The sequence below is a fragment of the Bacillus sp. L_1B0_5 genome (assembly GCF_000836715.1).
GTDB classification, from domain to species: Bacteria; Bacillota; Bacilli; order Bacillales; family Bacillaceae_G; genus Bacillus_A; species Bacillus_A thuringiensis_S.
Genome location: NZ_JXIS01000041.1, coordinates 114,663 through 159,140, shown reverse-complemented (window position 1 = coordinate 159,140; position 44,478 = coordinate 114,663). Strand labels below are relative to the sequence as shown.

Genomic DNA, 44,478 nt, shown 5'->3' with positions numbered 1-44,478 from the left:
GTAGCACCCGTGTTACCTTGAACGCCTTGAGGTCCAGTAGCACCCGTGTTACCTTGAGGTCCCTGAGATCCAGTAGCGCCGGTAGCACCAGTGCTACCTCGAGGACCAGTGGCACCAGTAGCGCCTGCTGGTCCAGTAGGTCCGGTAGGTCCTTGAATGAACGAAGCAGAATTAACTAGAGCAGTTTGTAATGCTGCTATTAATTTAAGAAGCTCTTGAAGTGTGCAAGGGTCAATTCGGAATAATTTTGTAATGTATAGTAAATAGTTAATGAGATTTTGAAGCTCAATAAATACAGCGCTTGCTACAAAGGTTGGATTTCTTAATATAGTTATTAAGTTTTTAATAATAGCTAACCCTTGTGCTTTCAGGGAGGAAGTCGCGTCTAGTGAACAAATAAATTTACTTAGTAGGTTCAATGTATCGATTAGATCTTCAATATTTTGGGGAGATGGATTTGCGAAAAGTTTTGGGATTATTTTTGTTAAATCAATAATAATCGCACGAAATGTTCTAAGTTGAGCTTTAGTAATTGGGATTGATGGAGTATTTGGGATTCGTCCGGCGCTACTTGGAAAGCATGGTTTGGAGAATTTGTTTTGACTGTCGTTATAACGAGACATTAAATCTCTCCTTTCTCATGAAAATGTGAACGAAACTCATCATAGTAGATGCAGAAATTGGTTAAATGGTCATAGTAAAATCGTTTGTTTAAAGAAAAAATAGAAAAAACGCCTTACAATAAGGCGTTTTTTCTATTTTCTGCGTATTGATAATATCGCTTTAATGAAATTTTTGATTTGAATCCAGCGAGTTTTATAATTTCTGATTCAGGAGTTTCTTTTTTTATTAAGTTTAAAATATAGGTGTTACGAAAATGTTGTCCTGAAATTCCTTTACGTAAATTGGCTCTAGCCACTTCGAGGCGAATCATTTTTTGTATAGCAATTTCCGTCAATGCCTTTGGTGCATCATTTTCATATACCCACCTGTATGTTCCGCGGTTAAAATCAAATGCGACAAACAATGAATCGTCACTATGATACTTAGGTCGAACTGGTTCTGGGATACTTTTGTAATAATTATATAGTTGTTTTTTGTCTTCTTTTGCTAATGTAATTGTTCTTTCTACACCTGCGGTTGCTGGGATTGACAATGTGTTAGTTTCAAAGTGAACGTGATGCATTGTTAATGCTGTAAGTTCCTGTAAGGATAAACCGTAGTCGATCAATAGATTTAAAATGGCGATATTGCGATCCATTAATAAAGGGCGCACAGGAAGTTGTTTTTCTGAAAGTCCTTCTAATGAAGTGACTATATACTTTAATCTTTTTTCTTCATCAGGTGAAATGAAATCTTCGTTACGAAGTGTACGGTCTGGTTGAATAGATATTTCCATATTCTTCAATGGATTGGGAATGTTTAGAAAATGATGCATTCTATTTAATACAGTAAATACACGATGCATCGTTTTTTCTGAGTAATGTCGATTCGTTTTCAAATCGGAAAAGTAATCTTCGTAGTCTTTTGTACAAAGTGTAGCCCATATATTACTGGAAGGGAGCTTTTTGTTTTTTTCTAACCAATGTCCGAAGTCTTCAACGTCATAAACATAACGTTTAATAGTTGAGGGTTTTCGGCCTTTATTCAATAAAAAAATAGAAAAGGCTTGTATTGTATCATGGAATTCCGTTGTCTCCATAGTCCCACCACCTTAATTATTTCTTATATTATAGCAAACTTTTCTGAAAATAGGCATTTACAAGGGGGACAGGAATAATAATATTTGGTGAGTGGATAAAGTGAAACTATAATCAGTGGGGATTTTGTTCATCCCCTGCTGATTATTAGTTAAACCAATCGGGCATTTACGGGTGGTTATCTCCCGCTTAAATACCGAGCGTTTGCTGAATGTCGAGGTGGGAGTCTTACTGCTCGCAAATAGCGGGATAAAATGAGGTGATTGTATGGAACAATCGATGCGAAAGAAAAACAACAATCAAATTAATATTGTGTTAAACCATCGAAAGAAAATTTCTTTGCCAGCCGCAGAAAATAAAACGGTAATTTCAAATGAAACTACAATTAAACATGAAATGCTGCAGAGAATTGAAGAAGAGATGGGGAAGCTTGTTGGGATGGATGATATAAAAAAGATAATAAAAGAAATATATGCTTGGATTTATGTGAATAAAAAAAGACAAGAGAAGGGATTGAAGTCTGAGAAGCAAGTACTTCATATGCTGTTTAAAGGGAATCCGGGTACAGGGAAGACAACTGTTGCTAGAATGATAGGGAAATTGCTGTTTGAGATGAATATTCTATCGAAAGGCCACTTGGTTGAAGCTGAACGTGCTGATCTTGTAGGAGAGTACATCGGCCATACAGCTCAAAAAACAAGAGATTTAATAAAAAAAGCAATGGGAGGTATTTTGTTTATTGATGAGGCGTATTCTTTAGCTCGAGGAGGAGAGAAGGACTTTGGGAAAGAAGCAATTGATACGCTTGTAAAACATATGGAAGATAAACAACATGGTTTTGTATTGATTTTAGCTGGATATTCAAGAGAGATGAATCACTTTCTTTCATTAAATCCAGGGCTGCAATCTCGTTTTCCATTTATTATTGAATTTGCGGATTACTCGGTAAATCAGCTATTGGAAATTGGGAAGAGAATGTATGAAGATCGTGAATATCAGTTATCAAAAGAAGCTGAATGGAAATTTAGGGATCATTTACATGCGGTGAAGTATTCGTCGCAAATTACATCGTTTAGTAATGGGCGGTATGTACGGAATATTGTTGAAAAATCAATTCGTACACAGGCGATGCGGTTGTTACAAGAAGATGCGTATGATAAAAATGATTTAATTGGAATATCGAGTATGGATTTAATGCTCGAAGAGGAGACGCACAGTACATAAACTGTGCGTCGATTTTTGTGTATAAGTTCGTTTACTCTTTTTTTGCTTTTTCTTGGCGTGCTTTATGGAAGCGTTCCATTTTAGCGCTCTTTTCGTGTGCTGAATTAGGATCGTGTCCAAATTGATTTACTGAGCTTTTTTGAGCTCCTTTATTAACGTGGTTTGTCATTTGTATTCACCTCACTTTAAAAATTAGTATAAACATTATATAAAGAAAAAATCGTTAGAAAAGAAAAACCTCTTTACGATATGTAAAGAGGTTAGATTGCTATTTATGCATTGAACGTTCTTTCGTTTCGATACGTCTGTGCGGTAAATGCCATTTGTAATGAATAGAAACCATGCGGAAGCAAACAATTAAAATGAATAAAATGTAAAGAGCCCAATCGCTAACAATAATTTGAGCGCCAATTAAGAAACCTGCTAAAATCGTCCAAAAGGCATATACTTCAGCTCGAAGAACGAGAGGTTTTCTGCGGGCTAAAAGGTCGCGAATGATACCACCGCCAATACCGGTTAAAACAGCTGCTACGATTGTGGCGCTAATTGGTAAATTTAATTTTTGAGCATATAATGCTCCTTGTACAGCAAATGCTGATAAGCCGATAGCGTCAGTGATATTTTCCCACTTTTTCCAATGTCTAATTAATTTATTTGGAAAAAGAAAAATAATAGTCATTGATAAAAGTGCGATTTGGAATAACATGTCTTGTTGCCAAAACGCGACAATCGGATAACCGATTAATAAATTACGAAGGGCACCTCCCCCAAATGCGGTTGCCATTCCTAAAATATACACCCCGAAAATATCATAATCCTCTTCCATTGCAACAATGGCTCCGCTTAGTGCGAAAGCGATTGTGCCTATGATGCTAAAAATCTCCCATGCCATGAATTTTCTCCCCCGCTAACTAGATGAAATGTGCTTCCTCTGCTATTATATTAGAAGGTTTAAATTTCGAAAAGGATGAGTGAACATATTTGATGGAAGAAAAAGAAAAAGTCATACTAGTAGGCTGTCAATTGCCACAAGATGATGATGAAAAATTTATGCATTCCATGAAAGAGCTTGCATCACTAGCGAAGACTGCACGAGCAGAATTGTTAGTTTCAACAACGCAAAAACGACCAAAGTTTCATCCGGCAACTTACATAGGTAAAGGGAAATTAGAAGAGCTTACAATGTTAACTGAAGAATTAGAGCCGGATGTTATTGTATTTAATAATGAATTAACGCCGAGTCAAATTCGGAATTTATCCTCAGTATTAGATGCGAGAGTAATTGATCGAACGCAACTAATACTAGATATTTTTGCGCAACGTGCGAAGTCGAGGGAAGGTAAGCTTCAAGTAGAATTAGCTCAGTTGCAATATACAATGCCACGTCTTATGGGGCAAGGGTTGTCCTTATCGCGTCTTGGTGGTGGTATTGGAACGAGAGGACCGGGTGAGACGAAACTTGAGACGGATCGTCGTCATATTCGATCGCGTATTGATGAAATAAAGAAACAACTTGCAGTTGTTGTGGAACATCGAAAAAGATATCGTGAGAGAAGAAAAGATAATAAAGTATTTCAAGTTTCATTAATAGGGTATACAAATGCAGGGAAATCGACACTGTTTAATAGATTAACGGAAGCTAATACGTTTGAAGAAAACCTTCTGTTTGCAACACTAGACCCAACGACGAGGAAGATGCCGTTACCTTCTGGTTATACAGTATTACTAACTGATACTGTTGGTTTTATACAAGATTTACCCACTTCATTAATCGCTGCTTTTCGTTCAACACTGGAAGAAGCGGGGGAAGCAGATGTTATTTTACATGTAGTTGATTCTGCGGATCCTAACTACATAGGGCATGAAAAAACAGTAAAACGATTATTATCAGAACTTGAAATTAATCATATTCCTATTATTACGTTATATAATAAAAAAGATGAATTACATCAAAACTTTATTCCGTTTCCGAAAAGTGATTTCTTAATGACTAGTGCTTTTGAAGAAAGTGATTTATTGCGTATAAAAGAAGCGATAGAAATGAAAATGAAGAAAGAAATGGATCGTTATCGAGTGGAAATCCCTCCGAGTGAAGGTAAGTTATTAACGCTTTTAAAGACGGAAACGCTATTAGCAAAGATGGAGTTTCTGGAAGATAAATTTGTATATGATTGTGCAGGGTATATTTTTACTCATTCATCGCTTAATGTGCAATTAAAGAGATTTTTAGTGGAAGAAGGAGAAAATAAAAATGTTTGATCGTTTGAAAAATGGAGAAAAAATTGCTCCAATCGTAAAAGAAGTAGAGAGTCAGATTACAGAAGTACATAAACGTGCGGATGAAGTAATTGAAAGTAATCAGTTTCGTGTATTAGAAAGTTTTCGTAAACATAAAATTAGTGACTCGCATTTTATCCCGACGACAGGTTATGGTTATGATGATATTGGCCGTGATACGTTAGAAAAAGTGTATGCTGATGTATTTGGGGCGGAAGCTGGACTTGTTCGTCCGCAAATTATTTCAGGTACTCACGCTATCTCTACAGCGTTATTTGGTATTTTACGCCCAGGAGATGAGTTATTGTATATCACTGGGAAACCGTATGATACGTTAGAGGAAATCGTTGGTGTGCGTGGGAAAGGTGTAGGTTCATTTAAAGAATATAATATTGGTTACAATGCAGTTCCACTAACTGAAGCTGGGCTTGTTGATTTTGAAGCTGTTGCAGCAGCGATTCATAGTAATACGAAAATGATCGGTATTCAGCGCTCGAAAGGTTATGCTACTCGTCCATCGTTTACTATTTCTCAAATTAAAGAGATGATCGCGTTTGTTAAAGAAATTAAACCTGATGTTGTTGTGTTTGTAGATAATTGTTATGGCGAGTTTATTGAAGAGCAAGAGCCGTGTCATGTTGGTGCGGATTTAATGGCAGGTTCGCTTATTAAAAACCCAGGCGGGGGAATTGTAAAAACTGGTGGCTATATTGTCGGCAAAGAACAGCATGTTGAAGCGTGTGCATATCGTTTAACATCTCCGGGAATTGGTGCCGAAGCTGGAGCGTCTTTATACAGTCTGCAAGAAATGTATCAAGGTTTCTTCTTAGCGCCACATGTTGCGGGGCAAGCGCTAAAAGGTGCGATTTTTACAGCAGCTTTTTTAGAAAAGTTAGGAATGAATACGTCACCAGCGTGGAATGCACCAAGAACAGACTTAATTCAATCTGTTCAATTTGATGATAAAGACCGTATGGTTGCCTTCTGTCAAGCAATTCAATATGCATCTCCAATTAATTCGCATTTTACTCCGTATGCAAACTATATGCCGGGTTATGAAGATGATGTGATTATGGCTGCGGGAACGTTTATTCAAGGTGCAAGTATTGAATTGTCTGCTGATGGTCCAATTAGACCGCCATATGTTGCGTATGTTCAAGGTGGCTTAACGTATTCGCATGTTAAAATTGCGATTTGTTCTGCGATTGATGAATTGATTGAAAAGAATTTATTAACAATTTCTTAAAGGAAAGCTGTCGATTTCGGCAGCTTTTTTCGTATAAAAGTAATGATTTGTGAGATTAGAAAAAAGAATGAAAAAATTTATAAAAAATCATGTAAGAAAAGCTAACATCTATTGACACTAAACATAACATGGTATAAAATGAGAAACAGTTAAGGCGAAGGAGGAACTGAAAAATGAAAGAAGATAGACGTTCTGCCCCGCTGTTTCCTATTGGTATTGTTATGGATTTAACACAATTGTCTGCACGTCAAATTCGCTACTATGAAGAGCATAATCTTGTTTCTCCAACCCGTACGAAGGGGAATCGTAGATTATTTTCATTTAACGATGTAGATAAGTTGTTAGAAATTAAAGATTTGTTAGATCAAGGCTTGAATATGGCTGGTATTAAACAAGTGTTACTAATGAAAGAAAATCAAACAGAAGCAGTGAAAGTAAAAGAAGAAACGAAAGAAATTTCAAAAACTGAGCTTCGCAAAATACTTCGAGATGAACTACAACATACAGGTAGATTCAATCGAACTTCATTGCGACAAGGTGACATTTCAAGATTTTTTCACTAAAGATAACTGATTCTGAAGGCGATTAGAGGGACTAAGGAGGAATTTATAATGTCTAGATACACAAAAGAAGATATTTTCCGTTTGGCGAAAGAAGAGAATGTAAAGTATATCCGTTTACAATTTACGGACCTTTTAGGGGTAATTAAAAACGTAGAGATTCCAGTGAGACAATTAACGAAAGCTCTTGATAACAAAATGATGTTTGATGGATCTTCGATTGAAGGTTTCGTACGTATTGAAGAATCTGATATGTATTTATATCCTGATTTAGACACTTGGGTAATTTTCCCTTGGACAGCTGAAAAAGGTAAAGTAGCTCGACTAATCTGTGATATTTACAATGCAGATGGCACTCCATTTGATGGAGACCCACGTAACAACTTAAAACGTGTGTTAAAAGAAATGGAAGATTTAGGATTTTCGGACTTCAATCTTGGACCAGAGCCAGAATTCTTCCTATTTAAGGTTGATGAAAAAGGAAATCCAACATTAGAATTAAACGATAACGGTGGATACTTCGACCTTGCGCCGATGGATCTAGGGGAAAACTGTCGTCGTGATATCGTTCTTGAACTTGAAGAAATGGGATTTGAAATTGAAGCATCTCACCATGAGGTTGCTCCAGGGCAGCACGAAATTGACTTTAAATATGCAAATGCAATTCGTTCATGTGATGACATTCAAACATTCAAACTTGTTGTAAAAACAATTGCTCGTAAACATGGTTTACACGCAACGTTTATGCCAAAACCACTATACGGTGTGAACGGTTCAGGTATGCACTGTAACTTATCATTATTTAAAAATGGTGAGAACGTATTCTTTGATGCAAACGGTGACTTACAACTAAGTGATGATGCTCGTCACTTCATCGCAGGTATTTTAAAACATGCACCAGCATTTACAGCGATAGCAAACCCAACTGTAAACTCATACAAACGTCTAGTACCTGGATATGAAGCACCTTGTTACGTAGCATGGTCTGCACAAAACCGTAGCCCGTTAGTACGTATCCCTGCATCTCGTGGTATTAGTACACGCGTAGAAGTACGTAGTGTTGACCCGGCTGCAAACCCATATTTAGTAATGGCTACATTATTAGCTGCAGGTCTTGATGGAATTAAAAACAAATTAACTCCACCAGCTGCAGTAGATCGTAACATCTATGTAATGACAAAAGAAGAGCGCGAAGAAGCAGGTATCGTTGACTTACCAGCAACATTAGCGCAAGCATTAGTTACATTACAGTCTAATGAAGTAGTATGTGGTGCACTAGGAGAACACTTACTTGAGCACTTCATCGAAGCGAAAGAGATTGAGTGGGATATCTTTAGAACACAAGTTCACCAATGGGAACGCGATCAATATATGTCTCTATACTAGGAGGCTTGAACCCTTGATACAACTCGTATCAAGGGTTTTTTAATTCCCTATTATTACACTTCAATGTGGCTGTAAAATGAAAAACAGCCACATAAAAGCCAATAATTAATAACAAGTAGTGATATCACAGAAGAACATTATCAGATAAACGTAAGTTTTATATAATTTGTGAAATGAAAAGCCTTGATACTACGGTATCAGGGCTTTTTTTAGTGAAGTTATTGGATAAATTAACTACTAGATAATGAATTGTTTTTGGTTTCTTAAATCATGTTACTAAGAAAATCTTTTCAAAAGAAGTGATTTTATCTTTTTTTAAAAATCACTTGTGCTATAACTTAATAATTCTTTACTGCCTGTACAACGCGACCAATGATTTTTACATCTTCAGCTGAAAGATCGTAAGTTTTTGGTTCGTGGATAGGATCATTACTCAATGGTATTAAAGTAATGATGCTTCCAGACTTTGAAATCTTTTTCACGGTAGCATCATAACCATTGACTTTTACAACAGCAATTTGTCCGTTTTCAACATAAGGAGTTTCCTCTACTAAAACATAAGAACCATCAGGAAATTCGAGATTCATGCTAGTGCCTTTTACAGTAAGATAAAAATACTTTTTACGCTTGTTTAAAAATGTACTCAGCATTGGTAAATAGCCTTCGATATTTTCTTCAGCGAATATAGGTGTACCAGCTGCTACAGAACCAATGATAGGAATATGAATAATATTTGATTGATCGTTTTGGATGGTTTCATAAATAGAAACTTCTTCTTTAACAGTATTGTCCTCTTGAGTTGCGAGTTTTTCTAAATCATCAGTAGTGATTCCTAATCCCTTACAAACTTTTATTACATTATCAACAGATGCTTTACCAATCCCTCTTGATAACATGGATTGCAGTGTTGTGGGGGGGAGACCTATTTTTTCGGCGAAGGCTCTTTTGCTATAGCCAGCTTCTTTTATTAAGCGTGTTACAACCTCTGCTTTTTTCATTACTTTCACCATCTTTCATATTAAAATGTATACGATATTGCGTATTTCTGTATATATCATAACCTAACTGAATTTGTTAGTAAATAGAAAAGTATACGAAATTGAGTATTTAAATACGTTTTTTTGTTGACTAAATACGAAATTGAGTTTATATTTAAATGAAAATGAACGCAATATCGTACAAAAAATAGGTGGTGAGTCGATGTATTCGAATTTGCGTGCAGAGATGGCGAGAAAAAGAATTATGATTACACAAATTTCTTCGCATCTGAAACTTCGCCACGCAACAGTGAGCGACAAAATAAATGGTAAATTTCGTTTTTATTATGATGAAGCTTTTGAAATTAAGAAAACTTTTTTTCCAGAACATAATTTGGAATATCTCTTTGAATTTGAAGAAAACGAAGCGAATTGAAATCGGAGGAGAATTGCTTAAAATGGATAACCGAATTATTGAATAATGACTTAATAAAAGGGTTCATATCATAGTATTTATTTTAAATTTCGATAATTAGTTAATCTGTAAAAAGAAAGCAACGAATTATGCGTAGTGCGAAATTATCTCAATACAATAAAGATAGTTCAAAATTAGTAGTGAGGAGGAGATGAGGATGGGGCAATTAACTAACTCATCAGTACATAGTTCATTAGTATTTGAAGTTAATGGCAAAGTAGTAACGGATAGTTTGGTAATTGCGAAGATATTCAAAAAAGATCACTTCGACGTTTTGAAGGAAGTTCGAAAACAAATTGTATATGTAGATGAAGAGTTTGGAGGAGAAAATTTTCACGAGTCCACTTATATGAATTCAAAGAACAGGCGAATCCCTAAATATGATTTAACAGAAGAAGCATTTACGTTACTTGTGATGGGATATACCAGTAGAGAAGCGGTTGGAATAAAAATTAAATTCATGAAAGAGTTCAAACGAATGAAGCAGTATATACAAAATCAACAAAATGTGCCAAAGGATCCAATGGGGGTTTTAAAGTTAACATTTGCTGCGTTAGAAGGGCATACCCAGGAGATACAAGAGATTAAGTCTGAGGTGAAGGGATTGCGAGAAAATACGCCGCTGTATGCTATCGAGTGTGAAGAAATAACAAGGGCTGTAAAAAGGTTAGGTGTTATGTTATTGGGAGGTAAAAATTCAAATTCTTATCAGGATATCGGCCTTAGAAGGAAGTTATATAGAGATATTTACAGTCAGTTACATCGGGAATTTGGTGTGAATAGTTATAAAGCTATTAAGCGTCATCATTTGGATAGAGCAATACAAATTATTAATGAAGAATATTCAATCCCAACTGTTTTAAATGAAGAAATTACAGTTAAAAACTCACAAATAAATATGGCAGACATTCAGTAGGAGGAAAGAACATGCAAAGAAAGATTTTAGTAATTACTAGCAGTTTAGCAGGATTACCAACTGTCAGTGAATTTAAAACAAAAGAAGATGCAAAAGAGCAGGTTAGAAAGCTTATTCAAAAAGGAATGAGTCAAAATGTGATTCGTATAACACAAGAAATTCCAATGAATATCGAAATTCAAGTGGATGTTGAATTTGAGGAATAAGAGAGGTTTAGAAGAAAATAGATATGGATAGCATGATTGTTTTGAATGAATAAGAAAAGAATCCGTTGCAGCGGATTCTATAAGAAAAAATATCTCTAGATAAGTATAACATTGAATACCGTTTTTGAGAATTTATGAGGTGGCTAGTATGGGGATTATTCGAGTGAAAAAAGATAGTAATTATTCCGTTATAAATAATACTGGTTTAAAAGATGAAAGGTTGTCATGGAAAGCGAAAGGAATCTTAGGCTATGCGCTTACATTACCAGACGATTGGACTTTTCATATTAGCGAATTAGCTCGACATGCTAAGGATGGAGAAGATTCGCTCCGTACAGGTTTTAAGGAATTAAAAGAATTAGGTTATGTAAAACGTTATCCTGTTCGTGATGGGAATACGAAAAAAATTACAAGGTGGGATACGGAAATTTACGAAACGCCACAAAGGAACATGCCACAAGTGGAAAACCAAGATGTGGTAAAGCCATATGTGGAAAATCAGACACTACTAAATACTAATAGACTAACTACTAATAAACGAAATACTAATATACAAAATACTAATATACAAAATACTAATATACAAAATACTAATCATTATGATGATATGGATAAATTAGACTCTCGTGTATTTATTAATGAGAGGGTTAAAGTAAGTTGTAACTTTATTAAGGGGATGGGCATTCCGTTAAGTGAAATTGCTATTGCAGAGTTGGGGGATTTTTGTAATTTGTTTAGTGATGAGTTAATTCAGCATGCAATTAATAAAGCCGTTGATGAGAATGCACCAAGATGGAACTACATTAAGGCTATATTGAGGAATTGGAAGGAGCAAGAAGTTAAAACATTAGTTGATGTGGCTATAATAGATAGACGTTTCGAAATGAGCAAGAAAAAGAAATATAACGGGACAGGTAGGAAGTATTCAAATAGAAAAGAGATTGTACCCGATTGGTTATATAAAGATGATGAATCAACAAATCTAGAAGAGGAAAGAAAAACTGTGCAGTCTATTGATGAAGAGCGTGAGAGATTACAAGAAGTGTTAAATAAATATAGGTCATAAGAAAAAATACTAGATGATTTACGAGTAATAAAGATTGAAAAGGCTAATAAGCATATTCATTCTATTAAATTAGTATTAAGAGACTTTTTAAAAAGAACGGAAGTGGGTGAATCAGTAAGTGTTCGAATGGCTCAAAGATTATAAGAAGTTAGAAGAAGAAATTGCTTATTTAGAATACAACTTAGATAAATCAAAAGCCGAATTGAAGCGTTGGATTAGCGGTGATTTGCAAAATGTAAGGTTAACCGCTGAATCGGAAGGGGCTAAGGTAGAAGGGCGGATTGAAGCAATTGAATATGAATTAGCTCATAAGATGAATGAAGAGTATAATTTAAAGCTTTTGATTAATAAGTTTACAGGACTGGATCATCAAATACTTAAAATGAAATATGTTGATGGAATGACTTTAGAACAAATTTCGTTTGAATTGCATTATAGTACAGGCTATATACGCCGGAAACACGCTGAAATAAGGAAGATTGTCAAGTTTTTAGATGGATTTTAATGTTACCTTTTTGTAGGATACATGCAGTGTACAGAAAGTATTGAAAAAGTGATTTATAGTAGTAATATAAGATTTCGACGAAAGGGCAACTATTTTTATGGTTGCTCTTTTTGTTGTGAAAGAAGGTGAGTAACATGAAGTGATTTGATGGATTAATGGGTCTTTAGCTTCTAGTTATATTTAGTAAAGTAGTAGTTTTGCAGGCGAAAATAATAGAAAAATAAGGAGATGTTTAATGATGAGTTTATTAGCTGCTTCAGTCAAAACAAAGAATTTGCCACAACAGGTGTTACGTTGGCAATCAATGGTAGAAAGTGAATGTGCTGCACAAGGTGTATCTGAGTTAGTTCCTTACGTGCTTGGAGTTATTATGGTAGAAAGTGGAGGGAATTCTGAAACGACACCTGATATTATGCAGTCCAGTGAATCACAAGGATGGGCAATGAATACGATTAAAAATCCGAAAGATTCAATTTATTACGGAGTGAAGCATTTAAAGGGTGCTTTTGATGATGCGAAGAAAAATGGCATTACAGATTTAAGTGCCATTGTTCAATCATATAATTTTGGACGAGCTTACCTTCGCTGGTTAGCATCTAATAATAAACAGCATTCATTACCGGTGGCAGATCTGTATTCTAAAACAGTTGTTGCGCCATCACTTGGAAATACGACTGGTGCTATGGTGAAATATAGTAACCCTATCGCTGTTGCTTACAATGGTGGTTATCGATATAAAAACGGAGGGAATTTCTTCTACTCTGAAATTGTTAAGCAATATGTTGATTTTAACGGAGGAACTGATGGTGGTGACAATAAGCCGTTACAACCAAAAGGACTGGGAATTGCAACGTCTAAATACCCAGAAGGATGGGGTATCAATTTATATAGTAGTGGTAATAAAGATGCTTGGTTCACTGGCGAAGTAATCAATACTAAAACTCCATATTTAATTTTAGATGGTGCTTGGTACGGTGGGAATGAAAATATGCTGTGCTTAGGATGGCAACAATGGGCAAAGCAGGAACACTTTGAAGTACAATGGTTCTATGCATATTCAAAATATCCACCAGGGTATGGCATTAATACATATAAAGGGCCGAATGGTGAATGGACTGGTAATGTAGATGGTTCTGTGCCCTATGGGATTTTTGCAAGAAAAGATGGTTATATGGACATTGGACAAAACACTTGGGTGAAAGAAGAACATTTTAATATAAGATAATGCCAAAGAGTCTCGTACTCTGTGAATGTAATTATGGAATGCGATGGTGTGAGAATTATAAATACTAGATTTATTATATATAGAAATAAAAAATTAAGAGAGGTGCTTTTATAAGCGCCTTTTTATATTGCTTATAAATAGAAAGGAAGATTAATATGGCAAAATTTATTTATCCAACAGATACAACGAGAGTAACAAGTGGCTTTCGGGGGAGCAGAGCAGATCATCATGGGATAGACCTTGCTGAATCGGGTTATCATCCAATTTATGCAGCAGCTAGCGGACGAGTTAGTCGTTCTTATGTTTCATCTAGTTATGGTGAGTGTATTATGATTGTGCACCCTATTGATGGAGTTACATGGGAAACTGTATATGCTCATATGCGTAGCGGTTCTCGAACGGTTAAAGAAGGTGATTATGTTACGCAAGGACAAACCATTGGAGTTATGGGTAGCACGGGACAAGTTACTGGTCAGCATCTACATTTTGAATTGCATAAAGGATCTTGGAACATTAATAAGAGCGATGCTGTGAATCCGTTAGACTACTTGGGAAAAGGTGATGGTGGTGGCACAACTGATCCTTCTAATAAACCGATACAACCAAAAGGCCTTGGAATTGCGACATCTAAATATCCAGAGGGTTGGGGTATTAATTTATATAGTAGTGGTAATAAAGATGCTTGGTTCACTGGTGAAGTAATTAATACTAAGACTCCATATTTAATTTTGGATGGTGCTTGGTATGGTGGTAATGAAAATATGCTGTGCCTAGGATGGCAGCAATGGGCGAAGCAAGAACATCTTGATGTACAGTGGTTCTATGCATATTCAAAATATCCAGCAGGTTATGGTATTAACACATATAAAGGGCCGAATGGTGAATGGACTGGTAATGTAGATGGGTCTGTGCCTTATGGGATTTTTGCAAGAAAAGATGGTTATATCGATATTGGGCAAAACACATGGGTAAAAGAAGAACATTTTAATGTGAGATAAGGATATGAGAGTAGGATCACTCGTGTGATTCTCTTTAATTTTTGAAAAGGAGATGAGAACGATGGAAGAACAAATCTTCAATTCAATGATTCAACAAGGGGCATTCGCAGCTTTATTTGTATGGATGCTGTTTACTACGCAAAAAAAGAATGAACAGCGCGAAGAACAATATCAAAAAGTTATTGAAAAAAATCAACAGGTCATTGAAGAACAAGCGAAAGCATTTAGTTCGTTGTCGAAGGATTTATCAGATGTTAAGCAAAAAATCTTGGGAAACGGGGATGAGAAATAAAATATGATATTAAAGTATTTGTCGCGTATGCAGGTTCTCAAATAGGAATGCGATTAATATATAATAATGAGAAAAAGCCCTAATACCGATAAGTATTGGGGCTTTTTCTCATTAGCTATAGTGAATAAGGTTGTGGTGGACTCTTCAAGAGGAAAGAGTGAATGAAGTCTAATGTAAATGAAATGAAACCTTGAATGATGCTTAGTTATAACGCAGTCTTATTCAGGGGTTCGTTAGTTCATTTTCTAAATTTAGGGAATAAATATAGCTTAGTACCTTGCAATAAACAATACCGAGTGGTATATTATGGATAAAACAGGTACCGTGTATTGAACAGTACTAAGATAGGAAAGGAGGATGGCACTTGAACGTTCAGTTTAAAAAAGGTGTGCTTGAACTTTGTGTATTAGCACTTGTAAAACGTAAAGATAGTTACGGTTATGAACTTGTTCAGCAAATTTCTAATAAATTTTTAATATCGGAAGGGTCAGTATACCCTTTATTACGCCGTTTGACGAAAGAAGGGTATTTTCAAACGTATTTAAAGGAATCTACGGAAGGGCCACCTCGTAAATATTATCAATTAACAGAGCAAGGGGAAACGCAATTTCATTTGTTAGTAACAGAATGGCGTGATTTTGCGAAAGGGGTACAAGAAATTATTGAAGGGGTGGAATGGGATGAGTAAAGAAGGGTTTCTTAAAGAATTATCAAGTTATCTTAGAAAGTTACCAGAGGAGGAGAGGCAAGATATTTTATCGGATTATGAAGAGCACTTTCAATTTGGGATAGAAGAGGGGAAAACTGAATCAGAAATAATACAGGGCCTTGGTTCTCCGAAAGTAATCGCAAAAGAATTACTTGCGATGTATCGCTTCGATGAAATGAAAAAAAATCCATCGACTTCAAATGTGACAAGAGCTGTTATGGCAGCGATTGGACTTAGTTTGTTTAATTTTATTATTGTGTTAGGCCCGTTAGTCGCAATTATTGCTTTTATATTTTCTTTTTGGATTGGTGGTATTGCTAGTGTAGTAACACCATTTTTCGTGATTGGAAAAGTATTTATGGGTACTTTTATATGGTTGGATCTTTTCGTTAGTATAACGTTTGTTGGAGTAGGTTTATTATTATGTATTATCGCTTTTTATAGTACAAAGTGGTTTAAGAGATTGTGTGTACGATATGTAATATGGAACTTCAAAATGATAAAAGGAGAGTAAATGATGAAAAAACTATTTTTAATCGCTATCGCTTGTATCATTATTGGAGTAATAGGAATTTCCCAAACATATGAAAAAGCAGTACAAACTGCTGAAAAAGGCGATAAAGAAAATATAATTAAAAACGAAACATTAAAAAATATAGAAGTTAAGTTAGATGCCGGGGATATTATTGTCCAAAAATCTCCTGACTCTTCTTTTTATATCAAGCAATCAGGAGATGTACGTAAACAAGAGATTCGTATCGCAGAAGATGGTGACACATTAAAAATTATTGGGGAAAGAGAAAAAGGTGCTTCATTTGATTTTTCTTTTTACGATTTTAGGTTTCAAACGTCTAAATTGACTCTCCTTGTGCCCGAACGCTCCTACCAAGATGTAAAAGTAAATTCATCTGCCGGACAAATCGAAATGAGTGATGTGAAAAGTGATAGCGTAAGTGTTAGAACACTTGCTGGAGAAGTAGAGTTGAAACAAGTAACGGCTAAGAATGTGGAGGGATCGACAAAAGCTGGTGAGGTGAACTTTGAGAAGGTATTAGGGAAAGTGACCGCAAAAACAACAAGTGGGGAAATAAATATTCAAGATCATGATTCTAAGTATAATCTAGAAGCAAGTTCAACTGCGGGAGATATAGATATTACTTTATCGGAAAAACCACAAGATGCGGTAATTACTGGGCAAAGTGCTGCCGGAGATGTAACAATTTTTAATGAAGAAAATAATAACGTAACAATTGGAAATGGTAGTAAAAAGATTAGCGGTAAAACGGCTGCTGGAGATGTGACGATTGAAACTCGCTAATAAGAAATAGAATGTATGGAAATCTATCAAAATACAAAAAAGAAGATAATTACCGTATATAAATAAGGTAATTATCTTCTTTTGTTATTTTTAATGTAAATCACGATATACGCCAATTACTTTCCCGATAACTGACACTTGTTTTAAAATGATAGGTTCTAATGAAGAGTTTTCTGGTTGTAGACGGAAATGGTCTTTTTCTTTATAGAAACGTTTAACAGTTGCTTCGTTATCTTCTGTTAAAGCGACTACAATTTCACCATTATATGCAGACTGTTGTTGGCGAACAACAACTAAATCTCCATCGAAAATACCAGCTTCAATCATACTATCTCCAGAAATACGTAACATGAACACTTGGTCTGCTCCAGCAACAATACTAGCTGGAAGTGGGAAATGTTCCTCTACGCTTTCGACAGCTGTAATTGGTAAACCAGCAGTAACTTTTCCGACAATTGGAACTTGAATAACAGATTGTGTTTCTGTATCGATTCGGTCTACGCCTAAAATTTCAATCGCTCGTGGTTTCGTTGGATCGCGTCGAATGTATCCTTTTTCTTCTAATCGTGATAAATGTCCGTGCACTGTAGAACTAGAAGCGAGGCCGACTGCTTGACCGATTTCACGTACGGAAGGTGGATATCCTTTTTCTTGTACTTTTAGCTTAATAAAGTCGAGAATGTCTTGCTGGCGTTTCGTTAACTTTTCCATGTTTTCTAACACCTCGTTTTCTTTCATTTTTCTTATTAATAAGTATAACATGTGAAAAAACATTCTACAAACATAAGTTCGAACAAATGGCTGATTTATGTTACACTATAGGGAAATAATAGGGAGAAAGAGGGGTTCAAAATGAATGCAATTATTTATGCACGTGTGAGTACAACGAAAGAAGCACAAGAAACATCATTATTACGTCAAAAAGATGAATTATTGCATTTAGCTGAGCGCTATCAAATGAATGTTTCTAAGGTGATTGAAGAGCAGGCTAGTGGATATACAATTGAGCGTGACGGTATATTAGAGGTGTTGGATACAATTCGAGACGAACAAATTGATGTGTTACTTATACAAGATGAAACGCGACTTGGTAGAGGAAATGCGAAAATCGCATTAATGCATTGTTTACATAAAGAAGGTATAAAAGTATATACGCATACACATAATGGTGAATTACAATTGTCGGATTCTGATTCGATGGTATTAGATATTATTGGTATTGTTGAAGAATATCAAAGAAAGATTCATAATTTGAAAATTAAACGAGGTATGCAACGTGCAGTAGAAAAAGGCTATCGTCCAGAAAAAAATTTAAAAAATCGGCATTTAAGTGTAGGAAGAGAGAAAAAAGAAGTGCCAATTGAGGAAATTGTACGTTTGCGAAAAAGTGAACTCACGTTTGAAGAAATTGCAGCAACACTACGTGGATTTGGTCATAATGTTTCAAAGGCGACTGTACATCGTAGATATGTAGAGTATACGAAGCAATTGCTTGATAAAGAAGAGTAACTATTGTATGATAATAATCAGTTTTGATTAGAAGGGGGATTCGAGATGATTAATCACGAACTCGTTGAACGCATTAACTTCTTAGCGAAAAAAGCAAAAGCTGAAGGTTTAACTGAAGAAGAGCAACGTGAGCGTCAATCGCTACGTGAACAATATTTAAAAGGATTTCGTCAAAATATGTTAAACGAACTTAAAGGAATTAAAGTTGTTAACGAAGAAGGTACAGATGTTACACCGACGAAATTAAAAGCTTTAAAAAAGCAAGATAATGCAAAATTAAATTAAAAGATGGGCGAAGCCCATCTTTTTTTATTTGTAAAAATCGTTATTTAATAACTTTCCAGTTGTTATTAACTGTTGCTTCTATCGTTTTATGTTCCAATATATAATTAGCGATAAGTTCAGACATATCTGTTGGTATATCTTTTACTACCGGTTTGTTTTGAAACATAAAGAAATTTCCACCGCCACTTGCACGATAATTATTCATTACAACGTCATATTCTTCATTCATATTAAGAGGAACACTGTTATGCTGTAAAGATTCTACTCTTTCACCAATTGGTTTTGAAATGTTTAATACGTATGAAATCCCTTCCCACATATCGTAATTATAATGTTGTGGCTTTGGTTCTATGTAGGTAGGACTTACGATGATGGACCCATCTGTTTTTAATGTGAAATAAGAAGCAGAGAGTTCAAGAGCATCTTTTATATCTGCTCCAGTTATTCTAATTACTTTTAATGTGTTTGGATAAATATAATTAGAAACGATGTCACGCATTGTTACATGTTCCGGAAAACCTGGAGATGTATTATGGAACAAACTTGTACAAGAAATTGATACATTAGCTATATCCATCTGTATTTTATTTATAAATTCGATAAAAGGATGATCATGCAAACGAGTTTGCATAGCATCTGAAATTTGCATGTCACCCTGAATGATTCCAATAGGTTGATCAAGCCACTTTTGTGTTTTCTCTTCGTAATCGGCTACCAATGAAATTACATTTTGGTCCGCTTCAACTCCTTGTACAGATAATAATTCAGAAGAGCTCTCTTTTTTCACCCATTTATGTTTTGTTTTTTCGAATGTTACTTTTACTTTTCCAACTGAGTGTCCATTGCATCCGGTCTGTAAAATTGTTATACCGTTAGCCATTGTGTGAGAAATTTCTCGGTGTTGATGACCTGTTAGTAAAAGGTCTATACCTTCAATTTCATGGCACATTGCATATCCTTGGTTTTCACCTGTTAACACTTCAGTCGGTTCCCCAGTTTGTAAATCTCTTTCGAATCCACCGTGATAGGCTACGACTAATAAATCTGGTTTCTCATGTTCGTGAATATAAGAAACCCATTTTTTTGTAGTCTTTAATGCATCTTCAAATAGTAAATCTTTAATGTGATGGGCCTGTTCCCAATTTGGGATGTAATGTGTTGTTACCCCTAAAATAGCAATTTTTATATTGGATTCAATCTGTTTGATTATATAAGGTTTTCCGAAATAGGGTTTTTTTATGTTTTTATCTAAAATATTTGCTGATAGGTACGGGAAGTTCGCAGTAGTCACAGCATTATTTAATATATCCATTCCGTAATTAAATTCATGATTGCCGATAATTGCAGCGTCATACTGTAAGTGATTCGCTAATAAGGACATTGGGTTTTTTTTGTTTTTTTCGTATGTAACATAATGATAAGTAAATGGTGTTCCTTGAATAAAGTCGCCATTATCAATTAAAAGAACGTTTATATTTTGGGAACGTTCTTTTTTTATAAGAGTAGAAATTTTAGCTAAACCAAGTTCTGCTGGGGAGTTATCTTGGTAGTGAATGGGATAAACAGTGCCATGTATATCGCTTGTTAATAAGATGTTTAAAGTTACAGTTTGATTATGTTCCAATATGACTCACCTTTTCTATTGTTATCTTCCAATTAATCATATCAAATATGTGAAGTGAAATTTGATGTGAATGTATAGAATGTGTAAAGATTCTGTAAATAACCAATTGTGTATCAAAATATGTGATATATTTCTTCATGTTTACGGAAGGTATTTATATAACAAGAAAAATGGAGGCATTAATATGTTGAAAAAAGTTTTTGCAATGAGTACAACAGTTGTACTAGCAGCGGGATTATTAAGTGGCTGCGGGACGAAAGAGTCAAGTGCAAGTAAAAATGAAGATACGAAAAAAGGTTATGTACCAAAGACCTTAAATGTTCAATTTGTTCCTTCTCAAAATGCGGATACGTTAGAGGCAAAGGCAAAACCATTGGAAAAGCTATTAAGCGATAAATTAAATATTCCGGTAAAAGTTAGTATTTCAACTAACTACAATACAATTGTAGAAGCGATGGCATCTAAACAAGTTGATGTAGGGTTTTTACCACCAACAGCGTACGTATTAGCACATGAAAAGAAGGCTGCAAATGTAATTTTACAAGCGCAACGTTTTGGAGTAGAGGATGAAACAGGGGCTCCTACAAAAGATTTAGTAGACTATTATAAATCTGAATTTGTTGTTAAAAAAGACTCTAATATAAATAGTGTAAAAGATTTAAAAGGTAAAAAAATTGGTTATCAAGATGTAACATCATCAGCAGGGTATGTATGGCCTGCAGCTGTTCTATTAAAAGAGGGAATTGATCCGCTAAAGGATGTGAAACCTGTTACATTAAAAGGTCATGATCAGTCACTTATTGCTCTTTTAAATGGTGATGTAGATGCAGCTGTTGTATTCCAAGATGCTCGTAATATTGTAAAAAAAGATTATCCAAATATATTTGATCAAACGAAAATAGTGAAATTTACTGAGAAAATTCCGAACGATACAATTTCTGTACGCTCTGATTTAGATGCAGAGTGGAGCAAGAAATTACAAGATGCTTTCATTGAAATTGGAAAAAATGAGGAAGGCCGTAAAATCATTAAAGAAGTATATTCCCATGAAGGATATATTAAATCTGATGATAGTAAATTTGATATTGTTCGTGAATATGGAAAGACAGTGAAGACGCAATAATACATAGTGAACTGGCGGCTAGCTGGAAGGTGTGAGATTTCAGTTAGTTTGCCGTTTTTTAGTTATTGATAATACATTGAAAGTAGGTAAGATGTGTGATAGAGTTTCGAAATGTTTCCAAAATGTATCCGAATGGCACAAAGGGATTGAATAATATAAATTTAAAGATTCAAAAAGGTGAGTTTATTGTAATGGTCGGGTTATCCGGAGCTGGAAAATCTACACTTCTCAGATCCGTAAATCGTCTTCATGAGATTACCGAAGGAGAAATCATTATTGAAGGTGAGTCTATTACTTCTGCGAAAGGAAAAGGATTAAGGCGTATGCGCCGGGATATCGGTATGATCTTCCAAAGTTTTAACCTTGTAAAGCGATCAACAGTATTAAAAAATGTATTAGCTGGTCGTGTTGGCTATCATTCCACATTACGTACAACGTTAGGTTTGTTTCCGAAAGAAGATGTGGAACTCGCATTTCAAGCATTAAAAAGAGTGAATATTTTAGAAAAAGCATATGCACGTGCTGATGAATTATCAGGAGGACAACAGCAACGTGTATCGATAGCTAGAGCATTGGCGCAAGAAGCAAAAATCATATTGGCAGATGAGCCTGTTGCATCGTTAGATCCACTTACGACAAAGCAAGTGCTAGATGATTTGAAAAAAATTAATGAAGATTTTGGAATCACGACAATTGTAAATTTACATTCTATTGATTTGGCTAGACAATATGCGACACGTATTATCGGATTACATGCAGGAGAAATTGTTTTTGACGGTTTAGTAGAAGAAGCAACGGATGAAAAATTTGCTGAAATTTATGGGGACGTTGCTCAGAAAAGCGAATTATTAGAGGTGGCAGTAAAATGAATGACGTGACGATATATTCAAATGAAATACCGAAGCCGCCGAGTAAATTGAAACATATATTAACGTTTATTTTAGTTATTTTAATGCTGTGGAGTAGTAGTGTACAAGTAGATGCATCATTTTCAAAACTGGTAGACGGTTTTCCAAATATGGTAGATCTATTGAAAGAAATGGTGCCACCTGATTGGAGTTATTTTCAAGTTATTACAACAGCGATGTTAGATACAATACGTATGGCGATTATTGGGACGACTTTAGGAGCGATTTTAGCCATTCCACTTGCATTGTTTGCAGCAAGTAATGTGTTTACTAACACATTTTTATACAGTCCAGCTCGAATGATTTTAAATTTTATACGAACGATACCAGATTTATTATTGGCGGCTATTTTCGTAGCAATTTTTGGAATTGGGCCACTTCCAGGTATTTTGGCTCTTACTTTTTTCTCAATTGGACTCGTAGCGAAATTGTTGTATGAATCAATTGAATCAATTGACCCTGGCCCACTAGAAGCGATGACAGCTGTAGGGGCTAATAAGGTGCAATGGATTGTTTATGGAGTCATTCCACAAGTAAAAGCGCACTTTGTTTCCTATGTACTATATACATTTGAGGTGAATGTACGTGCAGCGGCTGTCCTAGGTTTAGTAGGAGCAGGTGGTATTGGACTATATTATGATCGTACACTTGGATTTTTACAATATCAACAAACTGCTTCTATAATTATTTATACCCTTATTGTTGTTTTGTTAATTGACTACATTAGTACGTTGTTGCGGGAGAAACTATAATGAATAGAACGACGATGATTGTTCCAAAACCGAAGAAACCGAGTATATATCGCTGGATTATTTTAATAGCACTTACAGTTGTATATGTATGGGCCTTTTCAGGAGTGCCATTAGAAGGGATAAAGGACACAGCAGGTGAAATCACGAAAGCAATTATGACAGGGATATTGAATCCAGACTGGTCGTATGTATCTTTGCCAGATGGTGAAGATTTATTACATGGATTAATTGATACGTTGGCAATTGCGATATTAGGTACATTTATTTCTGCATTTTTATCTGTTCCGTTTGCCTTTTGGGCGGCAACGAATATGAGTAGTGGAAAATTAACTTCAGGATCTGGGAAATTTGTACTTAGTTTTGTTCGTACGTTTCCTGAATTAGTTATGGCTCTTTTATTTATAAAAGCTGTTGGCCCAGGCTCTTTTGCAGGAGTATTAGCCTTAGGATTACATTCTATTGGAATGTTAGGGAAACTATATTCAGAAGGAATTGAAAACATAGATAAAGGACCGACGGAAGCGTTACTAGCAACAGGAGCAAATCGTTTTCAAATACTTTGGTATGCAGTGTTACCACAAGTGTTACCGGATTTTCTATCGTATACGTTATACAGATTTGAAATTAATGTACGATCCGCTGCGATTTTAGGGGTTATTGGAGCAGGAGGGATTGGTACACCGTTAATTTTTGCGCTGAGTTCACGGAATTGGTCTCGTGTTGGGATTATTTTATTAGGTATCATTTTAATGGTAATTATAATTGATTTGATTTCAAGTTCGATTCGGAAACGGATTGTTTAACTTATTTGAAAAGCATCGAAGTTAGATGCTTTTTTGTGTTTTTAAAAACATATTGAAAAAAGTAAGTATAGAAAAGAAGTTTGTATAAATATACAGATAATTCTCTTTCTTTTTAAAATAAAAATAATTAAAAAGTATGTCATATTGAATGCCCATACATTCCCGGAAACATTGATTTTTTTATAAAAAACCAAAAAAATATCAACATATTTGTCGATACATGTTGTATAATCTTGCGTGGGAAGCTATCATATAAATGTATAAAACGTTTACTAATATAAGCGAAGGGAAGAATAGCATGTCACATTCAATCGAACAACTTTCTATCAACACGATTCGCACATTATCCATCGATGCGATTGAAAAAGCAAACTCTGGTCACCCAGGAATGCCAATGGGTGCAGCACCAATGGCTTATACATTATGGACTCAATTTATGAAACACAATCCAAATAACCCAACGTGGTTTAACCGTGATCGTTTCGTATTATCTGCAGGTCATGGTTCAATGTTATTATACAGCCTACTTCACCTATCTGGTTATGATGTAACAATGGATGACTTAAAGAACTTCCGTCAATGGGGAAGCAAAACTCCAGGACATCCTGAGTACGGTCATACAGCTGGTGTAGATGCAACGACTGGTCCACTTGGACAAGGTATTGCAACTGCTGTAGGTATGGCAATGGCTGAAAGACATTTAGCTGCTAAATATAACCGTGATGCGTATAATGTAGTAGATCATTATACATACGCTATTTGTGGTGATGGAGATTTAATGGAAGGCGTTTCTGCTGAAGCATCTTCATTAGCTGCTCATTTACAATTAGGTCGCCTTGTTGTGCTTTATGATTCAAACGATATTTCATTAGATGGCGATTTAAATCGTTCATTCTCTGAAAGTGTAGAAGATCGTTACAAAGCATACGGATGGCAAGTAATCCGTGTTGAGGATGGAAACGATATTGAAGCAATCGCGAAAGCAATTGAAGAAGCGAAAGCTGACGAAAAACGCCCAACGCTAATTGAAGTAAGAACGACAATTGGTTTCGGTTCTCCAAACAAATCAGGAAAATCAGCTTCACATGGTTCTCCACTTGGCGTAGAAGAAACAAAATTAACGAAAGAAGCATATGCTTGGACTGCTGAGCAAGACTTCCACGTAGCAGAAGAGGTATACGACAACTTCCGTAAAACAGTACAAGATGTTGGTGAAACTACGCAAGCAGAGTGGAACACTATGCTAGGTGAATATGCACAAGCATACCCAGAATTAGCAAACGAATTCCAAGCAGCAATGAACGGTCAACTTCCAGAAGGTTGGGAGCAAAACTTACCAACTTATGAATTAGGATCAAAAGCAGCAACTCGTAATTCTTCTGGTACTGTAATTAATGCAATTGCAGAGTCTGTACCATCATTCTTCGGTGGATCTGCTGACCTTGCTGGTTCTAACAAAACATACATGAATAACGAAAAAGACTTTACAAGAGACGATTACAGCGGTAAAAACATTTGGTACGGTGTACGTGAGTTCGCAATGGGTGCAGCAATGAACGGTATTGCACTACATGGCGGTTTAAAAACTTACGGTGGTACGTTCTTCGTATTCTCTGATTACTTACGTCCAGCAATTCGCCTTGCAGCATTAATGCAATTGCCAGTAACGTATGTATTCACACATGACAGTATCGCTGTTGGTGAAGATGGTCCAACACATGAACCAATCGAGCAATTAGCAGCGCTTCGTGCAATGCCAAACGTTTCTGTTATCCGTCCAGCTGATGGTAACGAATCTGTTGCAGCTTGGAGACTAGCTTTAGAATCTACAAACAAACCAACTGCTTTAGTATTAACTCGTCAAGACCTTCCAACATTAGAAGGTGCAAAAGATGATACGTATGAAAAAGTAGCAAAAGGTGCATATGTAGTTTCTGCAAGCAAGAAAGAAACGGCTGATGTAATCTTACTTGCAACTGGATCTGAAGTAAGCCTAGCTGTTGAAGCTCAAAAAGCATTAGCAGTAGACGGCGTTGACGCATCTGTTGTCAGCATGCCATCTATGGATCGCTTTGAAGCTCAAACTGCAGAGTACAAAGAATCTGTATTACCAAAAGCAGTAACAAAACGTTTCGCAATCGAAATGGGTGCTACATTCGGATGGCACCGTTACGTAGGTCTTGAAGGAGATGTGTTAGGTATCGATACATTCGGTGCTTCTGCTCCTGGTGAGAAGATTATGGAAGAGTATGGATTTACTGTAGAGAACGTTGTTCGTAAAGTAAAAGAAATGCTTTAATGATTTCAGAAAAATCTCTCCGGCATGGAGAGGTTTTTCTATGTAAATGAGTTTTTTCGACAGAAAAAGTTTTTTATCTCTCCGCAGTCAGACAATCATTGCAAATTTTCTTATATATAATGAAGAGAAAAGGTTGTCCAGATTGGGAGTGGAAAAATGAAAACGTATGAATTGTATTTAATTCAAGAGGATATTGCGAAAGCTTATTTTGGTCGTGAATATTTGTTTTTTGATTTATTTGCTCGATTTTCAGAATCTGGGTCCCTTTCGGAGAAAAAAGTGTTATATAAGCAAATGATGTATATAACGATGCCATTGCAAGTAATGAAAATTCATCATAAATTAGAACAAGCTTTGCGCGTTCTTGGTAAATATGATAGAACACATCATACACATACACTTTATACGGGAGCGGAGTACGGCGAAATAATGGTGAAACCGCACTATATTCGTATGAATACCTCTGGAAATGTCTCTATGGAAACGACTTTCTTTGAGGTGTTAAGAAAGTGTGAATTAACATTTTTAGCTATGGATTATGAAAATACAAAGTACGGATGGCTGAATCCTCTAAAACAAGTACGAACATATGTGTAAAAAATGTCGAATTGTATCTTGTCTTATTGAAAAGGTTTTAGTACACTGTAAGGTAGACAACATGAAGGAGGAAAATATATGCCAATTTGGTTAGGTATTCTAGTGGGCGTAGTAGCACTAGTAGCAGGCGTGGCGTTAGGATTTTTCATTGCCCGCAAATACATGATGAATTACTTACAAAAAAATCCACCAATTAACGAACAAATGTTAAAAATGATGATGATGCAAATGGGACAAAAACCTTCCCAAAAGAAAATCAATCAAATGATGAGCGCTATGAACAAGCAACAAATGAAATAAGCGCTAAAAGACACTCGCCAAGAGTGTCTTTCTTTTTGTTAGTTATAGTTTTTAAAACTTTTAAAAATTCTGTATTTTTGATAAACTGAAAACATCGCTCATTTTAAGGGAGGAGGAAAAAAATGAAAGTGTTTATGAATTTAGGGTGGTTTTTTAAACAAGAAAAACGAGCGTACATAACCGGAATTATTTTATTATTTGGCGTTGCACTTTTAGAACTTGTAGCACCAAAAGTAATTGGAATCGTTGTAGATGAAATTAATGATGGAACATTGACGACCGATAAGTTACTAAATTGGGTTGTACTATTAGTAATTGTAGGTATTACGATGTACATATTACGCTACATATGGCGTATTATGATTTTCGGGTCTTCGTTAAAATTAGCTCGCCAATTACGAAAAAATTTATATGAACATTTTACAAAGATGAGTCCATCTTTCTATCAGTCAAATCGAACAGGTGATTTAATGGCACATGCGACCAATGATATTCAAGCGATTCAGCAAACTGCTGGAGCGGGTGTTTTAACGCTTGTTGACTCATTAGCTGTTGGGGGATGTGTACTCGTAGCGATGGGTTTTACAATTAGTTGGAAGTTAACATTGTTAAGTTTAATTCCGATGCCGATTGTAGCCATTTCGACAAATTATTATGGAACGTTATTACATAAAAGGTTTCATAAAGCACAGCAATCGTTTTCGGAAATTAACGATAAAGTGCAAGAGAGTATGAGTGGAATGAAAGTGATTCGATCGCTTGGACAAGAGAAAGAAGATTTGCAGGCGTTTCGAAAAAAATCAGAAGATGTTGTGCATAAAAATGTGTTAGTTGCACGTATTGATTCGTTATTTGATCCGACAATCGCTCTTATCGTTGGATTTTCTTTTTTAATTGCAGTATGTTACGGATCGGTATTAGTTGTAAGAGGTGAACTAACAGTAGGTGATCTCGTTACATTTACGACATATTTAGGTACCCTCGTTTGGCCAATGTTAGCGTTTGGATGGTTGTTCAATATTATGGAGCGTGGGCGTGCTTCATATGACCGTGTAGACAAAATTCTTTCACAAAAATCAGATGTAGTAAATAGAGAAAATGCTGTACATACAATAGCGAGCGGTAATGTTTCGTTTGCCGTTGATTCATTTTCGTATAAGAAAAATGAATTGTTACATTTAACCGATATTCACTTTGATTTGAAGAAGGGCGAAACGCTAGGAGTTGTAGGACGTACAGGTGCAGGGAAAACGACTTTATTAAAATGTTTAATCCGTGAGTATGATCATTTTAATGGTGAATTAAAAGTTGGGGAGCGAGATATTCGAGATTTAACACTTCATGGTGTCCGTTCTGCTATTTCATACGTGCCGCAAGATCATTTTTTATTTTCAGCAAGTATTGGTGAGAATATTGCCTTTGGAAAGGCGGATGCTACATATAATGAAATTACCCAAGCTGCAGAAATTGCTTGTATTCATAATGACATCCTCCAATTTTCAGAAGGATATGAAACAGTAGTAGGGGAAAGAGGCGTTTCGTTATCTGGTGGTCAAAAACAGCGAATCTCTATTGCTCGTGCTTTATTAACAAATGCTGAAATTTTAATTTTGGATGATTGTTTATCGGCGGTAGATGCAAAAACAGAAGAGACGATTTTAAGTGCCTTAAAGAGGGAAAGAGCAGGGAAAACGACGATTATTACTGCACACCGATTAAGTGCAATTCAGCATGCCAATCTTATTCTTGTTGTTGATGAAGGTAGAATTGTACAAAGAGGTACACATGAGGAATTAATGAAGGAAAACGGCTGGTATAAGGAAATGTATGAAAGCCAGCAATTAGAAGCTTTAGTCGAGAAAGGAGGCGTATGATGGTAGAGAAGAAGCGAAGTGATTTAAGTAGATTGCTTTCTTATATGAAGCCATATAAAGGGTTGCTATCTTTAGCATTTATTTTTTTAGTTGGTGCGACAGTAACGGAAATGATGGGGCCTTTTTTAATTAAACAATTCCTCGATGAACACCTAGTACCGCGGGATTTTGAACGATCAGCACTCGTTACTTTATTTGTAATTTACATAGTTGCTCATTTATTAAAAGTATTATTTACGTATTTAAATCTATTGTACTTTCAGAACATTGCTTTTAAGATTGTTCAAGATATGCGAGTTGAAGTATATGAACATGTTCAAAAGCTGTCATTAAGTTTCTTTGATCGTACGCCAATTGGTACGCTCGTATCTCGTATAACGAATGATACGGAAGCGATTAAAGATTTTTATGTCAGTGTATTATCAACATTTGTGAAAAATGTAGTCTTTTTAGTAGGTATTTTAATAGCGATGTTTTTATTAGATGTAAAATTAGCGCTATTTTCTCTCGTATTAATTCCGATAATGTTCGCGATTATGGTATTATATCGCCGGAAAAGTGCAGCTTTTTATTTAGAAGTACGTAATCAACTAAGCGTGTTAAATGCAAAATTGAACGAGTCCATACAAGGAATGAATATTGTTCAAGTGTTCAGACAAGAAAAACGTATGAGAAAAGAGTTTGAAGAAGTGAATAATAAACATTATAGTGCAGGGCGACGTACTTTGAAGTTAGACGCATTACTTTTACGACCAGCTACGGATTTAGTACATATTGTAGCTATTGCGTTAGTACTAGGTTTATTTGGGATTGATGCTTTAAAGAGCCCTGTTGAAGTAGGAGTTTTATATGCTTTTGTTAACTATATACATCGTTTCTTCCAACCTGTAAATGAGATGATGATGAAATTGTCCTTTTTCCAACAGGCACTTGTTTCGTCATCACGTGTATTTCATTTAATGGACGAGAAAGATTTAGCACCGGTTCAAAAAGGCAATGAGAATCCTCAAGTTGTGGATGGAGATATTGAATTTAAAAATGTTACTTTTTCGTATGATGGAAAGCGTGACGTTTTAAAAAATGTATCATTTCACGTGAAACAAGGGCAAACGGTTGCTTTTGTTGGGCATACTGGTAGCGGAAAAAGTACGATTATGAATTTGTTAATGCGATTTTATAATATTAAGTCAGGAAATATTGTAATAGACGGTGTAGATTTAGAAAAATTTGAAGAACGAGAAATTAGAAAGAAAATAGGACTCGTATTGCAAGATGCATTTTTATTTGCTGGAAATGTAAAGCAAAATATTCGTATGTATAATGAAGAAATTACGGATGAAGAAGTAAAAGAAGCTGCTCGATTTGTGCAGGCGAATACGTTTATTGAAAAGTTACCAGAGCAGTATGAAACAGAAGTAGTAGAAAGAGGTGCAGCATTTTCAAGCGGTCAACGACAATTAATTGCTTTTGCTAGAACGATAGCAACGAATCCGAAAGTATTAGTATTAGATGAAGCAACAGCTAATATCGATACAGAAACAGAAGAGGCTATTCAAACAGCGTTGCAACAAATGCGAAAAGGTAGAACGACGATAGCCATTGCGCATAGGTTATCTACAATTCAAGATGCAGATCAAATTTTTGTGATGCATGATGGAGAGATAGTAGAAAGAGGAACACATCAAGAATTACTAAGTGAGCAAGGTTTGTATTATAATATGTACTTGTTACAAAATAAAGGGAGTTTGCAAAAGGCCTTGTAAATACAAGGTCTTTTTTATTTTGTATACAAAATATATTTACTCTTTGTTTCTATAGCATAAATGTCGTGTCCTCTTATGAAACTTGTACATATTGTATGTATACGAAGTAAAAAAATTGATAGGAGATTTTATATGCAAAACAGATCGAGTTCAAATGTTACGTTTATTGATGTGTCTCATTGGGAAGGGAATATTGATTGGAATGCAGTGAAGGCATCTGGAATTCCAGCAGCGTATGCAAAAGCGACAGAAGGTGTAAATTACATTGATCCTACTTTTACTAAAAATGTACAAGCAGCCCGAAGTGCGAATATATTAATTGGTGCATACCATTTTGCACGCCCAGAACAAAATGATGCAATTTCAGAGGCAAAATATTTTGTGAGTATATTACAAAGTAACCAGACAGACTTAATGCCAGTTCTGGATTTAGAATCACCAACAGATCCGAGTAATAGTAATTTAACTGGTAGCGCTATATCGAATTGGGCAAGAAGCTTCATAAATTATGTGAAACAGGCTACTGGAAAAGATGTAATGTTATATACAGGAGTTTGGTATATTAATGAGTTCGGAATCAGCGGATTAAGTGATATTCCACTTTGGATTGCTAAATACTCGAGTACACCGCCTGCTGATGCTGGTGGATGGACAGCGTGGACAGCATGGCAGTACACAGATTCTGGACAAATTTCAGGTGTAGGAAATTGTGATGTATCAGCTGCAGTTTCACTAGAAGCTTTACAAGGGAATGGAGCAAGTGGTGGAGGGAATGTTTCTCCGCCTAATAATGCAACTCCAGTGTATGGGGTTGCTATAATTAATGGAGATAATGTGAATTTGAGAAGTGGACCATCTTTGCAGTCTAGTGTAATTCGCCAATTGAATCGTGGCGAAACATATGAAGTTTGGGGAGAACAAGATGGATGGCTTTGTTTAGGGACAAATCAGTGGGTATATAATGATCCGAGTTATATTCAGTATAAACATTATGTGGCGACTATTACTGGTGATAATGTAAATTTGCGTGACGCTCCATCATTAAAAGGAAATGTTATAAGACAGTTACATCATGGTGAATCGTATCGAGTATGGAGTAAGCAAGATGGATGGCTTTGCTTAGGGACAAATCAATGGATATACTACGATCCAAGTTATATTCAGTATGGTGTACAATAGAGTAAAAATAAAAGGTGCCCTGTCAGAGGTGCCTTTTATCCCGCATTAACTGGCGGTAAGACCCCCACCTCAAAATTCAGCGGAAGCAAAGAAGTTAGGTGGGGGATCAATTGCCAGTAAACGCCCGATTGGTTCAACTAATAATCAGTGGGGAATGAACAAAACCCCCACTGATTAAAGTTTCACTTTATTAAAAATGTACAACTTTTACAAAGTCTATATCGAAACCATAGTATACTATAGTAGATATATTTATAAAAAATAATAGAAAATGAAATAAAGGGGTAAAAATATGAATTATGTGCTAATAGGTGCGGTTTTAATATTATTAGCTGTAGTATTTGTGCTGTTTTATAAAAATAAACAGTTAGAATCAGAGAGTCAGCAAGTAGAATTTGAAAAGAAACAAGCAATTGAAACGTATGAAAATGAAATTGCAGCTACGGTGATAGAGCATAAAGAACAACAAAATAATTTAAAAAATATGGAACAGAAAAAATACAATGATTTACAAGTAAGTGCAAATAGAGAAATTGAAAATATGCGTATGATGAAAAATCAATTAGCTATACAACATAGTAAAGAACGTAGTGAAATACAAAATAAACATAATAACGAAATACATATGTTTCAAAAATTAATTGCAAATTTACGAGAATATACTAAAAACGGCGCTGAAATGAATACGTACGAAACATTACATTATATGAAGCGAGGATTCATAGAGCAAGGCATCATATTAGATGCTGAAATTGAAATCATGCCGAATGTTTTTATTAAAAATAATAGTGAAATAAACGATAATCGAATCCATCATCTCATCTTGTGCAAAACTGGTATTTATCTACTTGAGACGAAAGAATGGGAAGAGAAATTAATTCATGGTTTAACGAAAGAAAATGCTGGTATATATTCATTTATGATTGATGAAATGGGTAAGTATCAACAAGAAGTTGAAAAAGAAGAGATATTTGAATATATAGTAGGTAAAGACTCGTCAACTATACAAGTGAAAAATGAAGGGAACCCAGTATATAAGGCGAAGAAACTATCTCAAATTTTATACAATTGTTTGAAAGAAATGCAGGCTAATAGTATAAAAGAAAAGGTAAAACCAGTTGTATATTTTTATAATGAAAATGGAAAAGAAATAATAGATCTTTCAAGTGAGGAAACACCTAGATTAAAAGATCGGGAGCAAATTGTAACGTTCTTCAGAAATGAAATCTTAGCAGGGAAAATAGTATATACAGTGCAAGAATTAGAACAGATTCGAGAAATGATTAGCAGGATGAATTATATAGTGAGTTAAAAGGGGAGATCTTTCTGAGCGCTATGTTACGTGGCATTTTGTATGTCTATTTTTGTTTGTATATAGTAATGTACATTCTATTTATATTCGTCATCGATATGATCCATATGCCCTTAAGTGTAAGGAGCATTTTTGTAGTATTCATACCATTTGTTTTATTAGTCATGGTTCAAAGGGCTATTTTATATGTTTCGAAAAATCGTAATGAAGAAAAGAAGCAAATGTCTGGGGTTTTAATAGTAGCACTCATACCATTAATAGTATGCACTGTACAACTAAGTGTAAATGAATATACGTCAAAGTTTAATCAAAATAGATGGTTAAATCATGCAGAGAAACGGGTACATATGGTAGATGATCTATTACAAAAATATAAATTAATAGGGAAATCAAATGAAGAAATTACACAATTGTTAGGAGCTCCAACGGACACGAGAAGTGGGGAAGAAGGAGGTATCACTTTGTATTATCTTGGGACTGAACGTGGCTTTATTCCAATAGATAGCGAACAGCTTGTTTTACAATTTGATAGAGATGGTAAAGTCATGGAATATACGGTGCATAAAGATTAAAGAAACGTAGAGGGAAGCTATATGTTATAGCTTCTTTTTTATTTTTCAATATGTCACGGAAGGGAGAGAAGGTTTTTGAGTGGAATAAGGAATGAAAGCGGAGGTGATGCATATATATAGATGCATTGGGTGATTATTAACCCGATTGATGAGGGTTAATAATCAATAAGGGTGGGCAAAAACCCCACTGATTAAAATTTCACTTTATCATATTGTATAAATGAAAAGGAGGTAAGACGGTGAAAGCAATCCCGACTGATGTCCTGAGTAAAGAATTGATGGAAAGAGAAGGAGTTATATCTATTACAGTAAAGGAATTTGAAAAGATAGAAGTAGCTGGAGTAGTGGTCGCTGGTCCAGCGGTTATTTTGATTAATCAAGATTAAGTACATATCATTGAAATAAAAAGCATCCGTCTAGGATGCTTTTTATTTGTATGTAAGGATAAATATGATGGATAATTGTGTTACTGGAGGGAAAGTCTGTGGCAATTATTATAACAATGTTAGTAATGGGTATTTTATTAGGATTTGTTGGAGCTGGAGGAGCTGGGTTTATTATCGCGATACTCACTTTAGTATTCCAAATTCCTATTCATGTTGCTCTTGCAACATCTTTAACTGCAATGGCATTTACGACATTATCAGGTGTTGTAAGTCATTACCGTGAAGGCAATGTTGCACTTATTATAGGCGGGATTGTTGGGGGATTTGGCGCAATTGGCTCTTATATTGGTTCTAAATTTGGTTCACTTATACCAGCACATCTTCTTCATTGGTTTACAGCTGGGATGTTATTTTTATCGGCAATTTTTATGTTTATTAAATTAATTATGTTCAAAAACAAAGAACAGTCGTCTTTATATAAACATAAAGAGTTTTCCGCGAACTACTTGTTGAAATGTGTATGCCTTGGATTAGTTACTGGAATGATGGCTGGTTCATTTGGGATTGGTTCTGCACCGTTTATTCAACTTGGATTAATGGTTCTATTGGGACTTACGATTCAGCAATCTGTAGGGACAACAATGCTTGTTATATTACCGATTGCAATTGGAGGCGGGCTAGGATATAGTTCGGAAGGATATTTAGATTATATATTGTTATTGCAAGTATTGATTGGGACCATGTTAGGGGCATACATTGGCGCGAAGTTTACAAATTATGCACCGCGAACGCTTTTGAGGTTTTCGATGATTATGACACCGGTTTTAGCTGGATGTATGCTATTGATGGAATAAAGTGAAATTATAATCAGTAGGGGGTTACTGCCTACAAATAGCGGGATAAAATTAATATAGCAAACTATTAATATATTTTACGAATGAATTATATAGGTAATTCATATTTCCCATATAAAAGGATTTGTTTTAATATTATGAGTGTAAAGTTCGAGTATTCGAAGTACTACTTGAATTATATCCCTATCCCTTTTCTAAAAATGCGAACAAGTTTTGCCCTATTCTATTCAATAGTTAATTGCATAGAAATATATTGTTCGATGACCATTATGGAACGTACATAATGGGAAAATCCCGATCCTTAAAGAGGATGCCCCTAATCTTCATGTGAAAATATGATCGGATATGAAAGCTGACCAATTTATGGTCAGCTTTCTTTTTGTTCGAAAATTATTTCTTCTTTAATTTCTGTTTGCAATAATACAGTTTTTCCGAAGCGACGTTTGCATTCCGCGCGCACTTTTTCAAGGGCTAGTAGCTGAGTAGTGGCGGGAACTGTGACAATAGCTTGGCGAGGTTTTCGATTTTCTTCACAAAAGACACATTCCACAACATAATTAGAAATCATATTTTCATCCTTCCAGTTTTAATTTCTAAGAAGGGATTGTCTATGAAGTTGATGTAACTTTTCGTCATTGTTTTATTATTTTCCTCTTTTTTTCAAGGGGAAAATAATAAAGAAGGCGAATTTTAGTAGGGGAGGGATGTTTATGGAGAGATGGATAGGTAGTGCAGCGGTATGTGTAAATGAAAAAAATGAAGTTTTAATGGTATTGCAGGGCAAAGAGGGAGAAGAAAAAAGGTGGTCTGTCCCAAGTGGAGGACTTGAAAAGGGAGAGACACTAGAAGAATGTTGTATCAGGGAAGTTTGGGAAGAAACAGGTTACAATGTGGAAGTTGTAAATAAAATATATGAAAAAGAGGGTATTACATACGGAATTCCAGTGTATGTCCATTATTATTTTGTTAAACAAATAGGCGGTAATATGAAAATCCAAGATCCTGATGAGTTAATACATGAAATTGCTTGGAAAGGGATATATGAAGTTGAACAATTGTGTTTAGCTTTTCCAGAGGATTATGAATTGCTGTGCCAATATATAAATAAAGAAGCAAGTATGTAAATACTTGCTTCTTTAATGTATCCAAGACAAGAAAAGCGGAACGATAACTAAACTAGCGCCTGCTGTTAAAAGCATGGATAAACTTGCAATTGTTCCTTCCACAGGACCGATTTCGAATGCTTTTGATGTACCGGTTCCGTTTGCGCTCGTTCCTAACATAATACCTTTTGCAATTGCTGTTTTAATACGGCAAATACGTATGAGAGAAGGACCGAGCAATGCTCCTGTTAAGGCAGTTAAAACGACAAAGACAGCAGTTAATTGTGACATACCACCAATCATTTCTGAAATAGCCATTGCGATTGGTGTTGTTACGATATGTGGCGCTAAACTATGTTCTAGTGATGAATCAATTTGAAAATAATTTGCTAGTAGTGCTGAAGTAATGACTGATAAAAACGAACCGACAATGACATTAAGTAAGATAGCCATTCCATGTTTCTTTAATAAATCAAAGTATTTATAGATTGGCCATGCAAAAGCAACTGTTGCGGGTTTTAATAATTCAGTTAACCAGTGACCACCAGTTTCGTATGTTTCATAAGGTGTATCTAATCCGAGCAATAAAGCAATTAAAATAATGGGACAGACGAGAAGAGGAGAAAGTAGACTCCAATTCCAGCGTTGATACATTTTTTTTGATAGCCAATATGTGAATAGTGTTAATAGTAAACAAAGAAATCCGATCATTGCGTTGATCCTTTCCGCTTTAGTAGCAATTCTGTTAAAAGTCCTGTAACTAAGGTAACGCAAAGAGTGCTAATCATAATAATTAAAATGAGATCGATTCCATATTGTGTTAGTGTATCTCTGTAACGTATGACAGCGACTGCAGAAGGGATGAAAAATAAAATAAGTTCTTTTAATAAAAAATCTGCTCCGTCCTGTATCCATTCTTTTTTAACTAGGTTAAATTTTAATGAAATTAATAATAAAAAAATACCGATTATACTTCCTGGAACTGGGAGGTGTGCCTGTTTTGCAATCCATTCACCTGTCCAAGCGAAACAAAATAGTAATAAAATTTGTCCGCTTAACTTCCACCATTTCATACAGTAACCCCTCTTTCTTTTTTTACATAAAAATTGTAAAAAAGAATTAACAATTTCTACTATACGTTCATTCAAAATATTTGTCTAATATATAAATTATATGTTATTAATATATTAGACATATTAATTGAAAGTGAAAAGGGTGTCCAAAAATGGAATTACGGCATTTGCAATATTTTGTTGTTGTGGCAGAAGAGTTACACTTTGGACGGGCGGCTGCTCGTTTACAAATGACACAACCACCACTTAGTCAACAAATACAGCAATTAGAAAAAGAAATGGGAGTTACATTATTTTCAAGAACGAAAAGAAAGGTTGAACTAACAGAAGCAGGAGAAATGTTTTTGAAAGAAGTAAAAAAAGCGTTTGAACAAATTGAAAAAGCAGTAGAAGTTGCACAAAGTGCGCAAAGGGGAGAAGTAGGATCACTTTCAATTGGTTTTGTAGGTGCGGCGATATATGATATTTTACCATCAATTGTTAGGGAATATAGAAAGAAATTTCCGAGAGTGTCTGTTGCATTACATGAATTGTCAACACCAGATCAAGTTCATGCACTTCATGATAACCGTATTGATATTGGCTTTTTACGTCCACCAATTCCAACGCAATTATTAGAATTAGAGCCAATTCAAAGGTTATCTTGCACCTTATGTTTACCAAAGGCACATCCGCTTGCAGAGAAAAGTGAAATACATATAGAAGATTTACGAGATGAGCCGTTTGTATTTATTACGAGACCAGTATGGCCAGCTTTGTATGATACAATTTTATCTCTTTGCAGAGAAGTTGGATTTAGTCCGCGTATTGTACAAGAAGCAACAGAGTATCAAACAGTTATGGGGCTTGTAGCAGCAGGGATTGGAATTACAGTAATACCCGTGTCGGCAAATAAGTTATATAAAACAGAAGTTGTATATAAAGAGTTATATGATTCTAATTTTGTTGCAGAAATGTCAGTGGCTTACAAAAAAATGAATAGTAATCCAGAGCTGCTAGAGTTTTTAAAAATTGCAAGAGAGAAGAAAAGAATAGAAGTAGAAGACGAGTAATAGTAGTAACAGAAAATGGATTTAATTCAAATCCATAAAAGTACACCTTATTAAACAATAAAGCGGAAATGCAACTTAAGTTGCATTTCCGCTTTATTGTTCTTTTTTTAGCTCGATACTAAATAGATAAACGTGTTCATTTTCTTTTAAGAGTAGATCAATACCTGTTTCTTCATCAATGATAGGAACGCTTACAGTTTCTTTACTGGTTTGGATTACAGCAGCTAAAGTTGTTTTTTGATTGTATTTTAAATTTTTTATAGATTGGATTGTAGTAGTTGCAGAGCTATTTACGCTTGGTGGCGCTTCTTCAGGAACAAGTGTTGAACCACCTTCAATATTCAGATACCACTGCCTTTTTTCTTGTATATCTTTATCGAATTGGAAATGTGGTGGTAAAAAAGAAAGCTTTACTTTCTTTTTTGAAAAATGTGAGGTAGCTATATTAGCAATTTCTTTTGTTTTTTTACCATTGTTATAATAATCAATTGTAGCATTTATTTCATCTTTATCATTTTTAAGAGTAACGTTATAAAACATGCTATTTCCTTCTGGAAAAGGAGTCATTTGTAAAATAGAAGCTTGCTCTTTTGTTAATTTGTATGGCTCAACAATGGCAACTTCATTGTTTTTTATTTGGCTACAACTTGTGAGTAATAATAAACACAAGATTGATAGTAATTTTATACGCATGCAATCTCCTCCTTTTTACAATTATATTCTAAATATGCTTTTTTTATCATTTCGTTTTCTAGGACTAAAGACTTAGAAGAAATTCCGATTGTAGTGCGATGTTTAAAATGTCATATTTTTATACACTAGTAGTATAGAATGCGTATGTAATAAGGTAGGGGAAGAATTTTATGTCTTTATGTCGGTTAGCGAGAAAAAATATTAGAACATTTGCTACCAAAAGGATGAAGCAATTTATTTGGATTGCTATGAGTACTATGATTTTGTTTTTTATGATATCGTTACAATTTAATGAAGGAGCTATTTTGAAAGTAGGGGATACATTTGTATTTCAAATGTATTTTTACACACTGTTTATTGTACTAATTTTCATATGTATTTTTACTACATATAAAATGATGTACTCCCTTTTGCTAGTGAGGAGAGAGGAGTTTACATCTTATGTAGCAGAAAATATGAAAAGAAAAGAAGTACTATGTTTATTATGTCAGGAGCAATTATTCATTTATGGAGCAGCATTTGTTTTCGGATTAATTAATGGGATGCTATTTTTGAAATTATTCACGGTTATCTTTATGAAAATCGCAGGGATACAAGGAGTAAATAGTGCGCCAATTACAATATATGCAGTTGTAATTATTAGTGTAATTATGATGACTGTCGTTTTAATATCGATGATGCAATGTTATCGATTTGTTCGAAGTTTAAAAGATGAAAATTCGTTGCGGTTTAAAGAAAGGGCATGAGAAATCATGCTTTTTTCTATTTTACACATAAAAATAATCATGTTACAGTGAAAAGACCTGACAAAGAATGGGAAGGAAAGGTTGTATAGAATGACAAATGAACAATCAATTGTAAAAGTCGATCGGTTAACGAAGCGAATCGGCTCAAAGACACTTGTACAAAATATTAGTTTTGAAGTGAAAAAAGGCGAGGTTGTCGGTTTACTCGGACCAAACGGTGCTGGAAAAACGACTTTAATGAGAATGATGGTTGGTATGATCCGTATGACAGAAGGTGAAGTATGGATTGATGGTCAATCTGTGAAACAGCAATTTGAAAAAACCGCTGCGAAAATTGGGGCGGTAATTGAGACACCCGAATTTTATCCTTTTTTGAGCGGGTATGAAAATTTAACATATTTCGGACGAATGAATGGTAATGTGACCGAAGAACGTATCGATGAAGTAGTGAAATTGTTAGGAATGGGACAAGTAATTAATCGTAAAGTAAAAGCATATTCACTTGGCATGAGACAACGTTTAGGAATCGCTCAGGCGCTTATTCACGATCCGGATGTGTTGGTACTAGATGAACCGACGAATGGATTAGACCCTAGTGGAATACATGAAATGAGAATGTACATAAAAAAAATTGCACATGAACAAGGAAAAGCTGTACTTGTATCGAGTCACTTACTTTCAGAAGTTGAATTAATGTGTGACAGAGTTATCATTATTCAGCACGGGGAATATGTGGCTACGCAAAACATTCAGCATAGTCAAAGTGAAGAGATGGAGACGATCCGTATACGTGTAGATGATGCGAATAAAGCAGCGGAAATGTTAGGGCATGATGTTTTAGTAAAAGATAATGAATTAATTATTAACGTAAAAGATGAAGAAATCCCAAATGTTATTCGTACATTGCTTGAGAAAAACATTCAAGTGTATCGTGTATATGAAGAAAGAAAAACGTTAGAAGAGCAATTTTTAGAATTAACAGGGGGAAAAGATATTGTTTAATTTAGTATATAACGAACTGTATAAAATATTTAAGCGGAAGCGAACGATTATTCCATTTGCGGTTATTGCAGTATTAATAATCGGATTAGGGTGGGTTACGGTAAAGTATTTTGAACCGGAAACAAAAGGATGGAAAGTAGATTATACAGAACGTACTGTAGAAATTGAGAAAAAGCTTGGCATGAAAAAAGAAGCTATTTTAGCAGAAAAATCAGGGGATGAGCTTGTAAAAGAATACCAGCTTAAGATGAAGCATTTAGATACGGATACAGCACCGGCAAGCAGTTCTCCACTTTCTTTCATGAGAGATACAGGTTTTATCGTATTTCCAATTTTGCTCCCATTTATCCTCGTGTATGCAAGTACAATTTTTGCAAATGAATATAGCTGGGGAACATATAAATTTTTAACAATCCGTCCGGCGAGTCGATTTAAAATTTTAACAGCAAAGTTTTTAGCAATCGTTATATTTGCAGCTTTATTGTTTATATTTAATATGATTTTCTCCGTTTTATGTGGACTTGTTATTTATAAATTCCAACAGCCTGCATGGAGTGAGTTTATTTTCCAAGATGGAAATATAATAAAACAAAATATTTTTGTGGAAGCAAGTAAATATTATGTTTTATCGTGGTTACCAACGGTTGTGTATGCATCGTTTGCATTTATGATTTCTGTGTTAACGAGATCTAGTGGAGGTGCAATTGGTATTTCACTATTCCTTGCTTTATCAGGCAATATTGCGTTATTAGCAGCCACTAGATATAACTGGGCGAAATATTTATTGCCAGCAAACACAGATTTATATAGTATTTCAAAGAATGGAAGTTTTATTGATGGAGTAACATTCCCGTTTGCATCATGTATGTTACTACTTTATTTGTTCGTATTTTTATGTATTTCATATACTGTGTTTTTAAAACGTGATTTAACTTAATAAGAAAAGCCGTTCAGGGTGCTGAGATGCACTTTGAACGGCTTTTTTTATGAGAATTGTTTAAGTGCTCTTTCGGCTAGTAAAGCAAAGTATTCGGCACTTATAGGCAGTGCCTCTTCATTAATTGTAAAAGCAGGATGATGCCATTCATGTGTACCGCTCGTTCCCATAAAGACGAATGAACCTGGTATTTCCTGTTGGTAAAATGAAAAATCTTCTCCAGCCATTGACGGACTAGGCGAGATGATATTAAGATTCATCTTTGTGGCAACGTGAGTAGATAAGTCTGTAAGAGCTTTATCGTTGTGAACAGCAGGAGGACCTGAAAAAAAACGGAATTCCGTTTTTACACCTAATGCATCAGATACACCTTTAATAATACGCTCCATGAGTGCTGGGATCTTTTCACGTGTTTCAGCTTGGAACGTGCGAATAGTTCCTTCTAACGTAGCTTTTTCAGGAATCACGTTCCACGTATTTCCTGCATGAATATTTGTAACACTAACAACCGCATTATGAGATGAACTTATATTTCGGCTTACAATTGTTTGCAGTGCCATCACAAGTTGAGAGGATGCGACAATAGGATCTACGCCAGCATCTGGTACAGCCGCGTGTGTACCAACTCCGTGAATTTCAATTTCAAATCGATCAACTCCGGCCATCAGTGGACCATCTTTAATGCCAATTGTACCTACTGGTAAATCAGGTTTATTATGCATGCCGAAAATCGCTTGCACATTACGTAAATGTCCAGCATCAATAACTTTGCAAGCGCCATTACTACTTTCTTCAGCTGGTTGGAATATGAAGCGAATCGTTCCATTTAGGGAAGATTCTCTTTCTTTTAATAAGAAAGCAGTACCTAAAATAGCAGCTGTATGAAAATCATGTCCACAAGCATGCATTTTCCCTGGCACTTTAGATGCATAGGACACATGTGTTTCTTCTTGAATAGGAAGGGCATCAATATCAGCACGAACTGCTACAATTGGCCCGTTTTTATTACCAGATACTTCAGCGATAATTCCTGTTTCTAAATTGGAATCAATGATAGTAATGTTTTTTTCTTCTAACCAATTTTTTATTGCTTTTGTTGTTTCGAACTCTTCATATGATAGTTCTGGATACTCATGTAAATGTCGGCGGATGGAAATAAGTTTTTCTTTTAGGTGATTTGAAATAGATACCATGTAGTATGCCTTCTTTCTTAAGCAAAATATTTACCATAAGTATACAACAATAAAAGAGAGGATTCTCAAATGGAAATCCTCTCTCGTTTATCTCATAAAAGCCCGATTGGTTCAACTAATTAAAGTTTCACTTTATGCTGCGACTTTTTTATGCGTATGATGTTTACGATAACGTCCACGCATTGCGTATGCAATTTGCGGGATTGCAATCCCAATTAATATAAGTGATACACCGAACCATTGTGAAGATAGTACAGCCTCTTTTAAAACGAATACTGACATAATTGTTGTAACTGGTAGTTCCGCTGCACCAAGAATAGTCGCTAAGCCAGAACCGATTTTTGGAATCCCGATTGTAAAGGCAATAGATGGAATGACGATACTAAATGTTCCTAATCCTAAACCGTATTTCCAAAGACCTTGAGAAATGGCACCATTAAAAATAAATGTTGGTGGGAATACAATCATGACTAAAGTTAAAGCACCAGTCATTAAGAGAACACCGCGCGGTAATGAAGGTACTTCAACAGCAACTTTTCCGCTCACGAAAATGTATGTTGCGAATGTAACAGCAGATAATAAACCTAAAATGATTCCAGTCGTATCGAAAGCACCTGCTGATTGTTCTAGTAAACCACTTGATAAAAATGTCCCTACAAGTAAGAAAATAACAGAAATAACTTTTTCTCTTGAAGGTAATGTTTTTGTTACGACTGCTTCAATGATAATTCCGACCCAAACGAATTGGAATAAAAGAATAATTGCAATAGAAGCTGGTACAGTTTTTAATGAGGCATAATAAAAAATTCCGGTAAAACTTGCAGATGTTCCTGCAACGAATAAAAGTAATGCTTGCTTTAAAGGAACGCGATGTCTAGAAAATAGAAGTGTAATAGCAAGCAAAATAATCCAACCAAACAAATATTGGCTGCCAATTACCTCTCCAAGTGAAAATCCTTCTGCATATGCAAGCTTAACAAAAATAGCTAAAATTCCATAACTACACGCTCCTAATAAAACTAAAAGAGAATAACGAAGCATGAAAAATTCCTCCCATCTATATGAAGTTGTTCCGTATCGAAAATATATAACTAGAGGGAAGTATACAAAATTAGAAATAAAGGGTCAAATGAAAGAAAAGTATGACATTTTATAGAATAATAATAAAAGTATGATATTTATGCATAATCTTGAAATTATTAATAGTAGAAGTATTATAAAATCAACTTTGCATTGTATAGAGACAGCATTTGAAAAAAATATTTTTTAAACCAATATGTATATAGACGTACTAGTAGCGTGCTAATTATTTGAGAAACTATGTTACCTTTGTTATGTTAATAACAATTAAAGGAGTTTCATAATGCATTTGAGTTTTTTCTATATAATAGAAGGAAATGAAAACGTTTTATTAGAAACTGTGAGGAAATATGTTTTTTCTTATTGCCACGTTGTAAAA

General features: G+C 35.1%; 51 protein-coding genes (1 of these 51 cut by a window edge). 38 read left to right on the top strand and 13 right to left on the bottom strand.

Annotated elements, in window-relative coordinates; translation table 11 throughout:
• On the bottom strand, positions 1-623 hold a 623-nt coding region (locus RT27_RS14070), incomplete at its 3' end, for a collagen-like protein (protein ID WP_043936460.1).
• A 113-nt stretch (positions 624-736) separates the two neighbouring features.
• Complete coding sequence (locus tag RT27_RS14065; protein ID WP_000450330.1) at positions 737-1,702, bottom strand: site-specific integrase; 966 nt, start codon at positions 1,700-1,702, stop codon at positions 737-739.
• Positions 1,703-1,967: 265 nt separating this feature from the next.
• Here RT27_RS14065 and spoVK point away from each other — a divergent pair, with 265 nt between their 5' ends.
• Positions 1,968-2,924: a stage V sporulation protein K gene (spoVK, locus tag RT27_RS14060; protein WP_016080607.1), complete on the top strand. Its 957-nt coding sequence runs from the start codon at positions 1,968-1,970 to the stop codon at positions 2,922-2,924.
• Positions 2,925-2,955: 31 nt separating this feature from the next.
• On the opposite strand, the gene RT27_RS35230 is transcribed toward spoVK, so the two are convergent.
• Both RT27_RS35230 and RT27_RS14055 read right to left on the bottom strand, forming a co-directional pair.
• Positions 2,956-3,093, bottom strand: coding sequence for a hypothetical protein (locus tag RT27_RS35230; protein WP_016080608.1), 138 nt, complete (start codon positions 3,091-3,093; stop codon positions 2,956-2,958).
• Between the two features lie 99 nt (positions 3,094-3,192).
• Positions 3,193-3,816, bottom strand: a complete 624-nt coding sequence (locus RT27_RS14055; RefSeq protein WP_000312267.1) for a trimeric intracellular cation channel family protein — start codon at positions 3,814-3,816, stop codon at positions 3,193-3,195.
• A gap of 92 nt (positions 3,817-3,908) precedes the next feature.
• On the opposite strand from RT27_RS14055, the gene hflX reads away from it, so the two are divergent.
• The 4 genes from hflX (at position 3,909) to glnA (ending at position 8,393) form a co-directional block, all read left to right on the top strand.
• On the top strand, positions 3,909-5,183 hold the full coding sequence (gene hflX / locus RT27_RS14050; protein WP_016080609.1) for a GTPase HflX: 1,275 nt from the start codon (positions 3,909-3,911) through the stop codon (positions 5,181-5,183).
• Positions 5,176-6,447, top strand: coding sequence for a methionine gamma-lyase family protein (locus tag RT27_RS14045; RefSeq protein ID WP_029443075.1), 1,272 nt, complete (start codon positions 5,176-5,178; stop codon positions 6,445-6,447). The genes hflX and RT27_RS14045 overlap by 8 nt, the downstream gene beginning before the upstream one ends.
• Before the next feature lie 173 nt (positions 6,448-6,620).
• Positions 6,621-7,010, top strand: a complete 390-nt coding sequence (glnR, locus tag RT27_RS14040; RefSeq protein ID WP_000656783.1) for a transcriptional repressor GlnR — start codon at positions 6,621-6,623, stop codon at positions 7,008-7,010.
• 48 nt (positions 7,011-7,058) lie between these two features.
• Positions 7,059-8,393, top strand: coding sequence for a type I glutamate--ammonia ligase (gene glnA, locus RT27_RS14035; protein ID WP_043936459.1), 1,335 nt, complete (start codon positions 7,059-7,061; stop codon positions 8,391-8,393).
• A 338-nt stretch (positions 8,394-8,731) separates the two neighbouring features.
• On the opposite strand, the gene RT27_RS14030 is transcribed toward glnA, so the two are convergent.
• On the bottom strand, positions 8,732-9,391 hold the full coding sequence (locus tag RT27_RS14030; RefSeq protein WP_000708856.1) for an XRE family transcriptional regulator: 660 nt from the start codon (positions 9,389-9,391) through the stop codon (positions 8,732-8,734).
• Positions 9,392-9,593: 202 nt separating this feature from the next.
• Between RT27_RS14030 and RT27_RS14025 the strand changes: the two genes are divergently transcribed.
• From RT27_RS14025 to RT27_RS13975, 11 genes are all read left to right on the top strand, one after another.
• A complete protein-coding gene (locus tag RT27_RS14025; protein ID WP_029443074.1) occupies positions 9,594-9,806 on the top strand; it encodes a hypothetical protein in 213 nt (70 codons plus the stop codon).
• A 196-nt stretch (positions 9,807-10,002) separates the two neighbouring features.
• The gene (locus RT27_RS14020) at positions 10,003-10,761 is read left to right on the top strand and encodes an ORF6C domain-containing protein (RefSeq protein ID WP_029443073.1); all 759 of its coding nucleotides are present in this window, start codon (positions 10,003-10,005) and stop codon (positions 10,759-10,761) included.
• 11 nt (positions 10,762-10,772) lie between these two features.
• Positions 10,773-10,967: a hypothetical protein gene (locus RT27_RS14015; protein ID WP_001189064.1), complete on the top strand. Its 195-nt coding sequence runs from the start codon at positions 10,773-10,775 to the stop codon at positions 10,965-10,967.
• A 148-nt stretch (positions 10,968-11,115) separates the two neighbouring features.
• Positions 11,116-12,033 carry a DnaD domain protein gene (locus RT27_RS14010; RefSeq protein WP_043936458.1) on the top strand — a complete coding sequence of 306 codons (918 nt, stop codon included), beginning with the start codon at positions 11,116-11,118 and terminating at the stop codon, positions 12,031-12,033.
• 118 nt (positions 12,034-12,151) lie between these two features.
• Positions 12,152-12,538, top strand: a complete 387-nt coding sequence (locus RT27_RS14005) for a DUF1492 domain-containing protein (protein WP_043936457.1) — start codon at positions 12,152-12,154, stop codon at positions 12,536-12,538.
• Positions 12,539-12,776: 238 nt separating this feature from the next.
• Positions 12,777-13,763 (top strand): lysozyme family protein, encoded by a 987-nt coding sequence (locus RT27_RS14000; RefSeq protein ID WP_029443070.1) that lies wholly within the window; start codon positions 12,777-12,779, stop codon positions 13,761-13,763.
• A 155-nt stretch (positions 13,764-13,918) separates the two neighbouring features.
• Positions 13,919-14,761 carry a M23 family metallopeptidase gene (locus RT27_RS13995; protein ID WP_043936456.1) on the top strand — a complete coding sequence of 281 codons (843 nt, stop codon included), beginning with the start codon at positions 13,919-13,921 and terminating at the stop codon, positions 14,759-14,761.
• A gap of 61 nt (positions 14,762-14,822) precedes the next feature.
• A complete protein-coding gene (locus tag RT27_RS13990; protein ID WP_000392443.1) occupies positions 14,823-15,053 on the top strand; it encodes a BhlA/UviB family holin-like peptide in 231 nt (76 codons plus the stop codon).
• A gap of 364 nt (positions 15,054-15,417) precedes the next feature.
• Positions 15,418-15,741 carry a PadR family transcriptional regulator gene (locus tag RT27_RS13985; protein ID WP_001102628.1) on the top strand — a complete coding sequence of 108 codons (324 nt, stop codon included), beginning with the start codon at positions 15,418-15,420 and terminating at the stop codon, positions 15,739-15,741.
• Entirely contained in the window at positions 15,734-16,276 is a 543-nt protein-coding gene (locus RT27_RS13980; RefSeq protein ID WP_016080612.1) for a DUF1700 domain-containing protein, read from the top strand. The genes RT27_RS13985 and RT27_RS13980 overlap by 8 nt, the downstream gene beginning before the upstream one ends.
• Positions 16,277-17,080: a DUF4097 family beta strand repeat-containing protein gene (locus RT27_RS13975; RefSeq protein WP_043936455.1), complete on the top strand. Its 804-nt coding sequence runs from the start codon at positions 16,277-16,279 to the stop codon at positions 17,078-17,080.
• Positions 17,081-17,170: 90 nt separating this feature from the next.
• Here the strand turns inward: RT27_RS13975 and lexA are convergent, their stop codons facing one another.
• Entirely contained in the window at positions 17,171-17,791 is a 621-nt protein-coding gene (lexA, locus tag RT27_RS13970) for a transcriptional repressor LexA (RefSeq protein WP_016080614.1), read from the bottom strand.
• A 141-nt stretch (positions 17,792-17,932) separates the two neighbouring features.
• On the opposite strand from lexA, the gene RT27_RS13965 reads away from it, so the two are divergent.
• Together RT27_RS13965 and RT27_RS13960 are read left to right on the top strand one after the other, a co-directional pair.
• A complete protein-coding gene (locus tag RT27_RS13965) occupies positions 17,933-18,589 on the top strand; it encodes a recombinase family protein (RefSeq protein WP_016080615.1) in 657 nt (218 codons plus the stop codon).
• A gap of 45 nt (positions 18,590-18,634) precedes the next feature.
• On the top strand, positions 18,635-18,874 hold the full coding sequence (locus RT27_RS13960; protein WP_000607015.1) for a DUF896 domain-containing protein: 240 nt from the start codon (positions 18,635-18,637) through the stop codon (positions 18,872-18,874).
• 40 nt (positions 18,875-18,914) lie between these two features.
• Here the strand turns inward: RT27_RS13960 and RT27_RS13955 are convergent, their stop codons facing one another.
• Positions 18,915-20,498: a bifunctional metallophosphatase/5'-nucleotidase gene (locus RT27_RS13955; protein ID WP_043936454.1), complete on the bottom strand. Its 1,584-nt coding sequence runs from the start codon at positions 20,496-20,498 to the stop codon at positions 18,915-18,917.
• A gap of 184 nt (positions 20,499-20,682) precedes the next feature.
• On the opposite strand from RT27_RS13955, the gene RT27_RS13950 reads away from it, so the two are divergent.
• The 14 genes from RT27_RS13950 (at position 20,683) to RT27_RS13885 (ending at position 35,220) form a co-directional block, all read left to right on the top strand.
• The gene (locus RT27_RS13950; protein WP_000915063.1) at positions 20,683-21,621 is read left to right on the top strand and encodes a phosphate/phosphite/phosphonate ABC transporter substrate-binding protein; all 939 of its coding nucleotides are present in this window, start codon (positions 20,683-20,685) and stop codon (positions 21,619-21,621) included.
• A 95-nt stretch (positions 21,622-21,716) separates the two neighbouring features.
• A complete protein-coding gene (phnC, locus tag RT27_RS13945; protein ID WP_000569232.1) occupies positions 21,717-22,490 on the top strand; it encodes a phosphonate ABC transporter ATP-binding protein in 774 nt (257 codons plus the stop codon).
• Positions 22,487-23,281, top strand: coding sequence for a phosphonate ABC transporter, permease protein PhnE (gene phnE / locus RT27_RS13940; protein WP_016080618.1), 795 nt, complete (start codon positions 22,487-22,489; stop codon positions 23,279-23,281). Before phnC ends, phnE (RT27_RS13940) begins: the two co-directional genes overlap by 4 nt.
• Positions 23,281-24,084 (top strand): phosphonate ABC transporter, permease protein PhnE, encoded by an 804-nt coding sequence (gene phnE, locus RT27_RS13935; RefSeq protein WP_001082388.1) that lies wholly within the window; start codon positions 23,281-23,283, stop codon positions 24,082-24,084. Before phnE (RT27_RS13940) ends, phnE (RT27_RS13935) begins: the two co-directional genes overlap by 1 nt.
• A gap of 298 nt (positions 24,085-24,382) precedes the next feature.
• Complete coding sequence (tkt, locus tag RT27_RS13930) at positions 24,383-26,383, top strand: transketolase (RefSeq protein ID WP_016080620.1); 2,001 nt, start codon at positions 24,383-24,385, stop codon at positions 26,381-26,383.
• Positions 26,384-26,539: 156 nt separating this feature from the next.
• Positions 26,540-26,980, top strand: a complete 441-nt coding sequence (sirA, locus tag RT27_RS13925) for a sporulation inhibitor of replication protein SirA (protein WP_000860645.1) — start codon at positions 26,540-26,542, stop codon at positions 26,978-26,980.
• A 78-nt stretch (positions 26,981-27,058) separates the two neighbouring features.
• On the top strand, positions 27,059-27,280 hold the full coding sequence (locus RT27_RS13920) for a YneF family protein (protein WP_001123317.1): 222 nt from the start codon (positions 27,059-27,061) through the stop codon (positions 27,278-27,280).
• Between the two features lie 122 nt (positions 27,281-27,402).
• A complete protein-coding gene (locus RT27_RS13915; RefSeq protein ID WP_043936453.1) occupies positions 27,403-29,154 on the top strand; it encodes an ABC transporter transmembrane domain-containing protein in 1,752 nt (583 codons plus the stop codon).
• Complete coding sequence (locus RT27_RS13910; protein ID WP_043936452.1) at positions 29,154-30,917, top strand: ABC transporter ATP-binding protein; 1,764 nt, start codon at positions 29,154-29,156, stop codon at positions 30,915-30,917. Before RT27_RS13915 ends, RT27_RS13910 begins: the two co-directional genes overlap by 1 nt.
• 132 nt (positions 30,918-31,049) lie before the next feature.
• Positions 31,050-32,096, top strand: a complete 1,047-nt coding sequence (locus tag RT27_RS13905) for a GH25 family lysozyme (RefSeq protein ID WP_029443064.1) — start codon at positions 31,050-31,052, stop codon at positions 32,094-32,096.
• Between the two features lie 292 nt (positions 32,097-32,388).
• A complete protein-coding gene (locus tag RT27_RS13900; protein ID WP_043936451.1) occupies positions 32,389-33,408 on the top strand; it encodes an NERD domain-containing protein in 1,020 nt (339 codons plus the stop codon).
• A 23-nt stretch (positions 33,409-33,431) separates the two neighbouring features.
• Complete coding sequence (locus tag RT27_RS13895; protein ID WP_043936450.1) at positions 33,432-33,980, top strand: hypothetical protein; 549 nt, start codon at positions 33,432-33,434, stop codon at positions 33,978-33,980.
• Between the two features lie 239 nt (positions 33,981-34,219).
• Positions 34,220-34,366, top strand: coding sequence for a BC1881 family protein (locus RT27_RS13890; protein ID WP_000644411.1), 147 nt, complete (start codon positions 34,220-34,222; stop codon positions 34,364-34,366).
• Positions 34,367-34,464: 98 nt separating this feature from the next.
• The gene (locus tag RT27_RS13885) at positions 34,465-35,220 is read left to right on the top strand and encodes a sulfite exporter TauE/SafE family protein (RefSeq protein ID WP_016080626.1); all 756 of its coding nucleotides are present in this window, start codon (positions 34,465-34,467) and stop codon (positions 35,218-35,220) included.
• Positions 35,221-35,587: 367 nt separating this feature from the next.
• Here the strand turns inward: RT27_RS13885 and RT27_RS13880 are convergent, their stop codons facing one another.
• Positions 35,588-35,788, bottom strand: coding sequence for a DUF3903 domain-containing protein (locus RT27_RS13880; RefSeq protein ID WP_000625226.1), 201 nt, complete (start codon positions 35,786-35,788; stop codon positions 35,588-35,590).
• A 142-nt stretch (positions 35,789-35,930) separates the two neighbouring features.
• Between RT27_RS13880 and RT27_RS13875 the strand changes: the two genes are divergently transcribed.
• Complete coding sequence (locus RT27_RS13875) at positions 35,931-36,344, top strand: NUDIX hydrolase (RefSeq protein WP_000442974.1); 414 nt, start codon at positions 35,931-35,933, stop codon at positions 36,342-36,344.
• Between the two features lie 12 nt (positions 36,345-36,356).
• On the opposite strand, the gene RT27_RS13870 is transcribed toward RT27_RS13875, so the two are convergent.
• Together RT27_RS13870 and RT27_RS13865 are read right to left on the bottom strand one after the other, a co-directional pair.
• The gene (locus tag RT27_RS13870; protein ID WP_016080627.1) at positions 36,357-37,034 is read right to left on the bottom strand and encodes an LrgB family protein; all 678 of its coding nucleotides are present in this window, start codon (positions 37,032-37,034) and stop codon (positions 36,357-36,359) included.
• Positions 37,031-37,396 carry a CidA/LrgA family holin-like protein gene (locus RT27_RS13865; protein ID WP_000872365.1) on the bottom strand — a complete coding sequence of 122 codons (366 nt, stop codon included), beginning with the start codon at positions 37,394-37,396 and terminating at the stop codon, positions 37,031-37,033. Before RT27_RS13865 ends, RT27_RS13870 begins: the two co-directional genes overlap by 4 nt.
• A gap of 152 nt (positions 37,397-37,548) precedes the next feature.
• Here RT27_RS13865 and alsR point away from each other — a divergent pair, with 152 nt between their 5' ends.
• Positions 37,549-38,448: an acetoin biosynthesis transcriptional regulator AlsR gene (gene alsR, locus RT27_RS13860; protein ID WP_029443059.1), complete on the top strand. Its 900-nt coding sequence runs from the start codon at positions 37,549-37,551 to the stop codon at positions 38,446-38,448.
• A gap of 93 nt (positions 38,449-38,541) precedes the next feature.
• Here alsR and RT27_RS13855 read toward each other — a convergent pair whose 3' ends face one another.
• Complete coding sequence (locus RT27_RS13855; protein ID WP_043936449.1) at positions 38,542-39,141, bottom strand: hypothetical protein; 600 nt, start codon at positions 39,139-39,141, stop codon at positions 38,542-38,544.
• A gap of 170 nt (positions 39,142-39,311) precedes the next feature.
• Between RT27_RS13855 and RT27_RS13850 the strand changes: the two genes are divergently transcribed.
• The 3 genes from RT27_RS13850 to RT27_RS13840 all read left to right on the top strand — a co-directional run bounded on the left by RT27_RS13850 (position 39,312) and on the right by RT27_RS13840 (position 41,826).
• On the top strand, positions 39,312-39,887 hold the full coding sequence (locus RT27_RS13850) for an FtsX-like permease family protein (RefSeq protein WP_043936448.1): 576 nt from the start codon (positions 39,312-39,314) through the stop codon (positions 39,885-39,887).
• Between the two features lie 90 nt (positions 39,888-39,977).
• Entirely contained in the window at positions 39,978-40,889 is a 912-nt protein-coding gene (locus tag RT27_RS13845) for an ABC transporter ATP-binding protein (RefSeq protein WP_000180626.1), read from the top strand.
• Complete coding sequence (locus RT27_RS13840) at positions 40,882-41,826, top strand: ABC transporter permease subunit (protein ID WP_000482760.1); 945 nt, start codon at positions 40,882-40,884, stop codon at positions 41,824-41,826. The genes RT27_RS13845 and RT27_RS13840 overlap by 8 nt, the downstream gene beginning before the upstream one ends.
• A gap of 47 nt (positions 41,827-41,873) precedes the next feature.
• Here the strand turns inward: RT27_RS13840 and RT27_RS13835 are convergent, their stop codons facing one another.
• Both RT27_RS13835 and RT27_RS13830 read right to left on the bottom strand, forming a co-directional pair.
• Positions 41,874-43,019, bottom strand: a complete 1,146-nt coding sequence (locus tag RT27_RS13835) for a M20 peptidase aminoacylase family protein (RefSeq protein WP_043936447.1) — start codon at positions 43,017-43,019, stop codon at positions 41,874-41,876.
• 132 nt (positions 43,020-43,151) lie between these two features.
• Positions 43,152-44,060, bottom strand: coding sequence for a DMT family transporter (locus tag RT27_RS13830; RefSeq protein WP_043936446.1), 909 nt, complete (start codon positions 44,058-44,060; stop codon positions 43,152-43,154).
• A gap of 322 nt (positions 44,061-44,382) precedes the next feature.
• On the opposite strand from RT27_RS13830, the gene RT27_RS36220 reads away from it, so the two are divergent.
• Positions 44,383-44,478, top strand: the 5' portion of a protein-coding gene (locus tag RT27_RS36220; RefSeq protein ID WP_002152557.1) for a hypothetical protein. It continues 54 nt past the right edge of the window; the window shows 96 of its 150 coding nt (coding positions 1-96); its start codon is at positions 44,383-44,385; its stop codon lies off the right edge, out of view.

Coding starts and splice junctions, on each gene's coding strand:
- RT27_RS13905 (WP_029443064.1), top strand. CDS start 31,050: ATGCAAAACAGATCGAGTTCAAATGTTACGTTTATTGATGTGTCTCAT.
- RT27_RS14000 (WP_029443070.1), top strand. CDS start 12,777: ATGAGTTTATTAGCTGCTTCAGTCAAAACAAAGAATTTGCCACAACAG.
- RT27_RS14030 (WP_000708856.1), bottom strand. CDS start 9,391: ATGAAAAAAGCAGAGGTTGTAACACGCTTAATAAAAGAAGCTGGCTAT.
- hflX (WP_016080609.1), top strand. CDS start 3,909: ATGGAAGAAAAAGAAAAAGTCATACTAGTAGGCTGTCAATTGCCACAA.
- RT27_RS14010 (WP_043936458.1), top strand. CDS start 11,116: ATGGGGATTATTCGAGTGAAAAAAGATAGTAATTATTCCGTTATAAAT.
- RT27_RS14015 (WP_001189064.1), top strand. CDS start 10,773: ATGCAAAGAAAGATTTTAGTAATTACTAGCAGTTTAGCAGGATTACCA.
- RT27_RS13915 (WP_043936453.1), top strand. CDS start 27,403: ATGAAAGTGTTTATGAATTTAGGGTGGTTTTTTAAACAAGAAAAACGA.
- RT27_RS13900 (WP_043936451.1), top strand. CDS start 32,389: ATGAATTATGTGCTAATAGGTGCGGTTTTAATATTATTAGCTGTAGTA.
- RT27_RS13920 (WP_001123317.1), top strand. CDS start 27,059: ATGCCAATTTGGTTAGGTATTCTAGTGGGCGTAGTAGCACTAGTAGCA.
- sirA (WP_000860645.1), top strand. CDS start 26,540: ATGAAAACGTATGAATTGTATTTAATTCAAGAGGATATTGCGAAAGCT.
- RT27_RS13910 (WP_043936452.1), top strand. CDS start 29,154: ATGGTAGAGAAGAAGCGAAGTGATTTAAGTAGATTGCTTTCTTATATG.
- phnE (WP_001082388.1), top strand. CDS start 23,281: ATGAATAGAACGACGATGATTGTTCCAAAACCGAAGAAACCGAGTATA.
- RT27_RS13880 (WP_000625226.1), bottom strand. CDS start 35,788: ATGATTTCTAATTATGTTGTGGAATGTGTCTTTTGTGAAGAAAATCGA.
- RT27_RS14055 (WP_000312267.1), bottom strand. CDS start 3,816: ATGGCATGGGAGATTTTTAGCATCATAGGCACAATCGCTTTCGCACTA.
- RT27_RS13865 (WP_000872365.1), bottom strand. CDS start 37,396: ATGAAATGGTGGAAGTTAAGCGGACAAATTTTATTACTATTTTGTTTC.
- RT27_RS13875 (WP_000442974.1), top strand. CDS start 35,931: ATGGAGAGATGGATAGGTAGTGCAGCGGTATGTGTAAATGAAAAAAAT.
- lexA (WP_016080614.1), bottom strand. CDS start 17,791: ATGGAAAAGTTAACGAAACGCCAGCAAGACATTCTCGACTTTATTAAG.
- RT27_RS13855 (WP_043936449.1), bottom strand. CDS start 39,141: ATGCGTATAAAATTACTATCAATCTTGTGTTTATTATTACTCACAAGT.
- RT27_RS13995 (WP_043936456.1), top strand. CDS start 13,919: ATGGCAAAATTTATTTATCCAACAGATACAACGAGAGTAACAAGTGGC.
- RT27_RS13845 (WP_000180626.1), top strand. CDS start 39,978: ATGACAAATGAACAATCAATTGTAAAAGTCGATCGGTTAACGAAGCGA.
- phnE (WP_016080618.1), top strand. CDS start 22,487: ATGAATGACGTGACGATATATTCAAATGAAATACCGAAGCCGCCGAGT.
- RT27_RS13850 (WP_043936448.1), top strand. CDS start 39,312: ATGTCTTTATGTCGGTTAGCGAGAAAAAATATTAGAACATTTGCTACC.
- glnR (WP_000656783.1), top strand. CDS start 6,621: ATGAAAGAAGATAGACGTTCTGCCCCGCTGTTTCCTATTGGTATTGTT.
- RT27_RS13965 (WP_016080615.1), top strand. CDS start 17,933: ATGAATGCAATTATTTATGCACGTGTGAGTACAACGAAAGAAGCACAA.
- glnA (WP_043936459.1), top strand. CDS start 7,059: ATGTCTAGATACACAAAAGAAGATATTTTCCGTTTGGCGAAAGAAGAG.
- RT27_RS13990 (WP_000392443.1), top strand. CDS start 14,823: ATGGAAGAACAAATCTTCAATTCAATGATTCAACAAGGGGCATTCGCA.
- RT27_RS14065 (WP_000450330.1), bottom strand. CDS start 1,702: ATGGAGACAACGGAATTCCATGATACAATACAAGCCTTTTCTATTTTT.
- tkt (WP_016080620.1), top strand. CDS start 24,383: ATGTCACATTCAATCGAACAACTTTCTATCAACACGATTCGCACATTA.
- RT27_RS13870 (WP_016080627.1), bottom strand. CDS start 37,034: ATGATCGGATTTCTTTGTTTACTATTAACACTATTCACATATTGGCTA.
- RT27_RS14025 (WP_029443074.1), top strand. CDS start 9,594: ATGTATTCGAATTTGCGTGCAGAGATGGCGAGAAAAAGAATTATGATT.
- RT27_RS14045 (WP_029443075.1), top strand. CDS start 5,176: ATGTTTGATCGTTTGAAAAATGGAGAAAAAATTGCTCCAATCGTAAAA.
- RT27_RS13830 (WP_043936446.1), bottom strand. CDS start 44,060: ATGCTTCGTTATTCTCTTTTAGTTTTATTAGGAGCGTGTAGTTATGGA.
- RT27_RS13980 (WP_016080612.1), top strand. CDS start 15,734: ATGAGTAAAGAAGGGTTTCTTAAAGAATTATCAAGTTATCTTAGAAAG.
- RT27_RS13895 (WP_043936450.1), top strand. CDS start 33,432: ATGTTACGTGGCATTTTGTATGTCTATTTTTGTTTGTATATAGTAATG.
- RT27_RS13950 (WP_000915063.1), top strand. CDS start 20,683: ATGTTGAAAAAAGTTTTTGCAATGAGTACAACAGTTGTACTAGCAGCG.
- alsR (WP_029443059.1), top strand. CDS start 37,549: ATGGAATTACGGCATTTGCAATATTTTGTTGTTGTGGCAGAAGAGTTA.
- RT27_RS35230 (WP_016080608.1), bottom strand. CDS start 3,093: ATGACAAACCACGTTAATAAAGGAGCTCAAAAAAGCTCAGTAAATCAA.
- RT27_RS13960 (WP_000607015.1), top strand. CDS start 18,635: ATGATTAATCACGAACTCGTTGAACGCATTAACTTCTTAGCGAAAAAA.
- RT27_RS14020 (WP_029443073.1), top strand. CDS start 10,003: ATGGGGCAATTAACTAACTCATCAGTACATAGTTCATTAGTATTTGAA.
- RT27_RS13835 (WP_043936447.1), bottom strand. CDS start 43,019: ATGGTATCTATTTCAAATCACCTAAAAGAAAAACTTATTTCCATCCGC.
- spoVK (WP_016080607.1), top strand. CDS start 1,968: ATGGAACAATCGATGCGAAAGAAAAACAACAATCAAATTAATATTGTG.
- RT27_RS13975 (WP_043936455.1), top strand. CDS start 16,277: ATGATGAAAAAACTATTTTTAATCGCTATCGCTTGTATCATTATTGGA.